General features: G+C 64.6%; 54 protein-coding genes and 1 tRNA gene (2 of these 55 only partly in view). 33 read left to right on the top strand and 22 right to left on the bottom strand.

Going from position 1 to position 57,671, the window contains the following annotated elements; translation table 11 throughout:
* From IPP28_12550 to infA, 3 genes are all read left to right on the top strand, one after another.
* Positions 1-1,075, top strand: the 3' portion of a protein-coding gene (locus IPP28_12550) for an N-acetyltransferase (protein MBL0041843.1). 35 nt of this gene lie to the left of the window's left edge; only the last 1,075 of its 1,110 coding nucleotides appear in the window; the start codon falls outside the window, past its left edge; the stop codon is at positions 1,073-1,075.
* Positions 1,072-1,800 (top strand): leucyl/phenylalanyl-tRNA--protein transferase, encoded by a 729-nt coding sequence (locus IPP28_12555; GenBank protein ID MBL0041844.1) that lies wholly within the window; start codon positions 1,072-1,074, stop codon positions 1,798-1,800. Before IPP28_12550 ends, IPP28_12555 begins: the two co-directional genes overlap by 4 nt.
* A 74-nt stretch (positions 1,801-1,874) precedes the next feature.
* Complete coding sequence (gene infA, locus IPP28_12560) at positions 1,875-2,093, top strand: translation initiation factor IF-1 (GenBank protein MBL0041845.1); 219 nt, start codon at positions 1,875-1,877, stop codon at positions 2,091-2,093.
* 66 nt (positions 2,094-2,159) lie between these two features.
* Here infA and clpA read toward each other — a convergent pair whose 3' ends face one another.
* Complete coding sequence (gene clpA / locus IPP28_12565) at positions 2,160-4,451, bottom strand: ATP-dependent Clp protease ATP-binding subunit ClpA (protein ID MBL0041846.1); 2,292 nt, start codon at positions 4,449-4,451, stop codon at positions 2,160-2,162.
* 10 nt (positions 4,452-4,461) lie between these two features.
* Positions 4,462-4,785, bottom strand: coding sequence for an ATP-dependent Clp protease adapter ClpS (gene clpS, locus IPP28_12570; GenBank protein ID MBL0041847.1), 324 nt, complete (start codon positions 4,783-4,785; stop codon positions 4,462-4,464).
* Positions 4,786-4,927: 142 nt separating this feature from the next.
* Between clpS and IPP28_12575 the strand changes: the two genes are divergently transcribed.
* The 8 genes from IPP28_12575 (at position 4,928) to IPP28_12610 (ending at position 13,998) form a co-directional block, all read left to right on the top strand.
* Positions 4,928-5,401, top strand: a complete 474-nt coding sequence (locus tag IPP28_12575) for an NUDIX hydrolase (GenBank protein MBL0041848.1) — start codon at positions 4,928-4,930, stop codon at positions 5,399-5,401.
* The gene (gene mnmA, locus IPP28_12580; protein MBL0041849.1) at positions 5,398-6,507 is read left to right on the top strand and encodes a tRNA 2-thiouridine(34) synthase MnmA; all 1,110 of its coding nucleotides are present in this window, start codon (positions 5,398-5,400) and stop codon (positions 6,505-6,507) included. The genes IPP28_12575 and mnmA overlap by 4 nt, the downstream gene beginning before the upstream one ends.
* Entirely contained in the window at positions 6,504-7,112 is a 609-nt protein-coding gene (hflD, locus tag IPP28_12585; protein MBL0041850.1) for a high frequency lysogenization protein HflD, read from the top strand. The genes mnmA and hflD overlap by 4 nt, the downstream gene beginning before the upstream one ends.
* A 116-nt stretch (positions 7,113-7,228) precedes the next feature.
* On the top strand, positions 7,229-9,958 hold the full coding sequence (acnA, locus tag IPP28_12590) for an aconitate hydratase AcnA (GenBank protein MBL0041851.1): 2,730 nt from the start codon (positions 7,229-7,231) through the stop codon (positions 9,956-9,958).
* A complete protein-coding gene (locus tag IPP28_12595) occupies positions 9,942-11,705 on the top strand; it encodes a hypothetical protein (GenBank protein MBL0041852.1) in 1,764 nt (587 codons plus the stop codon). Before acnA ends, IPP28_12595 begins: the two co-directional genes overlap by 17 nt.
* A 216-nt stretch (positions 11,706-11,921) precedes the next feature.
* The gene (locus IPP28_12600; protein ID MBL0041853.1) at positions 11,922-12,719 is read left to right on the top strand and encodes a hypothetical protein; all 798 of its coding nucleotides are present in this window, start codon (positions 11,922-11,924) and stop codon (positions 12,717-12,719) included.
* Positions 12,719-13,321: a hypothetical protein gene (locus IPP28_12605; GenBank protein ID MBL0041854.1), complete on the top strand. Its 603-nt coding sequence runs from the start codon at positions 12,719-12,721 to the stop codon at positions 13,319-13,321. The genes IPP28_12600 and IPP28_12605 overlap by 1 nt, the downstream gene beginning before the upstream one ends.
* A 5-nt stretch (positions 13,322-13,326) precedes the next feature.
* Positions 13,327-13,998 (top strand): hypothetical protein, encoded by a 672-nt coding sequence (locus IPP28_12610; protein ID MBL0041855.1) that lies wholly within the window; start codon positions 13,327-13,329, stop codon positions 13,996-13,998.
* Position 13,999: 1 nt separating this feature from the next.
* Here IPP28_12610 and IPP28_12615 read toward each other — a convergent pair whose 3' ends face one another.
* The 6 genes from IPP28_12615 to IPP28_12640 all read right to left on the bottom strand — a co-directional run bounded on the left by IPP28_12615 (position 14,000) and on the right by IPP28_12640 (position 19,778).
* The gene (locus tag IPP28_12615; protein MBL0041856.1) at positions 14,000-14,809 is read right to left on the bottom strand and encodes a hypothetical protein; all 810 of its coding nucleotides are present in this window, start codon (positions 14,807-14,809) and stop codon (positions 14,000-14,002) included.
* A 105-nt stretch (positions 14,810-14,914) separates the two neighbouring features.
* Positions 14,915-15,283, bottom strand: a complete 369-nt coding sequence (locus IPP28_12620; GenBank protein ID MBL0041857.1) for a hypothetical protein — start codon at positions 15,281-15,283, stop codon at positions 14,915-14,917.
* Between the two features lie 170 nt (positions 15,284-15,453).
* Positions 15,454-16,611: a 2-methylcitrate synthase gene (gene prpC, locus IPP28_12625; protein ID MBL0041858.1), complete on the bottom strand. Its 1,158-nt coding sequence runs from the start codon at positions 16,609-16,611 to the stop codon at positions 15,454-15,456.
* Between the two features lie 14 nt (positions 16,612-16,625).
* Positions 16,626-17,507 (bottom strand): methylisocitrate lyase, encoded by an 882-nt coding sequence (prpB, locus tag IPP28_12630; GenBank protein ID MBL0041859.1) that lies wholly within the window; start codon positions 17,505-17,507, stop codon positions 16,626-16,628.
* A gap of 43 nt (positions 17,508-17,550) precedes the next feature.
* Complete coding sequence (locus IPP28_12635; GenBank protein ID MBL0041860.1) at positions 17,551-18,534, bottom strand: malate dehydrogenase; 984 nt, start codon at positions 18,532-18,534, stop codon at positions 17,551-17,553.
* Between the two features lie 44 nt (positions 18,535-18,578).
* Positions 18,579-19,778 carry a pyridoxal phosphate-dependent aminotransferase gene (locus tag IPP28_12640; GenBank protein MBL0041861.1) on the bottom strand — a complete coding sequence of 400 codons (1,200 nt, stop codon included), beginning with the start codon at positions 19,776-19,778 and terminating at the stop codon, positions 18,579-18,581.
* 155 nt (positions 19,779-19,933) lie between these two features.
* Here IPP28_12640 and IPP28_12645 point away from each other — a divergent pair, with 155 nt between their 5' ends.
* From IPP28_12645 to IPP28_12655, 3 genes are read left to right on the top strand one after another with little or no spacing between them, the layout of a single operon-like run.
* Positions 19,934-20,677, top strand: a complete 744-nt coding sequence (locus IPP28_12645; protein MBL0041862.1) for a hypothetical protein — start codon at positions 19,934-19,936, stop codon at positions 20,675-20,677.
* 14 nt (positions 20,678-20,691) lie between these two features.
* Positions 20,692-21,870 carry a M48 family metalloprotease gene (locus IPP28_12650; GenBank protein MBL0041863.1) on the top strand — a complete coding sequence of 393 codons (1,179 nt, stop codon included), beginning with the start codon at positions 20,692-20,694 and terminating at the stop codon, positions 21,868-21,870.
* On the top strand, positions 21,857-22,453 hold the full coding sequence (locus IPP28_12655; GenBank protein MBL0041864.1) for a hypothetical protein: 597 nt from the start codon (positions 21,857-21,859) through the stop codon (positions 22,451-22,453). The genes IPP28_12650 and IPP28_12655 overlap by 14 nt, the downstream gene beginning before the upstream one ends.
* Before the next feature lie 43 nt (positions 22,454-22,496).
* Here the strand turns inward: IPP28_12655 and IPP28_12660 are convergent, their stop codons facing one another.
* Positions 22,497-23,015 (bottom strand): peptidylprolyl isomerase, encoded by a 519-nt coding sequence (locus tag IPP28_12660; GenBank protein ID MBL0041865.1) that lies wholly within the window; start codon positions 23,013-23,015, stop codon positions 22,497-22,499.
* A 25-nt stretch (positions 23,016-23,040) separates the two neighbouring features.
* Positions 23,041-23,700 carry a lysoplasmalogenase gene (locus tag IPP28_12665; GenBank protein MBL0041866.1) on the bottom strand — a complete coding sequence of 220 codons (660 nt, stop codon included), beginning with the start codon at positions 23,698-23,700 and terminating at the stop codon, positions 23,041-23,043.
* A gap of 143 nt (positions 23,701-23,843) precedes the next feature.
* Here IPP28_12665 and typA point away from each other — a divergent pair, with 143 nt between their 5' ends.
* Together typA and IPP28_12675 are read left to right on the top strand one after the other, a co-directional pair.
* A complete protein-coding gene (gene typA / locus IPP28_12670) occupies positions 23,844-25,694 on the top strand; it encodes a translational GTPase TypA (protein ID MBL0041867.1) in 1,851 nt (616 codons plus the stop codon).
* A gap of 111 nt (positions 25,695-25,805) precedes the next feature.
* A complete protein-coding gene (locus tag IPP28_12675; GenBank protein MBL0041868.1) occupies positions 25,806-26,834 on the top strand; it encodes a DUF3011 domain-containing protein in 1,029 nt (342 codons plus the stop codon).
* A gap of 75 nt (positions 26,835-26,909) precedes the next feature.
* Here IPP28_12675 and IPP28_12680 read toward each other — a convergent pair whose 3' ends face one another.
* On the bottom strand, positions 26,910-27,812 hold the full coding sequence (locus IPP28_12680; GenBank protein MBL0041869.1) for an adenylate/guanylate cyclase domain-containing protein: 903 nt from the start codon (positions 27,810-27,812) through the stop codon (positions 26,910-26,912).
* Positions 27,813-28,009: 197 nt separating this feature from the next.
* Between IPP28_12680 and IPP28_12685 the strand changes: the two genes are divergently transcribed.
* The 4 genes from IPP28_12685 to IPP28_12700 are packed head-to-tail and all read left to right on the top strand — an operon-like array spanning position 28,010 to position 32,091.
* Positions 28,010-29,401 (top strand): replicative DNA helicase, encoded by a 1,392-nt coding sequence (locus IPP28_12685; GenBank protein MBL0041870.1) that lies wholly within the window; start codon positions 28,010-28,012, stop codon positions 29,399-29,401.
* Positions 29,398-30,477 (top strand): alanine racemase, encoded by a 1,080-nt coding sequence (gene alr, locus IPP28_12690; protein ID MBL0041871.1) that lies wholly within the window; start codon positions 29,398-29,400, stop codon positions 30,475-30,477. Before IPP28_12685 ends, alr begins: the two co-directional genes overlap by 4 nt.
* Positions 30,478-30,487: 10 nt before the next feature.
* Positions 30,488-31,855: a DNA repair protein RadA gene (gene radA / locus IPP28_12695; protein MBL0041872.1), complete on the top strand. Its 1,368-nt coding sequence runs from the start codon at positions 30,488-30,490 to the stop codon at positions 31,853-31,855.
* Positions 31,852-32,091 carry a hypothetical protein gene (locus IPP28_12700; GenBank protein ID MBL0041873.1) on the top strand — a complete coding sequence of 80 codons (240 nt, stop codon included), beginning with the start codon at positions 31,852-31,854 and terminating at the stop codon, positions 32,089-32,091. Before radA ends, IPP28_12700 begins: the two co-directional genes overlap by 4 nt.
* A 31-nt stretch (positions 32,092-32,122) precedes the next feature.
* Here IPP28_12700 and IPP28_12705 read toward each other — a convergent pair whose 3' ends face one another.
* On the bottom strand, positions 32,123-32,614 hold the full coding sequence (locus IPP28_12705; protein ID MBL0041874.1) for a nuclear transport factor 2 family protein: 492 nt from the start codon (positions 32,612-32,614) through the stop codon (positions 32,123-32,125).
* A 93-nt stretch (positions 32,615-32,707) separates the two neighbouring features.
* On the opposite strand from IPP28_12705, the gene IPP28_12710 reads away from it, so the two are divergent.
* Positions 32,708-33,844 carry a PQQ-dependent sugar dehydrogenase gene (locus IPP28_12710; protein ID MBL0041875.1) on the top strand — a complete coding sequence of 379 codons (1,137 nt, stop codon included), beginning with the start codon at positions 32,708-32,710 and terminating at the stop codon, positions 33,842-33,844.
* Between the two features lie 32 nt (positions 33,845-33,876).
* A complete protein-coding gene (locus tag IPP28_12715; protein MBL0041876.1) occupies positions 33,877-35,130 on the top strand; it encodes a hypothetical protein in 1,254 nt (417 codons plus the stop codon).
* A gap of 6 nt (positions 35,131-35,136) precedes the next feature.
* Here IPP28_12715 and IPP28_12720 read toward each other — a convergent pair whose 3' ends face one another.
* The 5 genes from IPP28_12720 to IPP28_12740 form a co-directional block, all read right to left on the bottom strand.
* Complete coding sequence (locus IPP28_12720) at positions 35,137-35,787, bottom strand: response regulator transcription factor (protein MBL0041877.1); 651 nt, start codon at positions 35,785-35,787, stop codon at positions 35,137-35,139.
* On the bottom strand, positions 35,784-36,551 hold the full coding sequence (locus IPP28_12725) for a sensor histidine kinase (protein ID MBL0041878.1): 768 nt from the start codon (positions 36,549-36,551) through the stop codon (positions 35,784-35,786). The genes IPP28_12720 and IPP28_12725 overlap by 4 nt, the downstream gene beginning before the upstream one ends.
* Positions 36,548-39,784 (bottom strand): protein kinase, encoded by a 3,237-nt coding sequence (locus tag IPP28_12730; protein MBL0041879.1) that lies wholly within the window; start codon positions 39,782-39,784, stop codon positions 36,548-36,550. Before IPP28_12730 ends, IPP28_12725 begins: the two co-directional genes overlap by 4 nt.
* Positions 39,781-40,644 carry an FHA domain-containing protein gene (locus IPP28_12735; GenBank protein MBL0041880.1) on the bottom strand — a complete coding sequence of 288 codons (864 nt, stop codon included), beginning with the start codon at positions 40,642-40,644 and terminating at the stop codon, positions 39,781-39,783. The genes IPP28_12730 and IPP28_12735 overlap by 4 nt, the downstream gene beginning before the upstream one ends.
* A 66-nt stretch (positions 40,645-40,710) precedes the next feature.
* Positions 40,711-41,556, bottom strand: coding sequence for a hypothetical protein (locus IPP28_12740; protein ID MBL0041881.1), 846 nt, complete (start codon positions 41,554-41,556; stop codon positions 40,711-40,713).
* A 245-nt stretch (positions 41,557-41,801) separates the two neighbouring features.
* Between IPP28_12740 and IPP28_12745 the strand changes: the two genes are divergently transcribed.
* Positions 41,802-43,454 (top strand): hypothetical protein, encoded by a 1,653-nt coding sequence (locus tag IPP28_12745; protein ID MBL0041882.1) that lies wholly within the window; start codon positions 41,802-41,804, stop codon positions 43,452-43,454.
* Between the two features lie 78 nt (positions 43,455-43,532).
* Here IPP28_12745 and IPP28_12750 read toward each other — a convergent pair whose 3' ends face one another.
* The 3 genes from IPP28_12750 to IPP28_12760 form a co-directional block, all read right to left on the bottom strand.
* The gene (locus tag IPP28_12750; protein MBL0041883.1) at positions 43,533-44,552 is read right to left on the bottom strand and encodes an NAD(P)-dependent alcohol dehydrogenase; all 1,020 of its coding nucleotides are present in this window, start codon (positions 44,550-44,552) and stop codon (positions 43,533-43,535) included.
* A gap of 133 nt (positions 44,553-44,685) precedes the next feature.
* On the bottom strand, positions 44,686-45,507 hold the full coding sequence (locus IPP28_12755; protein MBL0041884.1) for a hypothetical protein: 822 nt from the start codon (positions 45,505-45,507) through the stop codon (positions 44,686-44,688).
* A 67-nt stretch (positions 45,508-45,574) separates the two neighbouring features.
* A tRNA-Phe gene (locus tag IPP28_12760) sits at positions 45,575-45,650 on the bottom strand.
* Between the two features lie 336 nt (positions 45,651-45,986).
* Between IPP28_12760 and IPP28_12765 the strand changes: the two genes are divergently transcribed.
* Positions 45,987-46,844: a hypothetical protein gene (locus IPP28_12765; GenBank protein ID MBL0041885.1), complete on the top strand. Its 858-nt coding sequence runs from the start codon at positions 45,987-45,989 to the stop codon at positions 46,842-46,844.
* 17 nt (positions 46,845-46,861) lie between these two features.
* Positions 46,862-48,097: a DUF4785 family protein gene (locus IPP28_12770; GenBank protein ID MBL0041886.1), complete on the top strand. Its 1,236-nt coding sequence runs from the start codon at positions 46,862-46,864 to the stop codon at positions 48,095-48,097.
* A gap of 59 nt (positions 48,098-48,156) precedes the next feature.
* Here the strand turns inward: IPP28_12770 and folP are convergent, their stop codons facing one another.
* Together folP and IPP28_12780 are read right to left on the bottom strand one after the other, a co-directional pair.
* Entirely contained in the window at positions 48,157-49,074 is a 918-nt protein-coding gene (gene folP / locus IPP28_12775; protein ID MBL0041887.1) for a dihydropteroate synthase, read from the bottom strand.
* 13 nt (positions 49,075-49,087) lie between these two features.
* The gene (locus IPP28_12780) at positions 49,088-50,908 is read right to left on the bottom strand and encodes a S9 family peptidase (GenBank protein ID MBL0041888.1); all 1,821 of its coding nucleotides are present in this window, start codon (positions 50,906-50,908) and stop codon (positions 49,088-49,090) included.
* A 567-nt stretch (positions 50,909-51,475) separates the two neighbouring features.
* Between IPP28_12780 and rpsB the strand changes: the two genes are divergently transcribed.
* The 8 genes from rpsB to IPP28_12820 all read left to right on the top strand — a co-directional run.
* A complete protein-coding gene (rpsB, locus tag IPP28_12785) occupies positions 51,476-52,411 on the top strand; it encodes a 30S ribosomal protein S2 (protein MBL0041889.1) in 936 nt (311 codons plus the stop codon).
* Positions 52,412-52,504: 93 nt separating this feature from the next.
* Positions 52,505-53,377, top strand: a complete 873-nt coding sequence (locus tag IPP28_12790; protein ID MBL0041890.1) for an elongation factor Ts — start codon at positions 52,505-52,507, stop codon at positions 53,375-53,377.
* Between the two features lie 76 nt (positions 53,378-53,453).
* Positions 53,454-54,182: a UMP kinase gene (pyrH, locus tag IPP28_12795; protein ID MBL0041891.1), complete on the top strand. Its 729-nt coding sequence runs from the start codon at positions 53,454-53,456 to the stop codon at positions 54,180-54,182.
* Positions 54,179-54,706: a GNAT family N-acetyltransferase gene (locus tag IPP28_12800; GenBank protein ID MBL0041892.1), complete on the top strand. Its 528-nt coding sequence runs from the start codon at positions 54,179-54,181 to the stop codon at positions 54,704-54,706. Before pyrH ends, IPP28_12800 begins: the two co-directional genes overlap by 4 nt.
* A 56-nt stretch (positions 54,707-54,762) precedes the next feature.
* Positions 54,763-55,320, top strand: a complete 558-nt coding sequence (gene frr / locus IPP28_12805) for a ribosome recycling factor (GenBank protein MBL0041893.1) — start codon at positions 54,763-54,765, stop codon at positions 55,318-55,320.
* A 17-nt stretch (positions 55,321-55,337) separates the two neighbouring features.
* Positions 55,338-56,090 carry a di-trans,poly-cis-decaprenylcistransferase gene (uppS, locus tag IPP28_12810; protein MBL0041894.1) on the top strand — a complete coding sequence of 251 codons (753 nt, stop codon included), beginning with the start codon at positions 55,338-55,340 and terminating at the stop codon, positions 56,088-56,090.
* A complete protein-coding gene (locus IPP28_12815; GenBank protein MBL0041895.1) occupies positions 56,087-56,941 on the top strand; it encodes a phosphatidate cytidylyltransferase in 855 nt (284 codons plus the stop codon). The genes uppS and IPP28_12815 overlap by 4 nt, the downstream gene beginning before the upstream one ends.
* Positions 56,938-57,671: the 5' portion of a 1-deoxy-D-xylulose-5-phosphate reductoisomerase gene (locus tag IPP28_12820; protein MBL0041896.1), read on the top strand. Its footprint extends 448 nt past the window's final position; only the first 734 of its 1,182 coding nucleotides appear in the window; its start codon is at positions 56,938-56,940; the stop codon falls past the right edge of the window. Before IPP28_12815 ends, IPP28_12820 begins: the two co-directional genes overlap by 4 nt.

A 57,671-nucleotide genomic window follows, 5' to 3' on the forward strand; every position in this document is an offset into this window, starting at 1 on the left:
ATGGGATGCGTTGCGCGGCGACGATCATCCCTTCGTCGCGCATGCCTTCCTCAATGCGATCGAACGATCCGGGAGCCTGCGCCGGGATCTCGGCTGGCGTGCCGAACACCTGACGCTGTGGCGCGACAGCGTCCTGGTCGCCGCGGCACCGGCGTATCGCAAAGCCAATTCGCACGGCGAGTTCGTGTTCGACTTCGCCTTCGCCGACGCCTACGAGCGATCAATCGGCGATTACTACCCGAAGCGGTTGGTCGCCGTGCCCTACTCGCCGGTGACCGGTCCGCGTCTGCTGGCGCGCACCGAAGCGGATCGCGCCGCATTGGCGGCGACGTTGGCCGACGACACGCGGGTACGCGGCTGGTCCTCGGCGCACGTGAATTTCCTTCCGGAGTCCGAATGCACCGCGTTCTCTGCCGAATGGCTGCCACGCTTCGACTGGCAGTTCCACTGGCATAACCGCGGCTATCGCGATTTCGACGACTTCCTCGATGCGCTGAATGCCAAGAAGCGCAAGAACATCCGCCAGGAACGTGCGCATCTGGTCCGCGATGGCTGGCGGTTCGAGCGGCGCTGCGGCCACGAACTCGACACGGCGCACATTGATTTCCTGCATCGTGCCTATGTGTCGACCTTCGCCGAGAAGGGCAATACCCCGGCGTTGACGCGCGACTTCTTCGAACGCATCTGCCGCACACTGCCGCGGCATACGTTGGCCGTGTTCGCCCATCGCGGCGATGCGCCGCTCGCTTGCGCGTTCATGTTGCAGGGTGCGTCGACGTTGTACGGCCGCTATTGGGGCTGTGTCGAGAACGCGCCCGGCTTGCACTTCGAGACTTGCTATTACCAGGGCATCGAGCACGCCATCGCGCAAGGTCTGCAGGTCTTCGAGCCCGGCGCCCAGGGCGAGCACAAGATCGCGCGCGGCTTCCTGCCGACACGCACGCATTCACGCCACTGGTTCGCACATCCCGGATTCCGCCTCGCGATCGCCGATTACCTGCAGCGCGAAGCCCGCGGACTCGAACGCTATCGCGAGGCGGTGTTGCGGCACTCACCCTATGGCCTTGATCGATGATCCGAATTCAGATCCTGCCGCGCACCCCGCTGCTGCCATTTCCGCCGGTCGAGCAGGCATTGGACGAACCCAACGGTCTGCTCTGCGCCGGCGGCGACCTGAGCTCGGAACGACTGCTGCTCGCCTACCGATCCGGCATCTTTCCGTGGTTCAACGAAGGCGAACCGATCCTGTGGTGGTCGCCGCAGCCGCGCGCGATCTTCGAACTCGACGTCACCCGCCCGAATTCGCGTTTCCGCCGCTTCGCCCGCACCTGCCGATGGACCGTGCGGGTCGATCAGGATTTCGCGGCCGTCATCGACGCCTGCGCGGCGCCGCGCGACTACGCCGACGGCACCTGGATCACTGCCGCGATGCGCGCCGCGTACCTGGACCTGCATCGGCTCGGTCATGCCCATTGCATCGGAGTCCTCGAGGACGACGAACTCGTCGGCGGCGTGTATGGTCTGGCAATCGGCCGCGTCTTCTTCGGCGAGTCGATGTTCTCGTGGCGCACGAATGCGTCGAAGATCGCGTTCTTCGCGCTGGCCAGGACCTTGTGCGAGGCCGGCTTTGTCTGGCTCGACGGACAGGTCGAATCCGGGCATCTCGCGCGGCTGGGGGCACGACCGCTCGAACGCGCACACTTTGTCGCCGGGCTGGATCGCCTGTGCCGGCAATTGCCCGAAAACCCGCGTTGGGCGGTCGATTTCGGGCTCAGAACCGCATCGGAACTGGCCCTCTGAATGGAGAAAACGTTGACACTCAGCCCTTCCGTGTCAGAATCCGCGCCCTTCGTTCACCCCTTTTGCTGGAACGCATGTCCAAAGACGATCAGATCGAGATGGAAGGCACGGTTGCCGAGACGCTGCCGAACACGATGTTCCGCGTCAAGCTCGACAACGGCCACATGATCACGGCGCACATCTCGGGACGCATGCGCAAGAACTACATCCGCATCCTGACCGGCGACAAGGTCAAGGTCGAGATGACGCCCTACGATTTGAGCAAGGGTCGCATCACTTACCGCATGAAGTGATGCCTGCCGTAACCGCATGCGAAAACGCCGCGATCACTCGCGGCGTTTTGCTTTTTGGCATCGGCGTCAGGACGTGACCTCGGCCGGTTCGGGCGGGGCCTTGGCCGGTTCCGGATAACAGTCGAGGACCAGCTTGTTGTCGCGCACACTGATGTCGACTCGGCCACCATCGACCAGCTTGCCGAACAGCAATTCGTCCGCGAGCGGACGCTTGATGCTGTCCTGGATGATGCGCGCCATCGGACGCGCGCCCATCATCGGATCGAAGCCGTTCTCGGCCAACCAGCGGCGTGCATCCGGCCCGGCCGACAGCGACACGTGCTTCTCGTGCAGCTGCGCTTCCAGTTCGATCAGGAACTTGTCGACCACCCGCAGCACATGTTCGATGTCGAGCGCCTTGAACTGGATGATGGCGTCGATGCGGTTGCGGAATTCCGGCGAGAACGCCTTCTTCAGGATTTCCATCGCATCGGTCGAATGGTCCTGATGGACGAAACCGATCGTCCGCCGCGCGGCCTGTGCGGCACCGACATTGGTGGTCATCACCAGCACCACGTTCTTGAAATTCGCCTCGCGGCCATTGGTGTCGGTCAAGGTGCCGCGGTCCATCACCTGCAGCAGGATATTGAACACATCGGGATGGGCCTTCTCGATCTCGTCGAGCAGCACCACCGCATGCGGATGCTTGACCACCGCCTCGGTCAGCAGACCACCCTGGTCGAAGCCGACATAGCCGGGAGGTGCACCGATCAGGCGCGACACCGAATGCGCCTCCATGTATTCGCTCATGTCGAAACGCACCAGTTCGATGCCAAGTTGCATCGCAAGCTGGCGCGTGACTTCGGTCTTGCCGACGCCGGTCGGCCCCGCGAACAGGAAGGCGCCGATCGGCTTGGCCGGATTGGCCAAACCCGATCGCGCCATCTTGATCGCCGCGGCGAGTGCGTCGATGGCCTCGTCCTGGCCAAACACGACCATCTTCAGGTTCCGGTCGAGGTTGCGCAGCACTTCGCGATCCGACACCGACACCTGCTTGGCCGGAATCCGCGCCATCTTCGAAATGATGTATTCGATCTCGGGCACATCGACCGTGGACTTGCGATCGGCTTCCGGCACCAGGCGCTGCCGTGCACCTGCCTCGTCAATGACGTCGATCGCCTTGTCCGGCAGCAGGCGGTCGCCGATATGCCGGACGGACAGATCCACCGCTGCCTTCAGCGCATCCGGGGTGTATTCGATCTGGTGGAATTCCTCGAAGCGCGACTTCAGGCCCTTCAGGATTTCCAGGGTGTCGGCAATGGTCGGTTCGACCACGTCGATCTTCTGGAATCGGCGCGCCAATGCCCGATCCTTCTCGAAGATCTGGCGGAACTCCTGAAACGTGGTCGAGCCGATGCACCGCATCTCGCCCGAGGTCAATGCCGGCTTGATCAGGTTCGACGCATCCATCGTTCCGCCCGAGGCCGAACCGGCGCCGATGATGGTGTGGATCTCGTCGATGAACAGGACCGCGTTCGGCTCCTTCTTCAACTCCGAAATCACGGCTTTCAATCGCTTCTCGAAATCGCCGCGATACTTGGTGCCCGCGACCAACGCGCCGAGGTCCAGCGAATAGATCACCGCGTCCTTGAGCACGGTCGGCACGCTGCCTTCGACGATGCGCCGGGCCAGGCCTTCGGCAATCGCGGTCTTGCCGACGCCGGCTTCGCCGACGAACAGCGGGTTGTTCTTGCGACGTCGACACAGGACCTGGATCGTGCGTTCGACCTCGTCCTGGCGACCGATCAGCGGATCGATCTTGCCGATGCGGGCCTGCTCGTTGAGATTGACCGTGAACTCGCCAAGCGGATTGCCCTTCGCCTCGTCGCCCCCCTCGCCTTCCTGCTTGGCGGCTTCGGCGGACTCGCCCGGCTTCGGCTCATGGCCGATCTTGGCGATCTTGTGCGAAATGAAGTTGACGACGTCGAGGCGCGAGATCTCCTGCTGGTTCAGGAAATACACCGCGTGCGAGTCTTTCTCGCCGAAGATCGCGACCAGCACATTGGCACCGGTCACTTCCGAACGACCGCTGGACTGCACGTGATACACGGCCCGTTGCAACACCCGCTGGAAACCGAGCGTCGGCTGGGTATCGCGGGTATCGCCGCTCGGCAATACCGGCACGGTCTCGGCGATGATGCTGCGGATATCGGCCGCGAGCTTCTTGAAATCGGCGCCACAGGCACGCAGGACACCAGCCGCAGACGGATTTTCTAGCAGCGCCAGCAACAGGTGCTCGACCGTCATGAACTCGTGTCGGCGTTCGCGCGCATCCTTGTAGCACTGCGCCAGGGTTTGCTCGAGATCCTTGCTGAACATGTTCGACTCCTCAGAGCTTTTCCATCGTGCACATCAACGGATGATGATGGCTGCGGGAAAACTCGTTGACCTGCGTCACTTTCGTTTCTGCCACTTCCCTCGTGAATACGCCGCATACGCCCTTGCCGCGAGTGTGCACGTGAAGCATCACCTGCGTCGCGCGCGCGTGGTCCATCGCGAAAAACATTTGCAAAACCGAGACCACGAATTCCATCGGGGTGTAGTCGTCGTTGAGCAAGGCGACCTGGTACATCGGCGGCTTCGCCACCTCGGGCCGGGCCTCCTCGACGACCGTGCCCTGCTGGCGATCGGTATCGGTGGGGGAAGTGGACATGTTGCGGATCGTGAACGTCATGGGCGAAGTATATGTCGCGCCCGTCAACGCGCACGCGCTCCGGAGATGGCCCCACGTGGTCCCGATTCAAGTGCATCGTGACGGCTGCGATAGAATCCCGGGCTTGATGCTGCGAACCCCCATGTCCGAACGTGAAATCTGGAAACCCGACGTCACTGTCGCCGCCATCGTCGAAGATGAGGGTCGATTCTTGTTCATCGAAGAACGAGTACGCGGCCAACTGGTGCTGAACCAGCCCGCCGGACACCTCGAGGCGGGCGAATCCCTGGTCGATGCCCTGGTCCGCGAGACGCTGGAAGAGAGCGGCTGGCGGGTGCAGCCGAGCGGACTCGTCGGCATCTACCTGTGGACCAGTCCGGTCGATGGCGTCAGCTTCATGCGCGTGACCCTGGCGGCGACGCCGCTCGGTCACGACGCCGGACGCCCCCTGGACCGCGGGATCGAGCGCGCGCTCTGGCTCAGCGCCGAGGAACTTGCGACCCATCCGGTCCCACATCGCAGCCCGATGGTGGCGCACAGCCTGCGCGACTACCTCGCAAACGGCGCCGGACCGATGGATCGGCTGCAGCATGTGCGGTTCCCGGTCGCACCATGAGCGGTGATCGCATCATGGTCGGCGTCTCCGGCGGCGTCGACTCGTCGGTGGCCGCGTTGCTGCTTCGGCAATCCGGCGCCGATGTCGCCGGCATGTTCATGAAGAACTGGGAAGACGAAGACGACGCACTCGGCCTCTGCCCGGCCGAGCAGGACGCACGCGACGCCGAGGCGGTCTGCAAGCACATCGGCCTCGCGTTCCATACCCGCAATTTCGCGGCCGAATACTGGGACGGCGTGTTCGAGACGTTCCTCGCCGAGTACCGCGCCGGACGCACGCCGAATCCGGACGTGCTCTGCAACCGCGAGATCAAGTTCAAGACCTTTCTCGAACACGCCGAAGATCTGGGTGCCGGGAAGATTGCGACCGGACACTACGCGCAGGTTGACGAGATCGACGGGCGTTTCCGTCTGCTGCGCGGCGCCGACCCGAACAAGGACCAGAGCTATTTCCTGCACTTGATCGGCCAGGCCGCGTTGTCGCGCACGCTGTTTCCGATTGGTCACCTGCCGAAGCCCGAGGTTCGGCGCATCGCCGAAGCCGCCGGGCTGCCGACCTTCGCGAAGAAGGACTCGACCGGCATCTGCTTCATCGGCGAGCGCCGCTTCCGGGAATTCCTGTCGCGCTACCTCGCGGCCCAGACCGGTGCCATCGAAACCCCCGAGGGCCAACGCATCGGCCAGCACCAAGGCGTTTGCTACTACACCATCGGGCAACGCGAAGGGCTCGGCATCGGGGGCGTGCGCGGCTTTCCGGAGGCACCCTGGTTCGTGGTCGGCAAGGACATCGTTCGCAATGTGCTGGTCGCGGTGCAGGGCACGGCGCATCCGCTGCTGTTCTCGACCCGACTGGCAGCGCACTCGCCGAGTTGGGTTTCCGGCACGATACCGGGCACGTCATTCCGATGCAGCGCCAAGACCCGCTATCGCCAACCCGACCAGGACTGCACCGTCGACCTTCGTGACGACGGCACGCTCGCGGTTCAGTTCGCGCAGCCGCAGCGCGCGGTCACGCCGGGCCAGTCCGTCGTGTTCTATCGCGATGACGAATGTCTCGGCGGCGCCGTGATCGCAGCGACGGACGCCGCTTACGGTGGCCTGGCATGAACGCCGATCGCGAGCAGGTCATCGCTTTCGCCGCGATGTTCCAGGCACTGCATGGCGTGCAGCAACTCGCCGAGACCGGTCGTTGCGACGGCGACGAGAGCGAGGTCGTGATCGATGCCATCTTCGCGATCGACAGCACCGATGCCGAGACGCTGTACCCACCTGCGCGCATCGGCACCGGCTTGAAGATCGCCGCTCGGCAGCTCGACCGCAATCCCGGCGATGCGGTGATGCGCATGGGCATCACGGTGCTTCGACTGGAACGCCGGCTGATGACGAATGCCAAACTGGCCGCAGAACTGCGCGGGCGCATCGACGACATCGAACGGGCCCGCGCCGCATTCGGCGGCCAGCACGACAACGTGCGTGCGCGGCTGTCCGAGGCCTATCTGCAGACCGTCAGCAACCTGCAGCCGCGGGTGATGGTGCACGGCACGCCCTTGCATCTGCAGCAGGAGCGCACGGTCCAGCACGTCCGCGCCTTGCTGCTCGCAGCCATCCGGGCAGCCGCGATGTGGCGCCATGTCGGCGGCAATGGCTGGCGATTGTTCTGGCGCCGCAGGAATTGGCTGGCGATGGCACGCACGCTCGGCGGACCGGACTGAAGTCACATACGCCGGCGTTTGGCGGCCGCAGCGCTTTCGCGCGATAATCGTGCGCCTTTGGCGTTGGAACATCTCGGCGCCCTCCCCGCAACCTTCTGTTCCGCAAAGGAAACACCATGCGCGATACCTTCTCGGTGCTCGATACGCTGAGCCTCAACGGCAAGAACTACCGCTACTACTCGCTGGCGAAATTCGGGCAGAAGCACGACATCAAGCGCCTGCCGTTCTCGATGAAGATCGTGCTCGAGAACCTGTTGCGCTTCGAAGACGGCGTCAACGTGACGATGAAGGAAGTCGAGGCGGTCGCGAACTGGGTGGCCAAGGCCGAGCCAGACACCGAAATCAGCTTCATGCCGGCACGCGTGGTGCTGCAGGATTTCACCGGCGTGCCCTGCGTGGTCGATCTCGCCGCGATGCGTGACGCGGTGACCAAGCTCGGCGGCAAGCCCGAGCAGATCAATCCGCTGATCCCGTCGGAGCTGGTCATCGACCATTCGGTCCAGGTCGACAAGTTCGGCACGAAGACGTCGGTCGACGAGAACGTCGAGATCGAATTCGGCCGCAACGGCGAACGTTATTCCTTCCTGCGCTGGGGCCAGAAGGCCTTTCGCAACTTCAAGGTGGTGCCGCCGCGTACCGGCATCGTGCACCAGGTCAATCTGGAGCATCTCGCCCGTGTCGTCATGACCAAGGACGAACACGGCGAAACTTTCGCCTTCCCGGATACCGTCTACGGCACCGATTCGCACACCACGATGATCAATGGCATCGGCGTGCTCGGCTGGGGCGTCGGCGGCATTGAGGCCGAGGCCGCGATGCTCGGCCAGCCTTCATCGATGCTGATCCCGCAGGTCGTGGGCTTCAAGTTGACCGGCAAACTGCCGGAAGGCGCGACAGCCACCGACCTCGTGCTCACCGTCACCCAAATGTTGCGCAAGCACGGCGTTGTCGGCAAGTTCGTCGAATTCTTCGGCCCGGGCCTCGACCATCTGGCGCTCGCCGATCGCGCGACGATCGCCAACATGGCGCCCGAATACGGCGCGACCTGCGGCATCTTCCCGATCGACGGCGAAGCGCTGAACTACCTGCGCCTGTCCGGTCGCAGCGACGACCAGATCGCACTGGTCGAAGCCTATGCCAAGGCCCAGGGCCTGTGGCGTGATGCGGCTGCGCCGGATGCCGACTACAGCGCCGTGCTCGAACTCGACATGGCCACGGTCAAGCCTTCGTTGGCCGGCCCGAAGCGCCCGCAGGATCGTGTCCTGCTGTCCGACATGCAGAAGAACTTCCGCGACAACCTCGGTGGCCTGGTCGGCAATCGCAAGCCGCGCGATACCTCGCTCGATCGCTTCGCCAACGAAGGCGGCGACACTGCGGTCGGTCACGATGCATCTGCGGCTGCGAAGTCCTCGATCAACGGCGAAGACTTCGTGCTCCGAGACGGCGCGGTCGTGATCGCGGCGATCACTTCCTGCACCAACACATCGAATCCGGCAGTCATGCTCGGCGCCGGTCTGCTCGCGCAGAAGGCCGTTGCCCGGGGGCTCAAGGTGAAGCCCTGGGTCAAGCCCTCGCTCGGACCGGGCTCGCTGGTGGTCACCGACTACCTGAAGAAAGCCGGTGTGATCGAAGCACTCGAAGCACTGAAGTTCAACGTCGTCGGCTACGGCTGCACCACCTGCATCGGCAACTCCGGCCCGCTGCCGTCCGAAGTGAGCAAGGCCATCGCCGACGGCAGCCTCGTGGTCGCATCGGTGCTGTCCGGCAACCGCAACTTCGAAGGTCGCGTGCATTCCGAAGTGAAGATGAACTACCTGGCCTCGCCACCGCTGGTGGTCGCCTATGCGATTGCCGGCACCGTCGACATCGACCTGACGAAGGACGCGCTCGGCACTGACACCAACGGCCATCCGGTCTACCTGCGCGACATCTGGCCGAGCAACAAGGAAATTTCCGACGCGATTCTCGCCACCATCGGTCCGGACATGTTCCACAAGAACTACGCCGATGTATTCAAGGGCGACAGCCGCTGGAACGCCGTGCAAAGCCCGGAGGGCGATCTTTATCGCTGGGACGAGTCGACCTACATCAAGCATCCGCCCTACTTCGAAGGCATGACCATGGCGGTCGGCAAGATCCACGACATCCACGGTGCGCGCGTGCTCGGCGTGTTCGGAGATTCGATCACCACCGACCACATCTCGCCCGCCGGCGACATCAAGGCGACCTCACCCGCAGGCGCCTTCCTGCAGGGCCGCGGCGTGGTCAAGGCCGACTTCAACTCGTATGGCGCGCGTCGCGGCAACGACGACGTGATGGTGCGCGGCACCTTCGCCAACATCCGCATCAAGAACCTGATGCTCGGTGGCGAGGAAGGCGGCAACACGATTCACGTTCCAACGGGCGACAAGCTCTCGATCTACGATGCGGCCATGCGTTACAAAACCGATGCCACGCCGCTGGTGGTCATCGCCGGCAAGGAATACGGTACGGGCTCGTCGCGTGACTGGGCGGCCAAGGGCACGATGCTGCTCGGCGTCAAGGCGGTCATCGCCGAAAGCTTCGAACGCATCCACCGCTCGAACCTGGTCGGCATGGGCGTGCTGCCGCTGCAGTTCATGGACGGCCAGAACGCGCAGACGCTCGGCCTGACCGGCAAGGAATCCTTCGAGATCGCCGGCCTCAACGACGGCGCCGCAAAGGAAATCGAAGTCGTCGCCAAGGGTGATGGTGCCGACAAGCGCTTCAAGGTCAAGGTGCTGTTGGCAACCCCGAAGGAAGTCGAGTTCTACCGCCACGGCGGCTTGCTCCACTACGTCCTGCGCCAGCTTGCCAAAGCCGCCTAACCCGCGCGCCAACGCGAAGACAAAAAGGCCGCCGAGAGGCGGCCTTTTTGTTTCAAATCGTCGAACGGCGTCGCTAGGTATGGCGATCACTCGATCATTCGTGCAGTCTACGATCGTTGTCGTGAAAAAGAGCATTCCGATGTCGTCATCGATCGCACGAACGCTGGTCGCCGTCATGCTGACCGTCACGCTGTCAATCGAGTCGGCAGCCGCCCAGGAGTTCGAACTGTCGACACAGTCCGTCGTCGCCTCGGGCAGCAGCACCGCCAATGCGGCGAGCACGACCCACTCGGTCTCCAGTGATGGTCGATGGGTCTTGATCGGAAGCACGGCGACCAACCTGGTGACCGGTCAGTCCGATACCAGCAACTCGGCCGACGTATTCCTGCGCGACCGCACCACAGGGACAACCATTCTGGTATCGCGTGCCGCCGGAACGACCACGACGACTGCGAACGGGGAATCTTTTCCGCGCGCCGTCAGCGACGACGGTCGCTACGTCGTCTTTCTCACGCTCGCCACGAACCTCGTCGCCGGCGTGACGGACAACAACAGTGCTTGCGATATTTATCTGTTCGACCGTCAGAACGGGACGAACAGACTCGTGTCGCATGCGGCTGCTTCGACCCTGCAAACCGGCAATGCCAGTTCGTTTGCTTTCGACCCAACGGCGATCGACGCGACTGGCGTCGTGGTCGTTTTCCATTCGTACGCCACCGATCTCGTAGCCGGTCTGCAGGACACCAACGGCGACGCCGACATCTTTCTGTTCGACACCAGCACGAATACGCGCACACTGGTATCGCGCTCGGCCAGCAATCCGGCGTCGACCAGCACAAATTCTTCGCTGCCGATGCAGATCAGTCCGGGTGGACGCTACGTCCTGTTCATTAGCAGTGCTTCAGACCTCGTTGCCGGCGTCACCGATACCAACGGCACCTTCGACGCCTTTCTGTTCGATCGGCAGAGCAGCACCAGCGAGTTACTGTCATCCGCCGCCGGGCAGCCCAACCAGGCGGCGAACAGTCAATTGAACAACGCGGTCATGAGCCTTGACGCACGCTGGGTGGTGATGAACACACGCGCCACCAACATGATCGCGGGCCAAGTCGACGGCGTCGGCACCGATGATGTGTTCCTGCTCGATCGAAGTACAGGATCGCGACGCCTGCTCTCGGGCGTCAACGGCTCGCAGACCACGACGATGGGTGCGCTCCAGACGGTGACGCCGAGGCAATTGTCCGCCGACGGTCGCTTTTTCGTGATCAGCACCCAAGGTACCAATCTGGTGGCCGGCGTGACCGACAACAACAGCGCCAATGACCTGTACCTGTTTGACCGAATCGCCGGCAGCACGAGCTTGATCTCGGGAGCCAACGGGTCGACCACGGTCACGGCGTCCGGACTGTCGCGAGCGGCACGGCTTAGCCAAGACGGCGCCTGGTTGATGTTCACTTCGCAGGGCACGAATCTGAAAGCCGGGTTGCAAGATACCAATGGAGGCGAAGACGTATTCATGCTCGAAACGGGCTCACGCCAGCTCACCGCCCTCAGTGTTGCTTCTGCACCGCCCGAGACCGCCGCGAACGGCTCAAGCGCCGGCGTGGCGATGAATGCCGACGGCTCTGTCCTGGTGCTGGACAGCACCGCCACCAATCTGCCGAACACACCGACCGACGCCAACCTCGCAACGGACGTTTTCGCCGTGAAGCACCGGCGCAATGTGTTCGGCGACGGGTTCGAATGATGTGACATGTCCTTCAGCGGGGACGGATTGGCGGACGGCCAAGTTCGCGACAGATCGTTGAAACGAGCGGTCGATCACGCCGATCGGTACATCGGCCGGTCGCATTGCTCCGATACAATTTGTAACTCGTCATCCTCAAGGCGCTCCCTGATGAATTTGAAGTTCCTGATCCCGGTGCTCCTGGCCGCGAGCCTTTGTTGCGCAGCAGATCATTCCATGGCGGCCGCCCCGATCGCCCCAGGCGACCTGATGCTTGTCATCGGCGCCAAGAACGACGAAGCGACGAAGGCAGCCGCGGCTCGCATCCAGTCGGCGGCCGACGCGGGCAATTCGTTTGCGATGTACGACGTCGGTTCGCTGCATCGCCAGTCGAGTCGCAAGGGCGCGGCCGTGTTTGCCTATGACCCGGGCAAGGCCCTTAAATGGCTGACACGCGCGTTCGACGGCGGGCGCCTGACCGCGGCCTACAAGGTCGCGCTGACCTATGCCGCCATCGGCGACGACATGGAGGCGATGGGCTGGGCGCAGGTGTATACGCATTTTGTTCGACCGACCGAAAAGCGGAGCGGTCGGCAAATCCAGTTTCGACTGGCCCTGCTCAACGACTTGTATGCGCGCATCGGGCGTGATCGCGAAGACGCCATCGAGTCGCGACTGATGACCTTGCTCGACAAGCACGGACCCAGCTACGAAGCGGGCGTTCGGCGGAACGAACCTCGACATCCGGACTGGATCGACGACGAGGACGACTGCAAGCTGACCGAACTGCCCATTCGCCACAACGAACCGGTTCGCCAGCCAGTCGATGGACTGGTCGAATACCTCGTGGAAATCGATACGCAAGGCCGACCTGGCGCGTTCGTGGCACTGGATTCCGCGCCCCAGGCCATGATCGAACGCGACCTGCGCGACCTTGTGCAGCGTCTCGACTGCAAACCGCAGCGCCGCACGCGGTATGCGTTCCAGAACTTCCAGCTACAGTACGGCTCGAGGTTGCGACTGGAATCGGATTGATGGGACGACGCGTCGTCATCGCGGCGATCTTGCTGCTCGGTATTCATCAGGCTTGGGATCTTTACGCGCATCGACCGCTGGCCCGTCCGCCGGGCGTGCTGGTCACGAACGAACCACAGCAACGCGAACCGGCCCGCTCGGCGCCGATCGTGCGCGACGATTTCACGCTGCAGCCGCTTGCGGATTTCGAATTCGAGGCGCGTGTGCTGCTGGTCTCGCGCTATCGCTGGGATGCCGAATCGGCGCTGGCCCCGTACGATCTCGGCATCGGCTGGGGGCGCATGTCCGACACCGCCGTGATCGATCGACTCGCGCTGTCGCAATCCGCACGATTCCTGTCCTGGCGCTGGCAGGACGCGCCGCCCATTCCGGCCGATGAAATCACGCGCTCGGCCGCGAACGTGCACGTGATCCCTGCGAACGCGATGATCGCGCGACAGATTGCCGGACTGCGCAGCGGACAACGCGTGCACGCCCGGGGCGTGTTGGTGGAAGCCAGCCGCAGCGATGGCTGGCGCTGGCGCAGTTCGCTCCGCCGTGACGATGGCGGGCATGGCGCCTGCGAATTGATGTACGTCGAATCACTCGATGTCGAGGACTGAACGCGATGCTGGACCTGGTGCTGCGCTATTCCCTGACCTTCGTCCTGCACGCTGCACTCGGCGCAGCCTCCGTGCTAGCTGTTGCGTGGTTGCTCTACCGCATCGGCCGCCACTTCGGCTGGCAGCAGCGCGGTGACCGTGGACCACGCTGGCTGGCGACGGTCCTGCGCGTGTTCGGCATAGTGATGCTGGTCGTCGCCACGACCACGACGGGCTTGCAGACCGGCAGTATCCAGGTTTTGGCGCAAGCAGTGGAACAGGGTGCGCAGGAACTGGTTCTGGGGGCGGCCATGGAAGCGGGCAAGCCGCTCGGGATCCACTCCGCCGACCAGAAACTCACGATCGCCGACGCCGAACGGCTGATCACGCGATGGGCACCCGCGCTGGCCGAACGCAGTCGCGATGCGCTCACCACACATCCCTGGTGGCAGCGGGCCGGCAACTTCTGGCAGGCCATTCCGGGTGTGCTGCGCGGCTGGATCGCGCACCAGGGTCCGCACACCGAAACCACGCCACGCGAACTGGTGGCTTATGTCTGGCGCAATGCCGCCGCTCCGGCAGTGGCTTCGGCAAAATGGCAGGCGCTGGTCTTCGCCTATGGCATCGGCGCATTGATCGTCGCCACGGTCGCGCTGATCGAATGGTTATGGCTGGCGTGGACGCGACGACCGGGCTGAATCATCTCTTGCCGAGATGTCGCGCCAGCCAGTCGCGCTCCTGTGCCATCAGCCACAAACCGAATGCCGCCAGCAATCCGATCACCAGCGTTGCGCCATTCACGAACACCATCAGCTTGCCCATCGCATCCGGCATTTCGCTGAAGAACATGAACGCGATGATGACGAAGAACAGGCCGAGACCGCGCCCGCCGGCCTGGTAGTCGATCTCCGCATCGCGCGCACGGCCCAGGGTCGCCAGCGTGGCGATCATTGCGACCAGCGGCGTCGCGGCCACCACCAGCAATGCCCGCTGCAACGCGATGTCGCTGCGCACCAGCGCAATCACGTCGAGCTCCTGGTGACGGAACCAGAGCGCGAACAGGAACGTGGCGATCAGTCCGAAACCCAGGTCGAACGCCAAGCCGGTGCCGGGACGATAGACCTGCGTGGCTTCCTCGCGAATGCGGTTCTCGTTCTTCTGCATCGCCGTCACCATGTGCCAGACGAACTGGTCGTCGCTGAAGGATTCCAGTTGGCGGATCAAGCGTTGCCGCGCAAACACCCACTTGACGAGGTCGGAGAAGATGCCGACTGCGACACCGGCGAGCCAGACGACCAGCAATGATGCAGCCGGCCAGTGCCAGACATACAGGCCAAACAGGCCGATGCCACCGATGACCAGCCACTGCAGCATGGACATCGCCTGTGCACGCAGCCGCGACGGAGATCGACGCGCGAGTGCAGCGGGGGCGCAGACATCGAAGCGCTTTCGCATCGCCGCATCGATCTCGATGTAGCGGATCCCGTTGCCCGCATTCGCCATAGCCATCACCCACTTTCCCGGACGATCCGATGATAGGCGGGTTGGCCGGCCAGCGCCGGTTCGTCACCGGCGCGGCCGGAGCCGGCCGTCCGTGGCCACGCCCGAGCTCACTCAGCGCGAGGCAACGCGATCCCACGCGTCGCGAACGGCGCTGCGTGCACGTGACCAGGGAAAGTCAAAGTTGGCCGGGTCGATGTCCCAGGTGGTCTTGAGTTCCTGCGCAACATCGATCCAGGCCGCCTTGGGGTGCCGCATGCGCGCCATCCAGCCATGGCGATACGCTGCCCGGAAGCGCGAATAGTCCTCGCCCGGTGAGACATAGGGCTGGGCCGCGTAGTGCTTCGCCCAATAGGCTTCCTCGGCCACCGGATCGATCTCGGACGCCAGCGCGGGCAAGCGCTGGGTAATCGGCAATGTCTCGGTGACATCGACGGCTTCGGGATGATCAAGCACGAACTGCGCAAATTCGACGATGGTCATGGTCTACCTCCTGGCTGGGCCATCGCTCGCGAATGCGAAGCGATGCAGAGGAGGCGCAGGACGCATGCCATCAACAATAACATTGGGTTTCAAATACTTGGCGCACGCGACTGAGTGCCGAATGCATGATCGTGCAGGCAGCGACTGCAGCCTGCACGATCGAAACGCCGTCAGCGGCGATCGATGGCGACGTAGTCGCGGTCGTCCGGACCGATGTAGTTCGCGTTCGGACGGATGATCTTGCCGTCGATCCGTTGCTCGATGATGTGTGCGCTCCAACCCGAGGTACGTGCGATCACGAACAGCGGCGTGAACATCGGCGTCGGCACGCCCATCATGTGATACGCGCTGGCGCTGAACCAGTCGAGATTCGGGAACATCTTCTTCAGGTCCATCATCAGCATCTCGATGCGCTCGCTGACCTCGAACAGGCGCGCGTTGCCGCCTTCGGTACACAGGCGCTTCGAGATCGACTTGATGATCGGGTTGCGCGGGTCGCCGATCGTGTAGACCGGATGACCGAAGCCGATGATGATTTCCTTGCGCTCCATGCGCGAACGGATGTCGACTTCGGCTTCGTCGGCCGAGCGGTAGCGCGCGATGATGTCCATCGCCACTTCGTTCGCACCGCCATGCTTCGGGCCGCGCAAGGCGCCGATCGCACCGGTGATCGCGGAGTAGAAATCGGAACCGGTACCGGCGATGACGCGCGAGGTAAAGGTGCTGGCATTGAATTCGTGTTCGGCGTACAGAATGAGCGACTGGTCGAGCGCACGCGCATGCAAGTCGCTGGGCGGTTTGCCGTGCAGCAGATGCAGGAAGTGCGCGGCGATCGAATCGTCGTCGGTCTCGGTGTCGATGCGGCGGCCGTTGTGGCTGAACTGGTACCAGTACAGCAGCATCGATCCGAAGCTCGCCATCAAGCGATCGGCGATGTCGCGCGCCTCGTTGACCGGATGCGATTCCTTTTCCGGCAGCACGGTACCGAGCACCGAGCAGCCGGTGCGCATCACGTCCATCGGATGCGTATTCGCCGGCAACAGCTCCAACGCGTCCTGCACCTGCGGCGGCAGTCCGCGCAGGCGCTTCAGCTTGACCTTGTAGGCCGCCAGTTCCGAACGCGTCGGCAAATGCTCATGCACGAGCAGGTGCGCCACTTCCTCGAAGGTCGCGTGTTCGGCCAGATCGGCGATGTCGTAACCGCGATAGTGCAGATCGTTGCCGGAACGGCCGACCGTGCAGATCGCGGTGTTGCCGGCGGCGACACCGGACAGTGCAACGGACTTCTTGGGCTTGAATGCAGAGGTGCTGGATTCGGATGCAGACATGATCGTGGTTCCCGTTACTTCTTCTTCGCGAACAGCGCGTCGAGCGCGCTTTCGTACTGGTGATAGCCGATGCGGTCGTACAGCTCGTCGCGGGTCTGCATCAAGTCGACGACGGATTTCTGGTGCCCGTCGCGGCGGATCGCGGTGTAGACCGCTTCGGCGGCCTTGTTCATGGCACGGAATGCGGACAGCGGATAGAGCTGGATGGCGACGCCGACTGAAGCCAGTTCGTCGCGCGTGAACAGCGGCGTCTTGCCGAACTCGGTGATGTTGGCGAGCACTGGCACCTTCACCGCATCGACGAAACGCTGATAGGTCGGCAGGTCGTAGGCGGCTTCGGCGAAGATGCCGTCGGCACCCGCTTCGACGCAGCGCTGCGCACGTTCGATCGCGGCATCGACGCCATCCACCGCGATCGCATCGGTGCGGGCGATGAGGAAGAAGTCGGGATCGGTCTTGGCGTCGGCCGCGGCCTTGACCCGATCGACCATTTCGTCGGCGGTGACGATTTCCTTGCCGGGACGATGACCGCAACGCTTGGCACCGACCTGGTCCTCGATGTGGCAAGCGGCCGCACCGGCCTTGATCAACGACTTCACCGTCCGTGCGATGTTGAACGCACTGGGGCCGAAGCCGGTGTCGATATCGACCATCAGCGGCAGATCACAGACATCGGTGATGCGTCGACAATCGATCAGCACGTCGTCCATCGTGTTGATGCCGAGGTCCGGCATGCCGAGCGAACCCGCGGCGACGCCGCCGCCGGACAGATAGATCGCCTTGTACCCTGCCCGCTTCGCGAGCAGCGCATGGTTGGCATTGATCGCACCGATCACCTGGAGCGGTTTTTCGGCAGCAAGTGCAGCGCGGAACTTGGCGCCTGCGGAATTCGTCATCGTCTTCTCCATGGAAGAAGCGGCCCGAAGGCCGCTTCAATGCTTACAGCAAGTGCGCCACGCCGGCGCGCTCTTCTTCGAGCTCGGCCAAGGTCTTGTCCATCATCGAGCGACTGTAATCGTCGACGGCGAGATCCGGGATGCGGGTGTATTCGCCATTGGCGCAGGTCACCGGCACGCCGTACATCACATCCTGCGGGATGCCGTAGCTGCCATCCGACGGAATGCCCATCGTGACCCACTTGCCGTTCGTGCCCAATACCCAGTCACGGACGTGGTCGATCGCGGCATTCGCGGCCGAGGCTGCGGACGAGAGTCCACGCGCTTCGATGATCGCAGCGCCACGCTTGCCGACCTTCGGGATAAAGGTGTCGCGATTCCAGCTCTCGTCGTTGATGAGGTCTTTCAGCGACTTGCCACCCGCGGTCGCGAAACGGTAGTCGGGATACATCGTCGGCGAGTGGTTGCCCCACACAATCAGCTTCTCGATATCGGCGACCGCGACATTGGCCTTCGCGGCGAGCTGGCTCAGCGCCCGGTTGTGGTCGAGGCGCAGCATCGCGGTGAAATTCTTCTTCGCCAGGTCCGGCGCCGACTTCATCGCGATGTAGGCATTGGTGTTGGCCGGATTGCCGACCACCAGCACCTTGATGTCGCGGCTCGCGGTCTCGTTCATTGCGCGGCCCTGCTCGGTGAAGATCTTGGCGTTCTCGAGCAGCAGGTCCTTGCGCTCCATGCCCGGTCCGCGCGGGCGCGCGCCGACCAGCAGGGCGACATCGGCGTCCTTGAAGGCTTCCTTCGGATCGGCGGTACCGACCATGCCGGCCAGCAGCGGGAAGGCGCAGTCTTCCAGTTCCATCATGCAGCCCTTCAACGCTGCCTGGGCCTTCTCCATCGGCAGCTCCAGCATCTGCAGGATCACCGGCTGGTCACGGCCGAGCATTTCGCCCGAGGCGATGCGATACAGCAGCGAATAACCGATCTGGCCGGCAGCACCGGTGACGGCAACACGGACGGGCTTCTTCATGGCATCAATTCCTGAAAACAGTCGAGGGGAAGGAGGTGGGCAACTCAGGCCATTTCAGCAAAGAAATCCTGGATGCGCTTCAGACCATCGGGCAATTGAGCCGTCGGGCAGGTGTAACTGATTCGGATCGCGCGCGGTTCGCCGAAGGCCGAACCCGGCACGCAGGCTACGCCCTTGGCATCGAGCAGCGCGTTGCAGAGATCGACATCGTTGTCGATGCGCTTGCCGTTGTGCGTCTTGCCGAAGGCGCAGGAAATGTCCGGGAACACGTAGAAAGCGCCCTGCGGCTTCGGGCAGTTCACGCCAGGGATTGCAGCCAGCGCCGCCATCACCTGATCGCGCTTGCCCTGGAATTCGCGGCATTTGGTTTCCGGCACATCCTGCGGACCGGAGAACGCCGCGATGGCAGCGGCATTGACCACTTCCGGCAGGTTCGTGATCGCGTTCGAATTCAGGTTCACCAGGGCCTGCGCCGCCGCGGACGGCGCCGCGACCATGCCGACACGCCAGCCCGGCATGCCGTAGGTCTTCGAGACCGAATCGAGCAGGAGGGTGCGGTCGCGCAACTCCGGTCGCGCCTTGACCAGATGGGCATAACCGAGACCGTCAAAGATCATGCGGTTGTAGATGTCGTCCGAAATGATCCAGGTGTCCGGCGCATCGACCAGCACATCGGCCAGCGCACGTACCTCGGCGTGGTCGTAGACCATCCCGGTCGGATTCGACGGATTGTTGAACAGGATGGCCTTGGGCTTCGACTTCAACGCCTCGCGCAACTGGTCCGGCGTGAGCTTGTAGTTCTGTTCGGGGCCGCAATACAGCAGGGTCGATTTCGCGCCGAGGATGTCGGCGATGTCGACGTAACTGGTCCAGTACGGGGTCGGGATCAGGATTTCGTCGCCCTCATCCAGCAGCGCATACATGACGTTGTACAGGACATGCTTGGCGCCGACGCCGGAAACGATGTTGCTGCGCTCGTATCCATCGAGACCGCCGGCGCGCAGATGCTTCAGGAAGGCATCCAGCAAGGCATCGGGGCCGCGGTTCGAGCCGTAGCTGCCGGAGTCCTTTGCGAGCGCTTCACGCGCAGCGGCATACACATGCTCGCCCGGCAGGAAATTCGGAACGCCGATCGAGAAACTGATGATGTCGCGTCCTTCAGCCTTGAGCTTCTTGGCCTTCTCGGCCACCACCATGATGGCACTGGGTTTCGCTCGACCCATGCGTTCGGCTAGCTTCAACATCGGTGTCCCCGCTGATGGTAGAAATCGAGACCCGCGCGCGGGCAGGCAACCGCAGAAGTCTAGCATGCCGCGATGCAGCACTTACCCCGGAAGAAAGTCACTTGCGAGATGCGCGGCGGCGCGCAAAATCGAACCCTGACCCAGCGGAGTCCCCCATGAACCCTGCTCCACCGACTGCATCTCGACTGCTCCGTTTTCTATTGATCCTGGCAGTCGCCCTGACCCTCGCTGCCTGCAAATCCAGCCATGTCCGTACGACCAAGGATTTCAAGGACACCTTCAAGCTCGGCGGCAAGACCATCGTCATGGTCGAACCCTCGATCCAGCTCTACGAAATGCAGGCCAGCGGCATGCTTGAACCCAAGGCCGACTGGACACGCAAGGCTCGGGAATATTTCCCGGCCGCGGTGAACGAATTCCTGACGAAGCAGAACGCCAAGCTCGCGCCGGACTACTACCCGGATGCCAACATGCCGTCCGACCACCGCATTCGTCAGGTGCTGGCCCTGAATACGGCGGTGATGGGCACGATCTTCCAGCACAGCTATCTGCACGTACCGCTGCCGACGCGCGGAACCAAACGGCGCAAGCCGCTCACTTGGACCGTCGGTCCGGGCGTGCAGGAAATCCGCAAACTGACCGGCGCCGACTACATGCTGACGCTGCAGATCTCGGACTCCTACTCGAGCAAGGGTCGTGTCGCCATGATGGTGCTGGGTCTGGCGCTGCAAGTCGCCATCCTCCAGGGCGGCACGCAGGGGGGTATCGCCACGCTCGTGGACTTGAACACCGGTGAAGTGGTCTGGTTCAGCGTGATGATCGACCAGATGGGCGACATGCGCGATCGGGAAGGCGCCACCGAGACCGCCCGCCGCCTGCTCAAGGGACTGCCGCTATGACACCGAAACCCAGAATGCTCGCACTGGCTGCGGGTGTGGCCCTGATGCTGGGCTGCGCGACACAGGCGCCGTTGCGCGAAATGACGCCGGGTGAACGCCCGTCCGAAGAAACCGACGAGGCCGGCCTCTGGTCGGCACTGGACCAGGCCGAACTGTCGTTGCAGCGCTCGCCGCTGTTGATCCGTGACCCGGCACTGAACGCCTACGTCAAGAAGCTGGTCTGCGACCTCGCCGGCGAGTACTGCAAGGACATTCGCGTCTACATCATCCGCCGCCCCTACTTCAACGCCAGCATGGCGCCGAACGGCGTCATGCAGGTCTGGACCGGCGCCCTGCTGCGTTCCGAAAACGAGGCCCAGATCGGGTTCGTGCTGGGCCATGAAATCGGCCACTTCCTGCATCAGCACTCGATCAAGCAGTGGCGTCGCACCAAGGACATCATGAATGCGCTCAGCCTGCTGCAGCTGGTAGCGGCGCGCACCGGCACCCAGGACGCCTACGACATCTTCGACGTGTCGCAATTCGTCGCGCTCGCCTCGCTCTACAAGTACGGGCGCGATGCCGAGCGCGAGTCCGACACCGAGGGCTTCGAACGCGCGGTCAAGCTCGGATATCGTGCCGACCAGGGTTCGGCGCTCTGGCAAGGATTGCTGGCCGAAGACAACGCCCGCGATCGCACCAAGCCCTCCGGCATCTTCGCGACGCATCCCGCCACCGAAGAGCGCATGACCACGTTGCGCGAGGCCGCCGAAGCCTTCGCGAGCGCGGGATCACGCACCGGCGAGGAATCGTTCCGGGCAGCCACCGAACCCTTCTTCGCCAGCTGGCTCGAAGACGAGATGGGGCGCCGACACTATCCGCAGACCATCGTGCTGCTGGACCGGCTGCAGGAACGCGCCGCCGGCGTCCACCTGGCCTGGGTCGAGTACTACCGCGGCGAATTGTTCCGCAAGCGCCGTGCCGGCGGCGATGACAAGCGCGCCATCGATGCCTACCGTGCCGCGATGCGGGTGCCGGGCTATCCGGCCATCGCGCACCGCGACCTTGGCTACATGTACCGCACCATCCAGATGCCGGCACAGGCGGCCACGGAATGGCAGGAATATCTGAGACAGCAACCCGACGCCGCCGATCGGGCGACCGTCGAACACTATATTGCCGAAGCGAACGGAGCCGCTCATGCGAATCGTTGATCGTTGGATCGTCCGTACCCTGATGATCGCGATGCTGGCGGTGCTCGCGGCCTGCAGCGGGCCACCCGGACTGATCAAGCCGGACAAACCGACTCGGGTCGCGCGCATCATGAAGACGACCTCACCGATCGAGTGGGCCCGCTATCGCTTCTTCAATGGCGAACTGTGGACCATCGACGGCACGGCGCTCAACCGCATCCTGTACGTCGTCAATATCCGCGACCGATACCACGTGTTCGGTGCCGGCATGGCGACCAAGCGCCGTCCGGATGGGGCCTTCTATCGCACCGGCATGGACGCCGGGGAAATCGAGGCCGTGCTGCGTGACGCCATCACCGGTCTCGGCGTGTCCAATATCAAGACCGCCAATCTTCGCCCGGTGCAGGTCGGCGAATTCACGGCCTTCCGGTTCGACGTCAGCTTCGATGTCAGCAATGGCCTGCACTATCTCGGCAACATGACCTTTTTCGAGCGCCGCAAGAAGCTGAATCTGATCTGGTATTCCGCGCCGGCCGAGTACTACCACCCGCGCGACTCGAAGGCGGTCGATCAGCTGCTCGCCAATCTGGAAATCCGCAAGTGACGGAACCGACCGGGACGCGCTGGCGTCCCGGTCGGGTTCGAATTCAACGCTGGTCGAGGATCGCGTTCCACGCATCCAGCTGTGCGCGCACCTTGTCGAACAGGGCGCTGTAATCGCCCTCAATGGTGATCGACGTGATCGTGTCGCCCTGACGAACCGCGTCGACCAGGGTCTGGTCGGCAGCGCCGACCACCTTGCCGAACACGGTGTGCTTGCCATCCAGCCACGGCGTCGCGATGTGGGTAATGAAGAACTGGCTGCCATTCGTGCCCTTGCCGCCGAACGAGCCGGCGTTGGCCATCGACAGCACGCCCTTGTCGTGACGCAACGACGGCACGATCTCGTCGTCGAACTTGTACCCCGGACCGCCGCGACCGCTGCCTTCCGGGCAGCCGCCCTGGATCATGAAGTCCGGGATCACGCGATGGAAGCTCAGTCCGTCGTAATACTTGCGGCGCGCGAGATTGACGAAATTCGCGACCGTGATCGGCGCCTGGTCCGCGAACAGGTCCAGATGGATGGTGCCGCGGGCGAGGTTGATGTGGGCTTTGAGATTGGACATGAATCGCTCCTGGTTCGGGCGCGCATCATAACCGCGCCGTCGGCCGCACACGATGCAGGACCACCGACGCGGCAATGCCCCACTGTCCGGCCCAGTACAGCAGGATATTGATGTAGCGCAGCGCCGGGTCGGGCGCGACGAAGCGGTTCCAGGCCAGAACCATGTCGCTGGCCACGAACAGGAGTGCGCCGACCAGCGCCCATCGTCCGGCACGATCCAGTCGGGCCAAACTTCCCGCGCGCCACAACATCGCGCCGATCACCGTCGCATAGACCAACACCGGCACACGCATCGGCCCCAGGTTGCCGCGGGTGTCCAGCAGATACAGGAAACCGGCCACCGCCGACGCGGCAACCAGCAACCATGACGGTGCGGCGGCGCGCGAACGGTTCAGATAACCAGCCACATAGGCCAGGTGCGCCAGCAGGAAGGCGACCAGTCCGGCGACGAACTGGTCGGTCGGCAAGGCCAGCACCGCGTCGCCGAGCAGGGACAACCCCAGACCCAGCGCGATCCAGAACCGGTAACGACCGGGCGCGGCCGTGGCGCGCAGCCAATCGATCGCCAGCAGCACCGGCGCCAGCTTCAACGCCAACATCACGCGCCAGTCGAGCCCGGTCGCGAAGCCGATGCAGAACGCGGCAGCGGCCAGCGCAGCGAGGGGAAAACGGAGATTCTGGTTCATCAGCCGATCATGCCTGAACGAACCGTTCGGATTCGAACAGGAATGTCACCGACGCTCGGCTATACTCCGCCGCCTTTCGGCGCCTTGCGCCTCCCGATTCCCCTTCCCAACCACCGGCACCCCGCGTCCGGAACGGATTACCGATGTCCATCGAAAAGCTGCGCAACATTGCCATCGTCGCCCACGTCGACCACGGCAAGACCACCCTCGTCGACTGCCTGCTGCGCCAGTCTGGCACGCTCAGCGATCGCCAGATCGTGCCCGACCGAGTGATGGATTCGAACGACATCGAGAAGGAACGCGGCATCACCATCCTCGCGAAGAACACCGCGATCCGCTGGACCGACAAGCGCGATGGCACCGAATACCGTATCAACATCGTCGACACCCCGGGCCATGCCGACTTCGGCGGCGAAGTCGAACGTGTGCTGTCGATGGTCGACTCGGTGCTGATCCTGGTCGACGCCTTCGACGGCCCGATGCCGCAGACCCGCTTCGTGACCCAGAAGGCCTTCGCGATGGGCTTCAAGCCGATCGTCGTGGTCAACAAGGTCGACCGCCCGGGCGCGCGCCCGGACTACGTGCTCAATGCCACCTTCGACCTGTTCGACCGCCTCGGCGCGACCGACGAGCAGCTCGACTTCACGACGGTCTACGCCTCGGCCCTGAACGGCTACGCCGGCATGAGCCCGGACGTGCGCGAAGGCAACATGGATCCGCTGTTCGAAGCCATCATCAAGCACGTGGAAGCGCCGAAGGTCGATGCCGAAGGCCCGTTCCAGATGCGCATCAGCCAGCTCGACTACAACAACTACGTCGGCCTGATCGGCATCGGTCGCGTGCAGCGCGGCAAGATCAAGACGAACACCCCGGTCAGCGTCATCGATCGCCACGGCGTCAAGCGCAATGGTCGCGTGCTGCAGGTGCTCGGCTTCATGGGCCTGGAGCGCCGCGAAGTGCCGGAAGCGGAAGCCGGCGACATCATCGCGATCAACGGCATCGAAAACCTCGGCATCTCCGACACCGTCTGCGCGCTCGACACGCCGGAAGCCTTGCCGGCCCTGACCGTCGACGAACCGACCATCAGCATGACCTTCCAGGTCAACAACTCGCCGTTTGCCGGCAGCAAGGAGCATTCGGGCGGCAAGTTCCTGACCAGCCGCCAGTTGCGCGATCGCCTCAATCGCGAGCTGATGCACAACGTCGCGCTGCGCGTCGAAGACACCGACGAGGCCGAGAAATTCAAGGTCTCCGGCCGCGGCGAACTGCACTTGTCGATCCTGATCGAGAACATGCGTCGCGAAGGCTACGAACTGGCCGTGTCGCGTCCGGAAGTGATCATCAAGCAGATCGACGGCCAGTGGATGGAGCCGTTCGAGAATCTGGTCTGCGACCTCGAAGAACAATTCCAGGGCGGCGTGATGCAGCGCCTCGGCGAGCGCAAGGCCCAGCTGAAGAACATGGAACCCGATGGTCGCGGTCGTGTGCGCCTCGAGTACCTGATTCCCGCACGCGGCCTGATCGGCTTCCAGACCGAATTCCGCACGATCACGGCGGGCACCGGCCTGCTGTTCCACGTGTTCGAGCACTATGGCCCGCGCGCCGAGGGTTCGATCGGCAAGCGCCAGAACGGCGTGATGATCTCGAATGGCCAGGGCCCGTCGCCGGCCTATGCGCAGTTCGCGATGCAGGAACGCGGACGCCTGTTCGTCGAGCCGAACCAGGAAATCTATGAAGGCCAGATCGTCGGCATCCACGCCAAGGACAATGACCTGACGGTCAACGCCCTGCGTGCGAAGCAGCTCACGAACTTCCGTGCTTCGGGCAAGGACGACGCGCTGGCGCTGACGCCGCCGGTGAAATTCTCGCTGGAGCAGGCGCTGGAATTCATCGAGGATGACGAACTCGTCGAAGTGACGCCGAACGCGATCCGGCTGCGCAAGAAGGCGCTGACCGAAAACGACCGCAAGCGCGCCTCGCGCCAGGCCGCCTGAACCCGTTCAGCGCGGGCTCCGATACCGGAACCCGCGCTGAGTCACGCAACATCCGCGATTGCCGCCACGGCGGCCAGGTCGCACAATCGACTCTCGTCCAAGGGAGAAGCGATGATGCGATACACCATGCTGCGGCTGGCAGGTCTGTTCGGTGCGGGTGCATTCGCACTCTTCGATGCCACGCCCGTGACCGCGCAGGCGGTCGTATCCAAGCACACGGCCTACGGGTTGATCGTTTGCGAATCGCGCGGCCGTGAAAGTTTCTGTCCGGCCGAAACCCGCTACGGCGTCACCTTGACGCGTGAATTGTCCCGCGGCAGCTGCATCGAGGGTCGCACCTGGGGCACGCGTCGCGACGGCATCTGGGTCAGTGGTGGCTGTGCAGCCGAGTTCGAGATCGGTTCCGAGGCACGCCATTCCGGCGGTGCCTATGACCCCGGCTACGGCAACGAAAATGACGGCGTCGACAGCATCCGCTGCGAGTCCTACAACAACCGTTACCAGCAGTGTGCGGTGGACACCCGGGGTGGCGTCGAACTGATTCAGCAGCACAGTCGCGGCGCCTGCATCGCCGGCCAGACCTGGGGCTATGAACATGGCTACATCTGGGTCGATCGAGGCTGTCGCGCCGAATTCGAGCTGGGTGGACGCGGCTACGGCCCGCCCGGCTACGGTCAGCCAGGCTATGGCGATTCAGATTGGGGCATTACCGGCGACGAATTCCTGATTCGCTGCGAATCGGTCGACGAGCGCCAGGCCTTTTGTCCGTTTGATGTCGGCCGAGCGAACGTCACCCTTGAACGCCAGCTCAGCCGCGGCAGCTGCACGCTGGGTCGCAGCTGGAACTTCAATCCGCGCGGGATCTACGTCTCCGGCGGCTGCCGCGGCGAGTTCCGCGTCGACCGCGAATTCCGTCCCGCCCCGGGATATGGCGGCCAGCCCGGATATGGCGGCTACAACGTGATCCGCTGCGAGTCGTACGAGCAGCGCCGCAATACCTGCCCGGCCGATATCCGGCGCGGCGTGCGACTCGACCGCCAGCTCAGCAAGGGCGCGTGCCGTGAAGGCTACAGCTGGGGCTGGGACCGCCGAGGCGTGTGGGTCGACAAGGGCTGCCGCGCCGATTTCGTGATCGACTGAGCGCGACCATTCACCCACGACAAAACGCCGGCATGACGCCGGCGTTTTGCTATCGCGAGGACACCGGGGCCACGGTCAGGGCGAGCACTGGTAATACAGGACGTATTCGGCATTGATCGCACCGGCCTGTCCCAGGCTGATGGTGCCGGACTTGCGCAGATGGATCTCGTCGCGATGCAGGCGCAATTCCTCGTCCTCGCCGAGGCGGACGAAGGTCCCGTTCGTGCTGCGGTCGCCGATCATGAAATAGCCGCGCTTGAACTCGATCGAAGCGTGGTTGCGCGACACCCATTCGGCGTCGATGACCAGGCTGGAATTGGGATCACGGCCGAGGGTGAACGGCTGCGATGCGGCACTCAGCTCCATCATCCGGCCCTTGAAGCGCAGCGTCAGCTTGGCGCCACCCGAACCGGGGATGTCGTCGAGGCGGATCGCCCGCTGCACCGTCGTCACGTTCGACAGGTCTTCCTGCCAGATCACGTCGACGATTTCGATCGGCTCCATCTTGCCGGACACCCGGACGGCGCCCAGTTGTCGCGTCTTGACGCTGCCGACATTGGTCAGGCCGCGAATGCTGCTCGCCGTGGTCACGATCTGCTCGCGCTTCGCGGTCGAGGCCATGCGCGCGGCGGTGTTGACCGCGTCGCCGTAGACGTCGTCGGCCTCGACCAGGGTATCCCCGTGGTGCAAGCCGATGCGGATCCCGACGTTGTCCTTGACGAAGATGGCGTCGTGGGACACGCGTTTTTGCATGTCCACTGCCGCAAGGATGCCGTTCAGCGCCCCGGGGAACGTGCACATGATCTCGTCGCCGATGGTCTTGATGACTTTGCCGCCGTGATTGCCGGCAATGCCGGTCAGGGCTTCAAGGACGCGCGCGATGATCGTGCGGGCCTCGACGTCGCCACGCAGCTCGAACAGCTTGGTCGAGCCGCTGACGTCGGCAAACAGGATGGTGAGGGCGCGGGTCTCGGACATGACCGGGTGATGATAGGCGAAGTCCGCCGATGCGACTACCGGTACGACCGGAATGTCGTGCGCGTCACGATCGGTTGCGGAACCGCGCCGCGGCGTCTCGTGTCCCGAGATGTCCAGAAGCTATCCACAGGGTTGTCTGCAACGCCTGCCACCCTCCCGGGACTACCATGACTGCCCTGCCGAACCTGCGAAACCCCATGGCCGCCCGCCCCGAACCCCTGTCCGCCGCCAAGAAAGTCGATCCGCTGCGCGTGCCACCGAACTCGATCGAAGCCGAACAGGCCGTGCTCGGTGGCCTGATGTTGTCCAGCGAAGCCTGGGACAAGGTCGCCGACCGCATCAACGAGGGCGATTTCTATCGCCGCGATCATGCCCTGATTTTCCGCGCCATCGGCGAACTGTCGAACAAGTCGATGCCGGCCGACGCGGTGACGCTCGGTGAATGGTTCGAAGCGCAGGGCATCGCCGAACTGGTCGGCGGTTCGCGCTACATCCTCGAACTCGCGAACACCACGCCCTCCGCCGCGAACATCGCCGCTTATGCCGACATCGTGCGCGAGAAATCGGTATTGCGGCAGCTGATCGACGCCGGCACCGAGATCGCCGGCGACGCCTTCGTACCGGAAGGCCGATCCAGTCAGGAACTGCTGGAAACCGCCGAGCAGAAGGTCTTCCACATCGCCGAAGCCGGCGCACGCGGGCGCAAGGGCTTCGTCACCATGGGCGCTGCGGTGAAGGACGCCTTCGCCCAGTTGCAGCACCGTTACGAGAATCGCGGCGCGGTGACCGGCCTCGCCACCGGCTTGCGCGATTTCGACGAAATGACGGCCGGCTTGCAGCCTTCCGACCTGATCATCCTCGCCGCGCGCCCGTCGATGGGCAAGACAGCGCTGGCCCTGAACATGGCCGAATACGCGGCGATCAAGGGCAAGAAGGCGGTGGCGGTGTTCTCGATGGAAATGTCGGCCTCGCAGCTGGCCTTCCGTTTGATTTCCTCGCTCGGCCGGATCAATCAGCAACACCTGCGCACCGGAGAGCTCGAGGACGCCGACTGGCCGCGAGTCACTTCGGCGATCCAGCTGCTGAAGGACGCCAAGATCTTCATCGACGATACCCCGGCGCTGTCGCCCGGCGACCTGCGCGCCCGCGCGCGGCGCCTGAAGCGCGAGCACGACCTCGGCCTGATCGTGATCGATTACCTGCAGCTGATGGCGGTACCGGGCACGCGCGAGAACCGGGCGACCGAAATTTCAGAGATCTCGCGCAGCCTGAAGGCGCTGGCCAAGGAACTCAACGTGCCGGTGATCGCGCTGTCGCAGCTCAATCGTTCGCTCGAACAACGCACCGACAAGCGCCCGGTGATGGCCGACCTGCGCGAATCGGGCGCGATCGAGCAGGACGCCGACGTGATCGTGTTCATTTATCGCGACGACTATTACAACAAGGAATCGCCCGACAAGGGCCTCGCCGAGATCATCATCGGCAAGCAACGCAACGGTCCGACCGGCAGCGTGAAACTGACCTTCATGGGCCAGTACACCAAGTTCGAGAACCACGCTTCGGCCGGCTTTGCCGGGAGCTTCGAGTGAGTCGATCGGCGTTCGCGACAATCCATCTCGGGGCGTTGCGACACAATCTTGCACGCGTCCGTGCGTTGGCACCGAACAGCCGCGTGATGGCCGTGATCAAGGCTGACGGCTACGGGCACGGCCTGGAGCGCGTCGCCCGCGCCTTGTCCGGCGCCGACGCCTTCGGTGTCGCTGCGATCGCCGACGGCCAACGTCTGCGCGCAGCCGGCATCGGCCATCGCATCGTCGTGCTGTCGGGCATCGATGAAGCCGGCGACCTGCTGGAGGTGCGCCGACTCGATCTCGACATCGTCGTTCATCATGCGCATCAACTCGCCTTGATTGCTGCCGACCCCGACCCGCGTCCGCTGCGGATCTGGCTCAAGCTCGACACCGGCATGCATCGCCTCGGTTTCGATCCCGTGCTCGCCGATGCGCTGCTCGCACGCCTGCAGGCCTTGCCCAACGTGCACGAGGACATCGTGCTGATGAGTCATTTCGCGCGTTCGGATGAACCTGCGGAAACGACGACTGCGCAGCAACTCGCGCGGTTCGCGGCCGCGAGCGCGGCGGCGCTGCCCCATTCGATCGCGAATTCCGCGGCTATCGTGCACTTCCCCGACGCCCGCCAGGACTGGGTACGCGCCGGCGGTGCCTTGTATGGCCTCAGCGTCGAGCACGAGCGCTGCGGCAACGACGACGGTTTCCGCCCGGCCATGAGCCTGTCCAGCAAGCTCGTCGCGATCAATCGCGTCGCCAAGGGCGAACGCGTCGGTTACGGCGGCCTGTACGAATGCCCCGACGACATGGCGATCGGCGTCGTCGCGATCGGGTATGGCGACGGCTATCCGCGCAGCGCAGCGACCGGCACGCCGGTCCTGTTGAACGGCCGGGCCGCGCCGATCATCGGCCGGGTTTCGATGGACCTGATGATGATCGACCTGCGCGACCATGCCGATGCAGCCATCAACGACCGCGTCCTGCTGTGGGGACCGGACTTGCCAGTCGAACGCGTCGCCGCCAGCGCCGGCACGATCAGCTACGAACTCACTTGCGGCATCACCCGCCGCGTCATGTTTCTCGAAGACGACAGCTGAGGGTCAACGCATGGCCAAGGCCAAGACCGCCTATGTCTGCAATGACTGCGGCGCCGAATATTCGAAATGGCAGGGGCAATGCACCGAGTGCAATGCCTGGAACACGCTGAGCGAGGTGCGCCTGGCCTCGGCGAAAGCCGCGAAGAGCGAGCCGCGCGGTGGCTATGCCGGTGGTGGCAATGCTCTGGTCACGGCCCTTGCCAAGGTGTCGGAGTCGGAAGAACACCGCACCCTGATCGGCATCGGCGAACTCGACCGCGTACTCGGTGGCGGGCTGGTGCGCGGCTCGGTGGTGCTGATCGGCGGCGATCCCGGTATCGGCAAGTCGACCCTGGTGTTGCAGGCGCTGGCCGCGCTCGCCGGTCGCTCGAAGACGCTGTATGTGACCGGCGAGGAAAGCCTGGGTCAGGTCGCCGCACGTGCGCGCCGACTCGGCCTGTCGCTGGATGCGATCGACGCGCTGGCCGACACCGGCATCGAACGCATCCTCGATACCGCGATCGCGCAGAAGCCCGATTTCCTGGTGATCGATTCGATCCAGACCATGTACTCCGATCAGATCGAATCGGCGCCAGGCTCGGTATCGCAAGTGCGCGAATCGGCGGCGCGGCTGGTGCGGTACGCGAAGGAAGTCGGCTGCGCCGTGTTCCTGATCGGCCACGTCACCAAGGAGGGCGGCATCGCCGGTCCGCGCGTGCTCGAACACATGGTCGATGCGGTGCTGTATTTCGAAGGCGAGGCCGGCAGCCGCTTCCGGGTCTTGCGCGCGTTCAAGAACCGCTTCGGCGCGGTCAATGAACTCGGCGTGTTCGCGATGGGCGACAAAGGGCTGCGCGAGGTCCCGAATCCGTCCGCGATCTTCCTGTCGAACCACGAACAACCGACCCCGGGCAGCGCGATCATGGTCACCCGCGAAGGCACACGGCCCTTGCTGGTCGAGGTGCAGGCGCTGGTCGACCAGTCGCCGCTGGCCAATCCGCGTCGCGTCGCGCTCGGTCTGGAACAGAATCGGCTGGCGATGCTGCTCGCGGTGCTGCACAAGCACGGCGGCTTCGCGCTGTATGACCAGGACGTGTTCGTGAACGTCGTCGGCGGCATTCGCGTGCAAGAAACCGCGGCCGATCTGCCGGTGTTGCTGGCGGCGTTGTCGAGCTTCCGCAATCGCCCCCTCGGCCATCGCCTCGCTGCCTTCGGCGAAGTCGGCCTCGCCGGCGAAATCCGTCCGGTCCCGAACGGCGAGGAACGCATCCGCGAAGCCGCCTCGCACGGCTTCGAACGGATCGTCGTGCCGAAGGCCAACGCGCCGAAGAAAGCGCCCGGCGGCATCCAGATCATCGCCGTCGAACGCCTCGCCGAAGCCATCGCGGTGCTGGATTGAAACTGCAACTGATCTACACCGACACCGATGTCCTGCTGTCGAAGCGGGCCAACGCGACCTGGCGCGAATTCCAGGAGGCGTATCCGACCTTCAAGACCTCACTCGGCCCATGGGACGCGGACGAGGTCGTTGCTTTTCTCGCCGAGGAATACGCGAATCTGGAGCCATCGGCCCAGGTGCAAGTCGCCGAGTTTCTTGCATCACCCAGCGAATCGGTGCGCGTTCGTTGCGCCTGAACCGATCCGTTCACGCCATCGAGCGATTCGCTCAGCCCTTGGCGCGGAACTTCGCCAGGTTCGCTGCGGCCTGCGTCCGTACCTTGTTGCGCAGGAAGGGCGACCAGCCGAGCAGCAGGCCGGGCGTGCCGAGGGCCTGTCTGGACCAGCGCCAGAAGTCGAAACGGTCGCGGTGGCGGGTGATCAGGCCGTTCTTGTCGAAGGCGAATTCGGCTTCGATGATGTTGTGCACCAGACGACCGGTGGCACTAAAACGGTAGTGCGCTTCCCAGTGCGCGACGCCGACTTCGTCATCGCAGTCGATGCTGCTGAATTCCAGCTTCCAGTCCGCCCTGCCCTTGTCCTTGACGGCCGTGCAAAGCATGCGCCACATCGCACCGATCTCCTCGCGGCCGCGCAGCGAGAACGCCTCGTCATCAAACACCGCAGCGGGCGCGTAGGCCGCCTGCATGGTGTCGGCATCGAGTGCGCGAAAGGCTTCGTAGAATCTGTTGATGCGGTCGTTCTGCGGAAACTCGCTCATGGTCACCTCGCGTCGATGGCGACGAGCATGACGAAGCGCCGGGGGCGGAGCAACCGTTCGCGACTATGCTTCGATGGTCGCCACGGAGGACGCATGCGCCACGCCATCAGCACCCTGATCGTCCTGTGCGGAATCGCCGCCGTGCCGGTGCGCGGCGAGGTCATTCAAAGCGAACGCGGCCCGATCGAGATGACGACGATCGCCACCGGCCTGAACAGCCCCTGGGCCGTCGCCTTCCTGCCGGACGGGCGCTATCTGGTGACCGAACGCGCCGGCAGCATGCACATCATCGAGCGCGACGGCCGGATCGGCGCAGCGCTTGCAGGCGTGCCGCCGGTCTACGTCCACGGCCAGGGCGGCCTGCTCGATGTCGTGCTCGATCCCGATTTCGCCGCCAACCGCACGCTGTACTTCTCGTATGCCGAACCCGGCGACGAGGGCGCACACACGGCCATCGCCAGCGCACGCCTCGAACCCGGCACCCTGGCGAACGTGCGCGTGTTGTTCCGGCAGACGCCGGGCTACGACGGCGGCGCACATTTCGGATCGCGCATCGTCATCGGCCGGGATGGCTTCCTTTACGCCACCATCGGCGAACGCGGCGATCATCGCGATCGCGCGCAACAGCTCGACAAGACCTACGGCAAGATCATCCGCATCGGTCGCGATGGCCACATTCCGAAGGACAACCCGTTTGTCGGCCGCGAAGGCGCACGCCCGGAGGTCTGGAGCTTCGGGCATCGCAATCCGCAGGGACTGGCACTCCACCCGTCCACCGGCGAATTGTTCGAGCACGAGCACGGCCCGAAGGGCGGCGACGAGGTCAACATCATCCGCAAGGGTGCCAACTACGGGTGGCCGGTGGTCACGTTCGGTCGCGAGTATCACGGGCCGAAGATTGGCGAGGGCACCGCGAAAGCCGGCATGGAAGCGCCGCTGCACTATTGGGACCCGTCGATCGCGCCAAGCGGCATGGCCTTCCTGTCGAGCGACGCTGCGGGACCTTGGCAGGGCGACCTCTTTGTCGGCGCCCTGAAGTTCACGCTCGTCGCGCGGCTGGAACTGAAGGACGGCAAGGTCGTGCATGAGGAACGCCTGCTGGCCGACCAGCACGACCGCGTCCGCGACGTGCGCGAAGGCCCGGACGGTGCGTTGTACGTGCTGACCGAGAGTCGCGGGCGATTGTTGCGACTGATGCCGATTGGGGGAAATCCCCCAGCGTCGGATTGACAGTGCAGGCCATGCGGCGGACTAATGCGCGCATGAAGACGCATCCTGCCCGGACTGGACTCCTGCCGTTGGCGATGGCCGCGCTCGCCCTATGCGGCACTGTACTCAGCGCGGAGTTGCAGACCCTGCTCCCCGAGGACGGCATCGGTGAAAGCGACGATGGCTTTGGCTATTCGATCGCCGCCGACAACGGCTGGGTGGTGATCGGCGCACCCGGCGAGAACGACAGCCGTGGCGATGTCTACATCTACGCCTGTGCGATCGCATCATGCACGCTCGTCGATGAACTCAACGTCCCCGCACTACCCGCGGGCGCCAGGTTCGGCAGTGCCGTCGCGGTGTCCGGTGACACTGTCGCGGTGTCTGCGCCGGGAAACGGCATCGGCGAAGCCTTCGTCTTCGAGCGTGTCGCCGGGCAATGGCAAATGCAGGAGGTGCCCGGCCAGGTCTTCGGCAGCGGCGGTCGTTTCGGCGCTTCGCTGGCGCTGTCCGGTGACACGCTGGTCATGGGCGCCGACGATCAGGATGGTCGACGTGGCGTCGCCTATGTCTGGCGAAAGATCGGCGCCACCTGGGAACCGGAGCAGACCCTGCGCCCGTCCGGTCGCAATGTCGGCGACCGCTTCGGATCGTCCGTCGCAGTCAGTGGCGACACGCTGCTGGTCGCGGCGCCCTATGCGCCGGCTGGCGTCGCGGCACCGGGTTATGCGGCGGGTGAGGCCCATGTGTTCACACGCGTGGGCAGCGTCTGGACGCGATCACAGGTCCTGCGTGCGCTGTCCCCTGCGACGGCCGCGCGCTTCGGTTTCGCGCTGGCGTTGAATGGAGACTCGGCCGTCATCGGTGCGCCGGGCGCGTCGGCTGGCGCCGGGCGCGCCTATCATTTCGAACGCCAACTCGGAGTCTTCGGTTTGCGATCGGAGTGGACACCCATCGATGCCCAGCCTGACGACGCCTTCGGCTGGTCGGTGGCATTGCGCGACGACCGTCTGTTGGTCGCAGCGCCCTTTGCGGGACTCGCGCTCGACGCCTGCGGACGCATCGAGCAATACCAGCGTGAAGGCGGCTTCTTTGCATCGCGCGGTCCGTTGCGATTGCCAAATGCCTCGCCGGACGGGCTCTTCGGCTGGTCGCTGGCGCTCGGCGCAACCGGCGAATTCGCGAGCACGCCCGCAACGATCGGGCGGGCCGGCCTCGGCCATTTTTTCAACGCCAGCGAGTCGGTGTTCGACGATGCCTTCGACATCGTGCTCGGCCCCTGCTTTGCACCCGAGCCAGCACCGTGATCCGCCTCAGTCCATCAAGCGATGGCGCACGGCGTAGCGGATCAGCTCGGCGACATTCTTCGCATCGAGTTTCTCCATCGCCCGGGTGCGATGGTTTTCGGCGGTTTTCACGGCGATGTCGAGCCGACGCGCGATCTCTTTCGTGGTCAGACCTTCGATGACGAGATGAAACACCTCGCGTTCGCGATCGGTCAGGTCGCGATACGGATCTTCCAGTCGCGACTGCGGTTGCTGGACCTGCTGAGCCATGACCCGCGCCGCATGGGTGCCGAAATAACCGCGCCCCCGGGCGATGGCGCGGACCGCGCTGAGCAATTCAGTTCCCGCGCTGTCCTTGAGCAGGTAACCCGCGGCGCCGGCACGAATGAGATGCAGCACGTATTCCTCTTCGGTGTGCATGGTCAGCACCAGCACGCGCGCTTCCGGCAACTGCTGACCAAGTCGACGTACCACCTCGATCCCATTGAGCTTCGGCATGGAGATGTCGGTGACGACCACCTGGGGACGCAGCTTCAGGGCCAGTTCGATCGCCTCGATGCCATCGGCAGCCTGGCCGACGACCTGGATGTCCGGCGCAGTGGCCAGCAGGGACGCCAGACCCTCGCGCAGGATGGTGTGGTCGTCGCAGAGCAGAACGCGGATCGGCGTCGTCATCATGGCTTCCCGGAATCTTCCAGCGTCAAGGGCACGCGCAAGCGCAGCTGTGTGCCCTCGCCCGGCGCCGAAATCCATTTCAGCTGAGCACCGAACATCTCGGCCCGCTCGCGCAGTCCGGCCACGCCACTGCTGCGCGAGGCACTCGCACTCGATCGTGCGGCATCCGGATCGAAGCCGACGCCATCGTCGACCAGCATCATCTGCAGCCATGCGCCACTGCAGCGCAGGCGCAACCACACCTGCGATGCACGCGCGTGGCGGACGATGTTCGCGAATCCTTCCTGAGCGATGCGGAACACCAGGGTCGCGACCTCGCTGTCGACGGCTTCCGGCAAGGGATCGCAATCGCACTCCACTTCCACCGTGAATCCGCCGGCATCGCCACTGCTGCGCGCCAGCCAGTTGAGTGCCGCCACCAGACCCAGATCATCCAGGATCTGTGGCCGCAGCAAGCGCGACAACGACCGAGTGTCCTCCAGCGTGTCACTGCACAACTGCAGCGCAGCAGCGATCTCGTCCTGATCGGTCGACCGAGTGGCCAGCGCCTGCAGCCGATGCTTCAAGGCCGTCAGATTCTGGCCGATGCCATCGTGCAATTCACGCGCGAACCGGCGGCGCTCGTCCTCCTGGACGCGCAACACCGAGCGCGCCAGCCCGCGGAAGTGGCGCTCGTTCGCCGCGATGCGCTCGAACAGCCGCCGCTGCTCGACCCGCAGCAACTCGACTTCCGACCGCAAGGCAGGTTGATCTTCTCGCTCGCTCATGGGGCCGGCTCCCGGGTGGCATCGAGCCACTTCGACGTCGCATCGCGGGAGGCGATCGGTGTCTGCGACTGCAATGCCGTCGCGGCCAGTGCTGCTGCGGTACCGGCCTCTTTCGCCAACACCCCGTCGCGTTGCCGGAGCGCGACGAGTGCGGCCGAATGCAAGTGCCAGGCGCGGCCATACTGCGGCCAGCGCGCCAACTCGCTGCGGGCTTCGCGATAGCGCGCCGCGGCCTGATCCGGAGCAATGCGCAGCTCTGCTTCCAGCAGGCGCAAGCGCAAGGGCACGCTGGCATACCGGGCCAGATGCTCGCGCGCATCGGCCAAGGTCCGCGCAGCGCGCCGGGGATCGCCCTGGGTGAATTCGGCTTCCGCCAGCAGGATGCGTCCACTCAGCGACTGCGCAAGGCTGCGCGACGCATCGGCCAACGCGATTGCGTGAGCAGCGGCCTGCGTCGCACGTGTGCCATCGGACTGCAACAGCGCCAGTTCGGCATCGCGTTGGGCGCGTTGCGCGCGCTGCTCGCGGCTGGCGATCGCGTCTTCGGGCAGGGTCGCCAGCAGCGCCGCCGCCGCGGCCGCGTCGCCGACTTCGAGCAGACTCTGGATCGCGACCAGCACCGATTCGATGCGTCCACGCTGATCATCGAGCGCGACAAACAGATCGCGGGCCTGCAACGCCGATGCATGGGCGTCCGCGAAGTGACCTTCGATGCGATCCAGTTCGGCGCGCGACACCAGCGCGACCGCACGCTCTTCGGCCATCTGCAACTCTTCGGCGCGATGCAGACTGGCGTCCAGCGAACGCCGCGCCGCGACCACATCGCCCTGAGCAATCTCGGCCAGCGCCAGACTTTGCTGCGCACGCACCGCGCCGGACGCATCGTCGATCGCGGCATAGACCTGATCGGCCTGACGCCAGTACACGAGCGCGTTGTCGAACTCGCCCACCTGGTAATAGGCGAAGCCGACATTGATCAGGCTTTCCCCGATCAGGCGCTGGTCGCCCTGGGTCTGGCGAAACCCGAGCGCTTCGCGGAAGGCATCGAGGGCAACCCGGAAATCGCCGCGTTCTTCGGCCAGAACGCCGGCATCGTTGACGACATCAGCCATCGCTGCGGCATCCCCCAAGGGTTCCAACAACGCTCGCGCCTGCACGAGTTGGGCATCGGCGTCATCGTGACGACCGAGATAGGCATAGGCCACGGCCAGGTTGCGCCGACTGACTGCTTCGCCGCGCGCATCGCCAAGGGCGTGCCGGGCCCGGATCGCGGCCTCGTATTCCTCGGCGGCCTCGCTCATCTGGCCGAGATTGCGGTAACCGACGCCGAATGCATTAGCGATCTCGGCGCGCCAGCGGGCGTCGTCAAATCGTTTCGCCAACACCAGCGCGCGCACCAGATAATCATCGACGGCCGATTTCGCATCGCCTTGCATGATCGCGAACTTGCCGAGCAGGAACCAGGCTTCGACGCTGCGCTCGTCTTCCTCAACCAGCGCCCTCAAATCGGTGACGGCTTGTTCGAATTCGCCGCGTTCCGCACGCGCACGCGCCAGCACGATGCGTGCGGGGTGATCCTGCGGCAACACCGAGACCAATGGTGCGAGGATTTGAACGGCCGTGTCTGCATCGCCGACCAGAAGCGATGCATAGGCCTTCAGGCGTTGCCAACGCGGCGACGACGCCGGGCCATGGGCATCGAGCAATTCGCGTGCGCGACTTCGCGCATCGAGCGAGCGCGCACGCGCCTCCAATCCGGACAGCTCTCGCCAGGCCAGCGCGGCATCACGCCCCTCGCCGACCGCGTCAGCCGGCAGCGCCACGCCGAATCGGGACTGGACCTGTGCCACGAATGCGGCGATCGCGGCATCGGCGCCGGCGGCATCGAAGGCAGGCGACACCATCACCCAGGTCGGTTCGGCGGCATCACCACGCTGCGCCGTCACCCGCAGGCGCATGCCCTCGGCCGCTACGACCAGCTCGCCTCGAAGCACGGTCGTCGCGCGCAATTCTCCGGCGACACGATCGAGATGCTCGCCGGCATTGGCGGCATCGAACCCGAGTGCCGCCAGTGCATGGGCCACGCGTTCCGGATCGGCGCTGGTCGGCGTGGCTTGCGCCTGCAGCGCATCGACCAGGGTCACGGTCGCCGTCTGCGCCATTTCCCGGGTCGCCGCATCGGCGGCAGTGAACGGCAACACGACGATGTCGAGTGATGGCGGTGCGGCGACTTGTAGCGTGGCCGGCACCGGATCGCGCTGCAGATACCAGGCACCGGCGATGAGCGCGATGACCGTCGCCGCAACTATCAGCAGTCGCGTACGAGGCCAGCCGATGCGCTCTCCCGGCGCTGGCGCGACCCTGGCCTGCTCGATCACTGCGGCGATCTCGGCACTGTCGGCAAAGCGCTGTGCGGCACGCCGGCGCAACAGTCGATCACAGAGCGTGACCACCCACAGCGGCAGGTCCGGCCGCTCGATCGCGAGCGAGGGCGCGTCATTGAGCACGCGCTGGGTCAGCATTTCCGCGGCGGTGCCGCCCGCGAACGGCAATTGACCGGTGAGCATCTCGCGCAGGATCAGACCCAGTGCGTATTGATCGCTGCGACCGTCGAGCTCATCGGCCCGTGCCTGCTCCGGCGACAGGTAATCGGGTGTACCGACCACCATGCCGGTGCCGGTCATCCGAGTCGCGCCGGCCGCACGCGCGACACCAAAATCGCTGATGTAGGCGTTGCCCTGCTCGTCCAGCAATACATTGGCCGGCTTGAGGTCGCGATGCACGACGCCACGCGCCTGCGCGGCCGCCAGCCCGAGTGCCAGCTGCCTCGCGATCCGCAAGGCCTCGTCCAGCGGCAGCGGCGTGCCCTCGTCGATGCGGGCTTCCAGCGAGCGCCCGGCGATGAAATCCATGCTGATCATCCAGGTCTCGCCGTGCTGCACGAGATCATGGATGCGCACCACGTGCGGGCTCGACACTTGCCGCGCCAGCAGCAACTCCTGACGAAACCGTGCGAAGGCATCGGGGCGACGCGCCAGCTCCGGTCGCAATACCTTCAAGGCGACGCGCACATCGAGCTGCTCGTCGACCGCCTCATACACGAGACCCATCGCACCCATGCCGAGCAGGCGCTCGATGCGATAGCGATCGGCGATGCGGGTCTGCGGCGGAAGGTCGCTGGCCGCAAACTGCCCGGTCAGGGTGGCCGCCAGCGGTGCGGTCGGCTCGCTCATGGCGCGTCGCCCTGATCACGCAAGCGTGCGCCGAGGGCATCCACCCGCGCATCGAGCGCCTGGGCGGCCAGCCACGAAGCGATGTCGTCGGCGAACGCGCCCAACAATTCGGCGTCCAGCGCATCGAACACGCGCGCACCCTCGTCGGTATCGGCATACAACAGCCCAAGCAAGTCGCCGCCATCGAGCAGAGGCAGACAAGCCGCCGCACGCACGCCACCGGCGACGATACTGGCACGGCCCTTCAACCAGGCTGCATCCGGCAGATTCGACACGAACAGCGCGCGTCGTTCCTGCACGCAACGTTGCAACACGCCCGAACTGCCATCGAAGTCCGCCGCATCGACCGGCGCGTCGTCTGCATCATGACGGGCGAGCACGCCGAAAGCGTGGCGCCCGTTCCCGCCCAACACGAAACCGCGCCGACATTCCGCCAGTTCCACGAATGCGGCCAGGCTGCGTTTCAGATGTTCGGAGTCGCGCGGGTCCGCGGCGAGCAGCGCGCGCATCGTCTGCGATGCGGTACGACGCCGATCGACGCTGCTCGCACGGGACTCGGCGAGTTGGGGCGATACCAGCTCGAACTGCGCGTAGACATCGCCGATCGCGAACCAGCGCCCCGAGTCGAGCTCGACCCGCTGGACGCGCTGTCCATCCAGCCGCAGTCCGTTCTTCGAACCCAGGTCGACGATCGCCCAGGCGCCATCCGGGTCACGCTGGAACTGCGCATGCCGGCGCGAAATCGATGCATGCGCGATGCAGATCTCACAACCGGGATCGCGCCCGACCACGTCGTCGAGGGCGAGCGCGCGGGTCAACGCGGGTGCATCGGGGACATGGAAGGTGACGAAGGGCAGCACGCAACGAGTGTAGCCAGAGCATTCGTGCGTCGGCGAGATGCCGGAAGGTCCAGGATGCGCTGAGGATCAGGGGTTGGCGAGGCGGTCGAGCAGGAAGTCCAGCGGCTCGAGCAGCGAGACGATTTCACCTTCGTCATTTTCGACGTCACCGGTCGCGTGCCATTCGTTGTCGAGTTCGTCGCCCGCGAACAGCCCGCAATCGCCCCGCATGTCGTCGACGTGATCGAGTGCTGCGGCATAGTTGCCCGCAGCAAAAGCGGCGCGACTGAGCGCCAGGGTGTCTTCCAGCACGCGTCTCGCGACCGGGTCGATGTCGGGATCGTCGAGGCGGACCGTCAGCGCGTCGTAGGCCAGGTCGGCATCGGCCACCAGGTCCGGCGCGGTATCGCGCACCATCACGAAATCCGAAAACCCGCCGGAACTGCCGCGTGCTCGGACACTCCCGGCGACGACCGATTGGGTGATATTGCGGAACGAGGCCAGCACCGGTGCCTTGTAGAGCCGGAACGGCGAATTCGCGTTGAACACCAGATTTTCGGTGCGCAGCTCGACTCGTACTTCGTTGCGAAAGGTCAGGCCGCAGGCAGCCGGGGGACTGACCGAGATCAGCACCGGAAAATCCGGGTCGATGATCAGTCCGGCTTGCGGCATGCGCGCTTCGATCGCGGCGCGTGCGCCCGCGTCGAGATAGCTCGCACTCAGCCCCAGGCAAGCCTCGCTGAGATTGGTCGGTGAATTGAAGTTGAGCTTGAAATCGGCGGTGTAGGTCGGGCTGCCGCCGGGTGCGGACACGGTGATGACGGCATCGGCTTCGTCGCCCACGATGGTCAGCACGACACTGGCGTGTGCGGAGTTCGCGGCCAGCACCAGCAGGGCAGACGCGATGGGATGGATGAGTGCGCGCGACGTCATGGCGGTGACCTTAGGCCAAGCGCCGCGACGCGTCGAGTGATCTCGGCCCGGCTGGGTGGGATTGAACGGCTGGCTGGGGGATTTCCCGCAGCGCACGGACAAGTGTGACGTGGCGCACTGGGATGCATGAGTCGCCGCCGCTGAGGGATTTCCCGGAGTGTGCGTGCCGCAGCGACACGGGACGATGCCGACAGAGACGAGTCACGACGCATTCCGCGTCCTTCGCCCTACCCAAGGAGATCGACATGGCCACGCACCGCATCCTCACCCGCAGCGCACTGGCAACTGCATTGACACTCGCCGCGCTGAACGCCGCCGCCTTCGAAGTGACCCGCGAATTCTCGGGGCTCTGGCTGGACCGGGACATCCTCGGTCACGGCATCAACGTCGACATCATCAATGGCGCTCAGGGCAAGACCGCTGCAGTCGTCTGGTACACCTTCGGTCCCGACGGCCGCCCGATGTGGCTGGCCGGTTCGGCCCCGGTCAACGGCAAGCAGATCGATGTCGTCGTCAGCACCCTGTCGGCGACCGTCCAGCCCGGTCCCTTCGGTTCGCCTGGCGGCGGCCAGTTCACGGCCTTCGGCACCCTGCATTTCGATTTCAGTTCCTGCAACAGCGCGACCGTGGCCTATGACCCGATCGATCCCGCGCTGGCCAATGGCCGTCTCAATCTGCAACGCGGGACGCAGTTGTACGCCTCGCAGTGCACCGGCGGCATCAGCGATGACCGATCCGTGGCGGCAGGCGACGTCCAGATCGAGCAATTCCTCGCCGCCGTCGGCAACGTCGGCCCCGGAAAAGCCCGCGCACGCTTCGCGCAGCGCAGCGACCGCAGCGAGTTCTCGATCGAATTGGAAGACCTCGCCGCAGGTCAGTACCGGCTCTTGGTCGGTGGCGAAGATCGCGGCAGCATCGATGTCGTCAGCGTGACCGGTGGTACCGAGGGCGAAACCGAGTTCCGCAGCCCGGTCGAACCCGGCAAGATCCTGCTCGACTTCGATCCGCGCGGCCAGTTCGTCGAAGTCCGCAACGGCAGCGCAGTACTGTTCGCAGCCACGTTCGCCGCCCAGGGCAACACCGGCTCCGGAGGCGGCAATGGCGGTGGCACGAGCAACGCGCCATCCACTGGCGACGCCTACTACCTGCTGAAGCTGGAGCCAGCCGGCAACGATGGTCCCGAACTCGAAGCCGAACTGGAACAACGTGCCGACCGCGTCGAATTTTCGGTCGAGATCGAGGATGCGACCGTTGGTGACTATGCCTTGCGCATCGGAGGCAGCGAACGCGGCACCGTCACCGTCGTGGCCGTTGCCGGTGGCACCAAGGGCGAAATCGAGTTCCGCAATCCGGTCGAAGCCGGCAAGCAGCCACTCGACTTCGATCCACGCGGCCAGGTCATCGAAGCCCTGCGCGCCGGAATCGTGCAGTTTTCGGGCCGATTCCCGTCCGATCCGAGCGGCCCCGCCAACGACGATGATGACGATAGCGGCGACGACGACAATGGCGACGACAATGGCGACGACAACGGTGGCAGCGGTGGCAGCAACGACGACAACGGGGATGACCATGGCGGCGGCACGTCGGCCGACGTCTCCTTGCTGGTGTCGCTGAGCAGCACGGGCGCCGACAGCGATGCCAACGGCGAAGCCGGCTTCGAACAACTCGGCAGCGAGCGCGAGTTCGAAGTTGAAATCGAGGATCTGGCAGACGGCATCTACACGCTGAAGGTCGGCGGCAGCGAGCGTGGCACGATCACGGTCAGCAATGAACGCGGCGAAATCAAGTTCGCGTCGCCGGCCCGCGCCGATCGCGCCCTGCTCGACTTCGACCCGCGCAGTCAGGCCATCGAAATCTGGCGCAACGGCACGCGATTCTTGAGCGGCCAGCTGCCGTAATCGCGGACGTCCCGATCACCACGAGCCCGCGAGCGATCGCGGGCTCGTGCTTGCCCTGATTCGGAAGACTGACGCCGGTCAATTCCCGAAATCGTTCTTCAGCACGATGCGATAGCGTGCCTTGCCGGCACGCAGGTGATCGAACGCATCATTGACGCCGCTCATTGGGAACGGCTCGACCATCGGCTCGATGCCGTGACGGGCACAGAACGCCAGCATCTTGGCAATGCCGTTCGGTGAACCGGTGGGCGAACCCGACACCTGCTTCTGACCCAGCAGCAGCGAAAACACCTGCACCGGAATGGGTTCGAGCACCGCACCGACCACATGCAGGCGGCCACGCGGTGCGAGTGCGGCGATCAGGGCATTCCAGTCCAGCTTGACGTTGGCGGTGACGATGATCAGGTCGAGCGATCCCGCGATTGCGGCAATCTGCTTCGTGTCCGTGCTCGACACGATGCGGTGCGCCCCCAGCGCATGCGCCTCGTCGTGTTTGCCGGCGTTGGAGGTGAATGCGGTGACCTCGCAACCCCAGGCGCGGGCGAAGCGCACGGCCATGTGTCCCAGGCCGCCGATCCCGACGACGCCGACCCGACCGGTCGGCTGGATGCCGTAGTCGAGCAAGGGCGTGAACACGGTGATGCCGCCGCAAAACAGTGGCCCGGCCACTTCCGGGCGAATGCCTTCCGGCAAGGCGATGGTCCAGGCCCAGTGTGCGCGCACGCGGTCTGCGAAGCCGCCATGGCGATGGACGATGGTCGGTTGTGCCGTCAGGCACAGGTGCTGGTCACCGCCCATGCACGAGCCACAATGCATGCAGCTGGCGCTGGTCCAGCCCACACCGACGCGCTGCCCGATCTGCAAACCCTTGGCGTTTGCGCCCAAAGCGACCACCCGGCCGACGACTTCATGACCGGGCACGAGCGGATACGCGGCCATGCCCCATTCGTTGTCGACCATCGACAGGTCGGAATGGCAGACCCCGCAATACTCGACCGCGACTTCAACCTCATCCGGCCCGAGCGCACCCGGGTCGTAATCGAATCGTTCGAGCTTTCCCTTCGCCGCGTGCGCGGCCCAGGCCTTGATCATCGACATGTCGGCACTCCGTGGGTGGGTCAGGCAATCAGTCGCGACATCGTTTCTCGACCGATGCCGATCCTCTCATGCCCCATCGTGGCTGCAGGATGAAGGCCACGCCGGACTCGGGCAGCAATCGATGGCGACGACCTCATGACCGCAGAAACTGCGCGATGCCGGGCGCCAGGATCAGCGGTGTGCCGGGATTCCGGGCGGTTCCGGTCGGACTGGGCCCCGGTGTGAGATTGATATCGACGACGACCGGTCGACCCTGATGGATCACGAAGTCGATCTTGCCGTAGTCAAGCCCCAAGCGCTCCCGCACGGCGACGATTTCAGGCGGCACCGCAACGGTTTCGACATCGATGGCATTACTCGCCTTCACGACCGGATGCGGACTGCAGAAGCGTCGACAACGACCCTCGGTACCGAGAAACAGCCAGAAATGTGTCCAGTAGCCGCGTTCATCGCGCTCCGGCAGGAAGCGCTCGACGATGCGGCCGGGCATCGACCACAGCGCGTCGGGCACGTCGCTGCGTGACCGAAACACCGGATAGTCGGTCATCGGCACCAACCCCGGATAGGGCCGCGGGCGCCCGAGGGCACGGGCGCGCTCGTTGTGCTTCGCCTCCGGCACGCCACCGGCGTTGAGATCCGATTTGACGATGACCGGACCGTCCCAGGCCGAATCTCGCCGCAGCGCGAGGTCGCCACGTACCGACTTGCAGAGGTCGATCCCGTTGCCGTTCACGACGACCGGAAAGCGCCGCAGCGCGTCGACGTACTCGTCCGGCACACGCGACGCATCGACATGGAGAAAAGCGAGATCGGCCTGCACGCCCGCCGCCGGCGGCCCCTCGCAGACCCGGATCTCGTGACCAGCATCCAACCAGACCGGAAACAGCGCCTGGATCATCCATGAGCGCGCACGGAAGTCATCCAGTTCATGGGCTACCACGAGAATGCGAGCCACGCGTCCGTGCCTAGGTCGTCTGAAACGACAAAGGCCGCGATCACTCGCGGCCTGATGTCTTGGAACATGGTGGCCAGGGAGGGAATCGAACCCCCGACACGGGGATTTTCAATCCCCTGCTCTACCAACTGAGCTACCTAGCCGTGAATCTGGATGTCGCTCCGCCATTGCGGCGAAGGGCGCGAATTAAAGCCGCGCGAGGTGCATTCGTCAAGCGGAAACTGCCGCGCTGCAGCGTGATGCACGTGGCTGTCCTCGCCGGACGGTGCAACGGTCTTCGCCATCACAATCTTCCGCGTCGCACAAACGAAAGTTTCAAACAGATGTTTACAACGTGATCCAAGTCTGGTTTCATGCGCCCCGCGGTGACAGGGGGAGGACCTCGCCGCACTCGAATCCGACGACAGCGACCGCGACGGGCAGCAGGGACTGCCGACCCGCGCCGGTGACAGCACGTCCACGCAATTCGAACTGGGAGGATGAACGTGCACAAGCTTCTTGCCTGCATCACGCTGGGTCTGGCCGCCTTCGCCGTCGAGGCGAATACCGGTGTCGCCTTTGTTCACGGCACCGGCAAACAGACCAACGCGCTGGCCGACTACTGGACCAGCGAAAACGTCAACTCGATCCGTCAGGGTCTGCCGAATACCGCGAACTACACGGTGATCAACTGCGACTTCACGCAGTACATGTGGAATTCTGCGGCTGCGGGCTGCCTCGCCGGCCAGCTGAGCACGTTCATCAGCAGCAAGGGCATCACCGATCTCGTGATCCTCACCCACAGCAATGGCGGCAACGTCATGCGCTGGATCATGTCGAATCCGACCTACGACAGCCGCTATCCGAACATCATCTCGAAGATCCGCTGGGTCAACGCGCTTGCGCCGTCGTCCGCCGGCACGCCGCTGGCCGACGCGGTCATGAACGGCAACGTCTTCGAGTCCTCGCTGGGCTGGTTGATGGGCTACAAGAACGATGCCGTGCGCATGCAGCAGACCAGCTGGATGGCCACCTACAACGCCAACAACCTTTATGGCACCGCCGGCCGCCCGGCCCTGCCCAAGGGCTTCTGGTCGGTGGTCGGTACCGATGTCGATTCGTCGCCCTTCGACAGTGACAGCTACTGCGGTGGCTACACCGAGAATCTCGGCCTGGAGACCACGCAGAACTGGCTGAACTCGTGCTCGGACGGTTTCCTGAATTGCACCAGCCAGGCCGCGGCCGGCAAGGTCTGGTTCTACGACACCAGCCGCATGGCCGGCGGCGAACCGCTGTCGCACAACCAGAGCCGTCGCAAGTGCTTCGGCCTCGACGTGATCCTGCGTAACGACATCTGAGCCCGGAGCCCAAAGCCATGAAGACGAAGTCGATGCTTTCCATCGCCCTGGCCCTCGCGCTCAGTGGCACCGCCGCCGCCAAGCGGTTTGAAACCGATGTCGCGTTCGACCGCGCGGCCGGCGACCTGGTCCCGAGCACCCTGGTTGCGTCCAAGGCAGCCCCGGCGCCGGGCATGAATCTCGAAACCCGTCCGGTTCAATTCAGTTGGGTGCTGCCGGCCGACCAGAAGATCGAGGCGCAGCAACCGTTCGTACGCGAGAGCAAGGAATACTGGACGCGCGTCCCAAGCGCCGAACTCGCCCGCGGCACGACGCTGCACACCACGGCCAAGGGCGCGCTGATCCGCCTGTCGCCGGTGTCGAGCGATGCGAAGGCCGTGCAAGCGATTTCCGCCGACGATGTCGTGCTCACCGCCAACGGCAAGGCGATCCAGGGACGCGCCGCAATGGCGAATGCCGCCAACGATGCCGAACTGAAGATGGCCGGCACCGATTTCCCGGACGGCACCCTCGCCTTCCAGTTGCGTGACGATCTCGGTGCGGGCGCGATCACGCTGGCGATGCCGAAGGCCGCAGGCGACTACCTCGTGCATGTGTACGAGCCGAACAGCACGGAAGTCCTGAAGCTGACGATGGATCGCATCGTCGCCAGCCACGGCCAGACCTACAAGGTGTTCGCGAACTACAACGGCACCGAATCACTGGATTCGATCGACGGCCTCGTCAGCGCGCCGAATGGCGCCTCGTTCGATCTGAGCTTCAAGCGTGCCGCCGATGGCCGCTATGTCGCCGAAGTCGCGCACGACGCCGTCGCCGGTGCCGGCCCGGGCCTGTGGGAAGTGCATGCCTTCGCTTCCGCCAAGGGCGCGAGTGTGCAGCGCGATGCCAAGACCGCGTTTTCGTCGAGCATCCCGCGCGCACAATTGGGCGCCGGTGCCAAGGTTGTGCAGAACGACGACGGTTCGCTGTCGATGTCGTTCAAGCTGCGCGTCGCCGCCGAAAGCCGTTTCGAAGTGCGCGGGACCCTGTACGGCATGGACGGCGGCAAGCTGCGTCCGGCCGCACAAGCCAGCACGGCGGCCATGCTGTCATCCGGAAGCGGCACACTGGAATTGGTGTTCGATGCTGCGACGATGGCCAAGGTCGGCGTCCGCGGTCCCTACCAGTTGCGTGACCTGACCTTGGTCGACCAGGCCGACCTGAGCACGATCGAACTGCGTCGTGCCGGCATGCGTGTCGCGCTCGATCGCTGATCGATACTCGCGACCGGAATACGAAAAAGCCGGGCAATGCCCGGCTTTTTCATGCGCGGCTATTCGTCGTCCCAGGGTGACTTCGGTTTTGCGGCAGGTGCCTTCGTCGCCTTCTCAAATGGACGAATCGCCGCGTACATCGCCAACGCGTCGCGGGTGGCGGCAACATCATGCACACGCACGATGCGCGCGCCGCGCTCGACCGCGAGCAGGGACGCCGCCGCGGACCCCGCCGCGCGATCACTCACGCCCCGGCCGGTCACCGTTCCGATCATCTGCTTGCGCGACAGCCCGACCAGCAATGGCGCCTCGATGCTCGCGAACTGGCCCAACTGCGCCAGTAAGGCCAGATTGTGCGCCAGCGATTTGCCGAAACCGAAGCCGGGATCGATAACGATGCGCTTCTTGTCGATCCCGGCCATCTGGCAGGTCAGCAATCGGTCGGCGAGGAACCGCTTCACGTCGCCGACGACGTCATCGTAGTGCGGCGCATCCTGCATGGTGCGTGGCTCGCCCTGCATGTGCATCAGGCACACCGACACGTTCAACGCCGCAGCGGCTTCGAGTGCGCCCTCGCCGCGCAGGGCGTTGACGTCATTGATCAGACCGGCGCCGGCCGCGACTGCTGCCCGCATCACTGCAGGTTTCGAGGTATCGATCGAGATCGGCACATCGATTCGTGCCGCGATCGCCTCGATCACCGGCACCACGCGTGCGATCTCTTCGTCGACGGACACGGGCGCCGCCCCGGGCCGCGTCGATTCGCCGCCGACATCAAGGATGTCCGCGCCCTCGCCGACCAGTCGTTCGGCCTGCGCCAACGCGGCGTCGAGGCCGACATGACGACCGCCATCGGAAAACGAATCCGGGGTCAGGTTCAGGACCGCCATGATGCGGGCGTGATCCAGCCTGAGTTCGTGCCGTCCGATCTTCAGGCCCGGCACGCTGCTGCCACCGAACAATTCGTCGAGGTTCATCGAGGGTCCAGAGTCATTTGGGGCCGATGTGGGCCGCCAGGAATTCTTCCAGTTGTTTGTAGAACGCGACGACGTTCTTCTTGACGTAGAAGCCGTGACCTTCCTTGGGCACGGACATCCAGACGGGCTTGTTGCCGGCCTTCTCCAGCGCCTTCTTCATGGCTTCCGCCTGGCCGATCGGGGTGCGCTCGTCCTTCTGGCCGTGCGCGAGGAACACCGGCACCTTGATCTGGCCTGCCAGCGCCAGCGGCGAGTTGGCCAGCAATTCATCATCGTCTCGGCCGATCACGCGTGCGATGTACGCGCGACCGAGGAAGCTCTTCGACGTATCGCTCTTGTTCGCCATCGCGCGCAGGTCATACAGCCCGGCCTGTCCGGCGACGCACTTGACCAGGTCCGGCGCCTTCGCCGCCAGCATCAAAGCCGAATAGGCACCGAAGCTCGCGCCATACACGCAGATGCGCTGGGAGTCGGCGTAGCCCTGAGCCACTGCCCAGCGCATGCCGTCGATCAGGTCGTCCTGGATTCGCGTGCCCCACTTGCGAAACCCGGCCTCGTGGAACGCATAGCCACGGCCGCCGGAACCGCGATAGTTGACCTGGAGCACGAGATAGCCGCGAGATGCGAGGAACTGTGCGTCGGTATCGAACCCCCAAGAATCGGAAATGCCATGGGGCCCGCCGTGCGGCAGCAGCACCATGGGCATTTTCGCGGGATCTTTGGCGCCATTGCCCGGCACCGTCAGGTAGCCATCCAGCTCCAGCCCGTCGCTGGCCTTGAAGCGAACATGGTGCCTCCGGTGCATGGCCGCCGGGTCGATCTCAGCATTGCTCTGCAACAAGCGGGCGAGACTGTCCTTCTTGCGATTCATCACTGCCCACTCGCCGGGATTGCGGTCGCTGTAGATGTAGATGAGCGACACATTGCCGTCGGCACTGTGATCGACGAAGCGCACGTTCTGGTCAGGGAAGCCGTTGCGAAGCTCCTGATGCAGCTTCGCATCGGGAGAAGCCGGGTCGAGATAGGTCACGCGCGGTCGGGCACCCTTGAACTCGGCGGCCATCGGCTGGCGCTGGGTGTTCCACAACACCGCATCGATGCTGTTGAAGTCGTCGCTGGCGAGCACTTCGCGCTGGGCGAGCGCAAGATCCGTCTTCACCAACGCACGCGGGCCATCGTTGGCCGAGAAATAACCGATCACGTGGCTGCCCGTCGGCGTCACCGCCAGCGGCTCGAACGTGCCACCGACCGCCTCGTTCGAGAGCTTGCGCCAGTTCTTCCCTTCCGCATCGGCGGCGTACAGCAATTGCGCCTCATCCTTGTCGGTGCCGTGGGCGTAACGGGGTACGCCGGCCGCATCCATCACGAAGCTCAGGCCCTGCTCGGCAATGTCGGCAACTAGGCGACTGCGCCCGGTCAACGCATCCACCTCGTACAACAAGCTCGCCGGAAGGCTGTTTTCCGCGGATCCGCGGCTCATGTAGAACTTGCCGTTGGGCACCGGCGGCAGGCCGGCGAAGTAACCGAAGCCGGGCGGCACACCCACGCCCAGCGTCGATTCCTTGTAGCCGAAAAGGTAGCGGTGGCGCTTCCCGTCGAAATCCATGCCGATGATTTCGCCGAAGTTGAACGGCTCTTCGCGCGCGCCCCATTTGCCACCCTTGACGTAGATCAGCCGGGTATCGCTGACCCAGCGAATGTCGAAAGCCAACTCGTATTTCGGCAACTTGATGAAGGCGGTATTGGCCATGTCCGCCAGGCGATACACCATGATGCCGTGGTCGTCGTCGCCCAGATCCGCCGACACGGCGAGATACGAGCCATTGCTGGAGATGCGCGGGTCCTTCAAGGTCTGTTGTGCCGCAAAGCTCTCCACCGGAACCGCGGCCGCCGACACATTGCCGGCGGACACGAACAGGTAGAGCGCGACGGCGACCCCGCGCAGTGAACTCAAAAGATCCGTCATGCAATTCTCGCGATATCGGAAGGATTGGGTTCAGGCCCAGCCGAGCGGCATGGCATGGCCGTGAACCTGAATCCTGCAATGTATCGCGGATGGCACGATCCATAAACATTTCGTGACAATGTCAGGCCGCCGATGCGGGCTGCGCTGGCACGCGCCGGTGCCGCCGCCACTTGCCGGGTTGTCGCGTGGACCGCGGGCCCGATCTGGAGACTTGCGGCCAGGATGCTGCCACGGTTAGAATTCCGCGGCTTTGTCGGGTCAATCCGACAGCTCACGGCAATCCTGCCGAATCCGCACACGCTTCGTCACCCGGACTGGGGTGCCCTTTCGCTCGCGAATGGGGTCGGTCCGGGCGGAAACGTGGAGGTCCAACCCCGAAACACGATGCGCAGTCCCCGACCAGGGACAGCCGTGTTTCAAGCAACGGAGTTCACCATGCCTCAAGTCACCATGCGCCAGATGCTCGAAGCCGGCGTGCATTTCGGTCACCAGACCCGATACTGGAACCCCAAGATGGCGCCGTACATTTTCGGCGCGCGCGGGAAGATCCACATCATCAATCTCGAAAAGACCATGCCGCTGTTCACGGACGCGATGAATTTCCTGTCCGGCATGGCCCAGAAGCGCGGCAGCGTGCTGTTCGTCGGCACCAAGCGCTCGGCGCGTGAAGCGGTGAAGTCGGAAGCCAACCGCTGCGGCATGCCGTTCGTTTCGCACCGCTGGCTCGGCGGCATGCTCACGAATTTCCGCACCGTGCGCCAGTCGGTCTCGCGCCTGAAGGAAATCGAAGCCATGCATACCGATGGCAGCTTCGAAAAGCGCGTGAAGCATGAAGTCCTGTCGCTGAAGCGCGAGCAGGAAAAGCTCGAGCGCTCGCTCGGCGGCATCAAGAACATGAATTCGCTCCCGGACGCGCTGTTCGTGATCGACGTCGGTCATGAAGAGATCGCGATCAAGGAAGCCCGCACTCTGGGCATTCCGGTCATCGCCGTCGTCGATACCAACTACGACCCGTCGCTGGCCGACTACATCATCCCGGGCAATGACGACGCCATCCGCGCCGTGCAGCTCTACGCCGCCGCCGCCGCCGATGCGGTGCTGGAAGGCAAGGCTGCCGCTCCCGCCATCCCGGCCAATGCCAAGGACGAGTTCGTCGAACTCGACGCCGCAGGCAACCCGGTCGCGAAGGATGACGCCGGCCGTCGCCGCGACGACCGCGGTGGCCGCAATGATCGCAACGACCGCGATCGCAAGCCGGGTGGCCCGAATCGTCGCGGACCGGGTGGTCCGGGCGGCCCCGGTGCCAAGCCGGGTGCGAAGCGCGCGCCGTCGCGCGCGCCGGCCAAGTCCGACGCCCCGAGCGCCGAGTAAGTTCGGCACCGCCGCGGCCCCGGCTGCGGCAGCGCAATGGATCCTGCGCGGCGGAGCTCCCGCCGCGCTTTTTTTGAGCATCGAGAGGAAGTCATGGAAATCACGGCAAGCATGGTCAAGGAACTGCGCGAGCGGTCCGGCGTCGGCATGATGGAGTGCAAGAAGGCGCTGACCGAGAACGGCGGCGACATCGAAACCGCGATGGAATGGCTGCGCAAGCAGGGCCTCGCCAAGGCCGACAAGAAGGCCGGCCGCGTCGCAGCGGAAGGCCGCATCGCCATGGCCGCCGATGCGGGCAAGGCCGTCATGGTCGAGATCAATTCGGAAACCGACTTCGTCGCCAAGGACGAGAACTTCATCAAGTTCTGCGATCTCGTCGCCAAGACCGCGTTGTCATCGGGCGCCGGCGACATCGACGCACTGAAGGCCGTTGCCGCAGACGGCGGGACGATCGAGGAACTGCGCTCGGCCCTGGTGCTGAAGCTGGGCGAGAACATCCAGTTGCGTCGACTCGTTGCGCTGAAGAGCGACGGCACCGTCGGCGCCTACGTGCATGGCGGCCGGATCGGCGTGCTGGTCGAGCTGAAGGGTGGCAATGGCGAACTGGCGCGCGGCATCGCGATGCATGTTGCGGCCATGAACCCGCCGTACAACAAGGCCAGCGACGTGCCGGCCGAGTTCCTGGCGAAGGAAAAGGAAATCGAACTGGCCAAGATGACCGACAAGGATCGCGCCAAACCGGCCGACATCCTCGAAAAGATCATCGGCGGCAAGGTTCAGAAGATCGTCACCGAGAACACGCTGTACGGCCAGCCGTATGTCATCGACACCAACATGACCGTCGACGCAGCCCTGAAGGCCGGCAAGGCGGATGTCGTCGTCTATCACCGCATGGCGGTCGGCGAAGGTATCGAGAAAGTGGTCGAGGACTACGCCGCCGAAGTCGCGAAAGCGATGCAGGTCTGACCGAAAAGGGAGCGGCAACGCTCCCTTTTTTTGCCCGCTTGTTTTTCGCGCCACTGCATGATTCAAGGAACCGACCATGACCGACGCGCCAATCCGATATTCGCGAATCCTCCTCAAGCTCAGCGGCGAAGCGCTGATGGGCAGCGAGTCCTACGGCATCGATCCCAAGGTGCTCGGCCGCTTGGCTGACGAGATCATCGAAGTGGTGCGCACCGGTGTTCAGGTCGGCGTGGTGATTGGCGGTGGCAACATCTTCCGCGGTGCCGGCCTCGCCGCAGCCGGGATGGATCGTGTCACCGGCGACCACATGGGCATGCTCGCGACGGTCATGAATGCGCTGGCGATGCAGGACGCGATCGAGAAGCGCGGCGTCGTCGCGCGGGTGATGAGCGCGATCAAGATCAACGAGGTCTGCGAGGACTACATCCGCCGCCGCGCCATCCGTCATCTGGAAAAGAATCGCGTCGCATTGTTCGCGGCCGGCACCGGCAATCCGTTCTTCACCACCGACTCCGCGGCCGCACTGCGCGCTGTCGAAGTCGGCGCGGAACTGTTGCTCAAGGGCACCAAGGTCGATGGCGTCTACAGTGCCGACCCCAAGAAGGACGCGAGCGCGACCCGATTCGACACGCTCAGCTATGAAGACGTGATCACGCGCAATCTCGGCGTAATGGATACCGCCGCGATCGCGCTGTGCCGCGACCATGGCATGCCGCTGCGCATCTACGACATGAACCGCCCCGGCAATCTGATGCGCATCGTCTGCGGCGAACCGATCGGCACCCTGGTCACGCGCGCCGGATGAGCGTGGCGGTCCTGCGCACCGCCACGCGCGCCGATGCCCTGGCACTGGCCGAACTCGCGCGCCGCAGCTTCGCCGCCACCTACGCACCCACCCACGACGCGGCCCGCATCCGCATCCATTGCGACAGCGTGCTCGGTGATGCCGAAGTCGGGCGTTGGTTCGAGGCCGGTGCGGCACAGATCGTGCTCGCCGAATCCGGCGCCGAGTTGCTCGGCTTCGTTCAGTGGCAGGCGGCCGCGGCCCCGGTGCCGGCACGGCATGCGATCGAGCTGAAACGCCTCTATGTCGATACCGCAGCCCAGGGCAGCGGCCTGGGTCAACGCCTGTTCGACGCCGTCCGTGCGGATGCCAAGCGCGTCGGAGCCGACCTGCTTTGGCTATGCGTCTATGCCGGCAACGAGCGGGCGCGTCGCTTCTATGCCCGGCAAGGCATGACCGCGATCGGCCGCGTGCCCTACCGGTTTGTCGATCAGGTCGAAGATGATCTCGCGCTGGGCCTTGATCCGGGCATGGTCACGCCCTGAATCCGCATGGCACCGCTATACTCGCGGCTTCCCACGCCACGATCCGACGCAGCGCCATGATCGCGACCATCAAGCAAGAAGCCGAAGCCCGCATGAAGAAGAGCATCGAGTCCCTGAAGACCGATCTCTCCAAACTCCGCACCGGCCGTGCCAGCACCTCCCTCGTCGACCATCTCAAGGTGAACTATTACGGTTCCGACATGCCGCTGAACCAGTGCGCTGCTGTCGCCGTGGTCGATTCACGCTCGCTCACCATCACGCCATGGGAAAAGCCGATGGTGGGGCCGATCGAGAAGGCGATCCTCGCGTCCGACCTCGGCCTGACGCCGAACACCGCCGGCACGGTCATCCGCATCAATCTGCCGCCGCTCACCGAACAGCGCCGCAAGGAACTTGCGAAGCACGTGTCGCACGAGGGCGAGAACACCAAGGTCGCGATCCGCGGCGTGCGTCGCGACGCCATGCAGCACGTCAAGGATTTGCTGAAAGACAAGCAGATCAGCGAAGACGAAGAGCGCAAGGCCGAGCAGGACGTGCAGAAACTCACCGACAAGTTCGTCGCCGACGTGGATGCCGTCTGCAAGGCCAAGGAACAGGAGCTGATGTCGCTCTGAGCGGCTGAGTCGGCCGCATGAGCATCATCGATCCGGCGATCGCCGTCCAACGCCTGCCCCGCCATGTCGCCATCGTCATGGACGGCAACGGTCGCTGGGCCGAGGCGCGACATCGCCCACGCAGTTTCGGTCACCATGAAGGCGTCAAGGCGGTGCGGGCCACCGTCGAGGCCTGCATGCACCGCCATGTCCCCACGCTCACCCTGTTCGCGTTCTCCAGCGAGAACTGGAAGCGTCCGGAGGACGAAGTCGGCACTCTGATGGAATTGTTCATGAAGGCGATCGACCGCGAGGTCGACGAACTGGTCGCGAACGGCGTATCGCTGCGCTTCATCGGCGACCGCTCGGCGTTCGCACCGGCGCTGCGCGAACGCATGGATCGTTCCGAGCGCAAGCGCCCGGAGCAGACGCGCCTGAACCTCAACATCGCCGCGAATTATGGCGGACGCTGGGACATCGTGCAGGCGACGCGCCAGATCGTGGCCGGCATCGCCAGCGGTGAAATCGATGCCGGCACGGTCGACGAATCGGTCTTCGACGCGCATACCAGCCTGGCCGACCTGCCACCGCTGGACTTGTTCATCCGCACCGGCGGCGAACACCGCGTCAGCAACTTTCTGCTGTGGCAACTCGCCTACGCCGAACTCTGGTTCAGCGACGTGCTGTGGCCCGACTTCGATGCCACCGCGCTGGATGCCGCGCTCGACGACTATGCCCGACGCGAGCGCCGCTACGGCCGCACCAGCCAGCAAACGAGGCATCCCGCATGAGCAAGGCCGACCTGCCTGCGCCGAAACCGTCCGGTGGCCTGCGCGAACGTGCGATCACGGCCGCCATCCTCGCGCCAATCGGCATTGCCGGCGTCATGCTGATGCCGCAGATCTGGTTCGCGATCGCGCTGGGCTTGCTGTTCCTGGTCGGCGTATGGGAATGGACGCGGCTGAGCGGCTGGCGTTCGACGCCGGTGCGCATCGTGCTGGTCGCGCTGCACGTGCTGATGTTCACGAGCGTCTGGTTCGGCAGTGATGTCGCGCGGACCCAGACGGTGTGGACCGGCGTGGTGTTCTGGCTGCTGGCGCCGTGGTGGCTGCGCCACTACCACTTCGGCGAGCAGGCCGGCAAACGATCGCTGCTGATCAAGAACTTGGCCTGCGCGCTGGCGATCGTTCCGGCCTGGACCGCCGCGATCGTGCTGCACGGCGGCGACCGTGGCCCTTGGTGGGTGCTGTTTCTGCTCGTTCTGGTCTGGTGTGCGGACAGCTGTGCCTACTTCGCCGGTCGCCGCTTCGGCACCACCAAGCTGGCGCCGAACATCAGTCCCGGCAAGACCACGGCCGGTGTCTACGGCGCCTTGGTCGGCTGCACGATCTACGCGCTCGGGCTCGGTCATTTCGCCTTCGCGGTGCCAGTGCAGCGACTGCCGATCTTCGTCGCACTCTGCGTCGTCACGGTGGTGTTCTCGATCATCGGCGACTTGCTTGAAAGCCTGATCAAGCGTCATTCGCAGGCGAAGGACTCGGGCACCCTGTTCCCCGGCCATGGCGGTGCGCTGGATCGATTCGATTCGATGTTCGCGGCGCTGCCGATCTTCGTCGCCGGAAAGCTGACCCTCGGCCTATGAAACAGGTCGCCGTTCTGGGCGCGACCGGCTCGATCGGCGCGAGCACGCTCGATGTCATTGCCCGCCACCCGGCACGGTTCCGCGCTGCCGCCTTGAGCGCACACCGGGACTGCGCGGCACTGGCCGAACTCTGCGCGCGCTTCGCGCCCGACGTGGCGGTGATTGCCGATGCGTCCTTGCAGGACGAACTGGCCGCAGCCCTGCGCACGCGCGGGCTGCGCACCGAAGCGCTGGCCGGCGCCAACGCGCTGGATGCCATCGCCGCCGACGAGCGCTTCGATACCGTCGTCGCCGCGATCGTCGGCGCCGCCGGCCTGGCGTCGACCTTGGCCGCGGCGCGGGCCGGCAAGCGACTGCTGCTGGCGAACAAGGAATCGGTAGTGATGTCCGGCGAACTGCTGGTCGCGACCGCGGCCCGTCACGGTGCCAGCCTCATTCCGCTCGACAGCGAACACAACGCCATCTTCCAGTGCCTGCCGCACGACTATGCGCGCGATCCCGATGCGAACGGCATTGTCCGGCTCATCCTCACGGCCTCGGGTGGCCCGTTTCGCGGCTGGTCGCGCGAGCGGCTGCGCGAGGTCACGCCGGACCAGGCCTGCGCGCATCCGCGCTGGAAGATGGGCCGCAAGATTTCGGTCGACTCGGCGACACTGATGAACAAGGGTCTCGAAGTGATCGAGGCGCAGCGCCTGTTCGGCGTCGCGGCGGAACGCATCGAGGTGCTGGT

It is taken from the genome of Lysobacterales bacterium, assembly GCA_016721845.1.
Classification (GTDB): Bacteria; Pseudomonadota; Gammaproteobacteria; order Xanthomonadales; family Ahniellaceae; genus JADKHK01.

Bases quoted from the DNA above. Each gene is read 5' to 3' on its own strand.
- IPP28_12555 (MBL0041844.1), top strand. From the start codon at position 1,072: ATGATCCGAATTCAGATCCTGCCGCGCACCCCGCTGCTGCCATTTCCG.
- infA (MBL0041845.1), top strand. From the start codon at position 1,875: ATGTCCAAAGACGATCAGATCGAGATGGAAGGCACGGTTGCCGAGACG.
- clpA (MBL0041846.1), bottom strand. From the start codon at position 4,451: ATGTTCAGCAAGGATCTCGAGCAAACCCTGGCGCAGTGCTACAAGGAT.
- clpS (MBL0041847.1), bottom strand. From the start codon at position 4,785: ATGTCCACTTCCCCCACCGATACCGATCGCCAGCAGGGCACGGTCGTC.
- IPP28_12575 (MBL0041848.1), top strand. From the start codon at position 4,928: ATGTCCGAACGTGAAATCTGGAAACCCGACGTCACTGTCGCCGCCATC.
- mnmA (MBL0041849.1), top strand. From the start codon at position 5,398: ATGAGCGGTGATCGCATCATGGTCGGCGTCTCCGGCGGCGTCGACTCG.
- hflD (MBL0041850.1), top strand. From the start codon at position 6,504: ATGAACGCCGATCGCGAGCAGGTCATCGCTTTCGCCGCGATGTTCCAG.
- acnA (MBL0041851.1), top strand. From the start codon at position 7,229: ATGCGCGATACCTTCTCGGTGCTCGATACGCTGAGCCTCAACGGCAAG.
- IPP28_12600 (MBL0041853.1), top strand. From the start codon at position 11,922: ATGGCGGCCGCCCCGATCGCCCCAGGCGACCTGATGCTTGTCATCGGC.
- IPP28_12605 (MBL0041854.1), top strand. From the start codon at position 12,719: ATGGGACGACGCGTCGTCATCGCGGCGATCTTGCTGCTCGGTATTCAT.
- IPP28_12610 (MBL0041855.1), top strand. From the start codon at position 13,327: ATGCTGGACCTGGTGCTGCGCTATTCCCTGACCTTCGTCCTGCACGCT.
- IPP28_12615 (MBL0041856.1), bottom strand. From the start codon at position 14,809: ATGGCTATGGCGAATGCGGGCAACGGGATCCGCTACATCGAGATCGAT.
- IPP28_12620 (MBL0041857.1), bottom strand. From the start codon at position 15,283: ATGACCATCGTCGAATTTGCGCAGTTCGTGCTTGATCATCCCGAAGCC.
- prpC (MBL0041858.1), bottom strand. From the start codon at position 16,611: ATGTCTGCATCCGAATCCAGCACCTCTGCATTCAAGCCCAAGAAGTCC.
- prpB (MBL0041859.1), bottom strand. From the start codon at position 17,507: ATGACGAATTCCGCAGGCGCCAAGTTCCGCGCTGCACTTGCTGCCGAA.
- IPP28_12635 (MBL0041860.1), bottom strand. From the start codon at position 18,534: ATGAAGAAGCCCGTCCGTGTTGCCGTCACCGGTGCTGCCGGCCAGATC.
- IPP28_12640 (MBL0041861.1), bottom strand. From the start codon at position 19,778: ATGTTGAAGCTAGCCGAACGCATGGGTCGAGCGAAACCCAGTGCCATC.
- IPP28_12645 (MBL0041862.1), top strand. From the start codon at position 19,934: ATGAACCCTGCTCCACCGACTGCATCTCGACTGCTCCGTTTTCTATTG.
- IPP28_12650 (MBL0041863.1), top strand. From the start codon at position 20,692: ATGCTCGCACTGGCTGCGGGTGTGGCCCTGATGCTGGGCTGCGCGACA.
- IPP28_12655 (MBL0041864.1), top strand. From the start codon at position 21,857: ATGCGAATCGTTGATCGTTGGATCGTCCGTACCCTGATGATCGCGATG.
- IPP28_12660 (MBL0041865.1), bottom strand. From the start codon at position 23,015: ATGTCCAATCTCAAAGCCCACATCAACCTCGCCCGCGGCACCATCCAT.
- IPP28_12665 (MBL0041866.1), bottom strand. From the start codon at position 23,700: ATGAACCAGAATCTCCGTTTTCCCCTCGCTGCGCTGGCCGCTGCCGCG.
- typA (MBL0041867.1), top strand. From the start codon at position 23,844: ATGTCCATCGAAAAGCTGCGCAACATTGCCATCGTCGCCCACGTCGAC.
- IPP28_12675 (MBL0041868.1), top strand. From the start codon at position 25,806: ATGATGCGATACACCATGCTGCGGCTGGCAGGTCTGTTCGGTGCGGGT.
- IPP28_12680 (MBL0041869.1), bottom strand. From the start codon at position 27,812: ATGTCCGAGACCCGCGCCCTCACCATCCTGTTTGCCGACGTCAGCGGC.
- IPP28_12685 (MBL0041870.1), top strand. From the start codon at position 28,010: ATGGCCGCCCGCCCCGAACCCCTGTCCGCCGCCAAGAAAGTCGATCCG.
- radA (MBL0041872.1), top strand. From the start codon at position 30,488: ATGGCCAAGGCCAAGACCGCCTATGTCTGCAATGACTGCGGCGCCGAA.
- IPP28_12705 (MBL0041874.1), bottom strand. From the start codon at position 32,614: ATGAGCGAGTTTCCGCAGAACGACCGCATCAACAGATTCTACGAAGCC.
- IPP28_12710 (MBL0041875.1), top strand. From the start codon at position 32,708: ATGCGCCACGCCATCAGCACCCTGATCGTCCTGTGCGGAATCGCCGCC.
- IPP28_12715 (MBL0041876.1), top strand. From the start codon at position 33,877: ATGAAGACGCATCCTGCCCGGACTGGACTCCTGCCGTTGGCGATGGCC.
- IPP28_12720 (MBL0041877.1), bottom strand. From the start codon at position 35,787: ATGATGACGACGCCGATCCGCGTTCTGCTCTGCGACGACCACACCATC.
- IPP28_12725 (MBL0041878.1), bottom strand. From the start codon at position 36,551: ATGAGCGAGCGAGAAGATCAACCTGCCTTGCGGTCGGAAGTCGAGTTG.
- IPP28_12730 (MBL0041879.1), bottom strand. From the start codon at position 39,784: ATGAGCGAGCCGACCGCACCGCTGGCGGCCACCCTGACCGGGCAGTTT.
- IPP28_12740 (MBL0041881.1), bottom strand. From the start codon at position 41,556: ATGACGTCGCGCGCACTCATCCATCCCATCGCGTCTGCCCTGCTGGTG.
- IPP28_12745 (MBL0041882.1), top strand. From the start codon at position 41,802: ATGGCCACGCACCGCATCCTCACCCGCAGCGCACTGGCAACTGCATTG.
- IPP28_12750 (MBL0041883.1), bottom strand. From the start codon at position 44,552: ATGTCGATGATCAAGGCCTGGGCCGCGCACGCGGCGAAGGGAAAGCTC.
- IPP28_12765 (MBL0041885.1), top strand. From the start codon at position 45,987: ATGAACGTGCACAAGCTTCTTGCCTGCATCACGCTGGGTCTGGCCGCC.
- IPP28_12770 (MBL0041886.1), top strand. From the start codon at position 46,862: ATGAAGACGAAGTCGATGCTTTCCATCGCCCTGGCCCTCGCGCTCAGT.
- folP (MBL0041887.1), bottom strand. From the start codon at position 49,074: ATGAACCTCGACGAATTGTTCGGTGGCAGCAGCGTGCCGGGCCTGAAG.
- rpsB (MBL0041889.1), top strand. From the start codon at position 51,476: ATGCCTCAAGTCACCATGCGCCAGATGCTCGAAGCCGGCGTGCATTTC.
- IPP28_12790 (MBL0041890.1), top strand. From the start codon at position 52,505: ATGGAAATCACGGCAAGCATGGTCAAGGAACTGCGCGAGCGGTCCGGC.
- pyrH (MBL0041891.1), top strand. From the start codon at position 53,454: ATGACCGACGCGCCAATCCGATATTCGCGAATCCTCCTCAAGCTCAGC.
- IPP28_12800 (MBL0041892.1), top strand. From the start codon at position 54,179: ATGAGCGTGGCGGTCCTGCGCACCGCCACGCGCGCCGATGCCCTGGCA.
- frr (MBL0041893.1), top strand. From the start codon at position 54,763: ATGATCGCGACCATCAAGCAAGAAGCCGAAGCCCGCATGAAGAAGAGC.
- uppS (MBL0041894.1), top strand. From the start codon at position 55,338: ATGAGCATCATCGATCCGGCGATCGCCGTCCAACGCCTGCCCCGCCAT.
- IPP28_12815 (MBL0041895.1), top strand. From the start codon at position 56,087: ATGAGCAAGGCCGACCTGCCTGCGCCGAAACCGTCCGGTGGCCTGCGC.